Source organism: Mesorhizobium sp. IMUNJ 23232, from assembly GCF_044326205.1.
Lineage (GTDB): Bacteria > Pseudomonadota > Alphaproteobacteria > Rhizobiales > Rhizobiaceae > Kumtagia.
Window position 1 is genome coordinate 57,672 of the sequence record NZ_JBIRCY010000022.1, and the last position, 52,176, is coordinate 109,847.

At 63.2% G+C, this 52,176-nt stretch carries 53 protein-coding genes (1 of these 53 cut by a window edge); 20 read left to right on the plus strand and 33 right to left on the minus strand.

The features are described from left to right. A protein-coding gene (locus ACH196_RS17270; protein WP_396648147.1) for an enoyl-CoA hydratase/isomerase family protein crosses the window boundary here: on the minus strand, positions 1-950 show its 5' portion. 97 nt of this gene lie to the left of the window's left edge; 950 of the gene's 1,047 nt are visible here — the first part of the coding sequence; its start codon is at positions 948-950; the stop codon falls past the left edge of the window. A 191-nt stretch (positions 951-1,141) separates the two neighbouring features. Here ACH196_RS17270 and ACH196_RS17275 point away from each other — a divergent pair, with 191 nt between their 5' ends. From ACH196_RS17275 to ACH196_RS17290, 4 genes are all read left to right on the plus strand, one after another. Then, the gene (locus tag ACH196_RS17275; protein WP_396648148.1) at positions 1,142-1,969 is read left to right on the plus strand and encodes a DUF2066 domain-containing protein; all 828 of its coding nucleotides are present in this window, start codon (positions 1,142-1,144) and stop codon (positions 1,967-1,969) included. Between the two features lie 75 nt (positions 1,970-2,044). Then, a complete protein-coding gene (hemB, locus tag ACH196_RS17280; RefSeq protein WP_396648149.1) occupies positions 2,045-3,070 on the plus strand; it encodes a porphobilinogen synthase in 1,026 nt (341 codons plus the stop codon). Between the two features lie 250 nt (positions 3,071-3,320). Further along, positions 3,321-3,692, plus strand: coding sequence for a hypothetical protein (locus ACH196_RS17285; protein WP_396648150.1), 372 nt, complete (start codon positions 3,321-3,323; stop codon positions 3,690-3,692). Then, positions 3,641-4,681, plus strand: a complete 1,041-nt coding sequence (locus tag ACH196_RS17290; protein WP_396648151.1) for a calcium-binding protein — start codon at positions 3,641-3,643, stop codon at positions 4,679-4,681. The genes ACH196_RS17285 and ACH196_RS17290 overlap by 52 nt, the downstream gene beginning before the upstream one ends. Positions 4,682-4,869: 188 nt before the next feature. Here ACH196_RS17290 and ACH196_RS17295 read toward each other — a convergent pair whose 3' ends face one another. The 5 genes from ACH196_RS17295 to ACH196_RS17315 all read right to left on the minus strand — a co-directional run bounded on the left by ACH196_RS17295 (position 4,870) and on the right by ACH196_RS17315 (position 9,396). Next, positions 4,870-5,604: a peptidase gene (locus ACH196_RS17295; RefSeq protein WP_396648152.1), complete on the minus strand. Its 735-nt coding sequence runs from the start codon at positions 5,602-5,604 to the stop codon at positions 4,870-4,872. An 87-nt stretch (positions 5,605-5,691) separates the two neighbouring features. Next, the gene (locus ACH196_RS17300) at positions 5,692-6,486 is read right to left on the minus strand and encodes a transglutaminase domain-containing protein (RefSeq protein WP_396648153.1); all 795 of its coding nucleotides are present in this window, start codon (positions 6,484-6,486) and stop codon (positions 5,692-5,694) included. 33 nt (positions 6,487-6,519) lie between these two features. Next, on the minus strand, positions 6,520-7,461 hold the full coding sequence (locus ACH196_RS17305) for an alpha-E domain-containing protein (RefSeq protein WP_396648154.1): 942 nt from the start codon (positions 7,459-7,461) through the stop codon (positions 6,520-6,522). Between the two features lie 85 nt (positions 7,462-7,546). Further along, complete coding sequence (locus tag ACH196_RS17310) at positions 7,547-7,945, minus strand: four helix bundle protein (protein ID WP_396648155.1); 399 nt, start codon at positions 7,943-7,945, stop codon at positions 7,547-7,549. A gap of 38 nt (positions 7,946-7,983) precedes the next feature. Beyond that, positions 7,984-9,396, minus strand: a complete 1,413-nt coding sequence (locus ACH196_RS17315; protein WP_396648156.1) for a circularly permuted type 2 ATP-grasp protein — start codon at positions 9,394-9,396, stop codon at positions 7,984-7,986. A gap of 86 nt (positions 9,397-9,482) precedes the next feature. Here ACH196_RS17315 and ACH196_RS17320 point away from each other — a divergent pair, with 86 nt between their 5' ends. Further along, the gene (locus ACH196_RS17320) at positions 9,483-10,082 is read left to right on the plus strand and encodes a DUF4864 domain-containing protein (protein ID WP_396648157.1); all 600 of its coding nucleotides are present in this window, start codon (positions 9,483-9,485) and stop codon (positions 10,080-10,082) included. 36 nt (positions 10,083-10,118) lie between these two features. On the opposite strand, the gene tgt is transcribed toward ACH196_RS17320, so the two are convergent. Genes tgt through coaD form a run of 8 tightly spaced genes read right to left on the minus strand, consistent with a single transcriptional unit; the run spans position 10,119 to position 15,190 of the window. Then, positions 10,119-11,249 carry a tRNA guanosine(34) transglycosylase Tgt gene (gene tgt / locus ACH196_RS17325; RefSeq protein ID WP_396648158.1) on the minus strand — a complete coding sequence of 377 codons (1,131 nt, stop codon included), beginning with the start codon at positions 11,247-11,249 and terminating at the stop codon, positions 10,119-10,121. Beyond that, positions 11,242-11,511: a hypothetical protein gene (locus tag ACH196_RS17330; RefSeq protein WP_396648159.1), complete on the minus strand. Its 270-nt coding sequence runs from the start codon at positions 11,509-11,511 to the stop codon at positions 11,242-11,244. Before ACH196_RS17330 ends, tgt begins: the two co-directional genes overlap by 8 nt. Positions 11,512-11,513: 2 nt before the next feature. After that, the gene (gene queA / locus ACH196_RS17335; protein WP_396648160.1) at positions 11,514-12,590 is read right to left on the minus strand and encodes a tRNA preQ1(34) S-adenosylmethionine ribosyltransferase-isomerase QueA; all 1,077 of its coding nucleotides are present in this window, start codon (positions 12,588-12,590) and stop codon (positions 11,514-11,516) included. Further along, positions 12,587-12,982, minus strand: coding sequence for a hypothetical protein (locus tag ACH196_RS17340; protein WP_396648161.1), 396 nt, complete (start codon positions 12,980-12,982; stop codon positions 12,587-12,589). Before ACH196_RS17340 ends, queA begins: the two co-directional genes overlap by 4 nt. 33 nt (positions 12,983-13,015) lie before the next feature. After that, a complete protein-coding gene (locus ACH196_RS17345; RefSeq protein WP_396648162.1) occupies positions 13,016-13,465 on the minus strand; it encodes a DMT family transporter in 450 nt (149 codons plus the stop codon). A 27-nt stretch (positions 13,466-13,492) separates the two neighbouring features. After that, complete coding sequence (locus ACH196_RS17350; RefSeq protein ID WP_396648163.1) at positions 13,493-14,011, minus strand: peptidylprolyl isomerase; 519 nt, start codon at positions 14,009-14,011, stop codon at positions 13,493-13,495. Between the two features lie 58 nt (positions 14,012-14,069). Then, positions 14,070-14,651 (minus strand): peptidylprolyl isomerase, encoded by a 582-nt coding sequence (locus tag ACH196_RS17355; protein WP_396648198.1) that lies wholly within the window; start codon positions 14,649-14,651, stop codon positions 14,070-14,072. A 38-nt stretch (positions 14,652-14,689) separates the two neighbouring features. Continuing rightward, the gene (coaD, locus tag ACH196_RS17360; RefSeq protein ID WP_396648164.1) at positions 14,690-15,190 is read right to left on the minus strand and encodes a pantetheine-phosphate adenylyltransferase; all 501 of its coding nucleotides are present in this window, start codon (positions 15,188-15,190) and stop codon (positions 14,690-14,692) included. Between coaD and ACH196_RS17365 the strand changes: the two genes are divergently transcribed. After that, a complete protein-coding gene (locus tag ACH196_RS17365; RefSeq protein ID WP_396648165.1) occupies positions 15,171-15,602 on the plus strand; it encodes a hypothetical protein in 432 nt (143 codons plus the stop codon). The genes coaD and ACH196_RS17365 overlap by 20 nt on opposite strands. A 23-nt stretch (positions 15,603-15,625) precedes the next feature. On the opposite strand, the gene ACH196_RS17370 is transcribed toward ACH196_RS17365, so the two are convergent. Further along, positions 15,626-16,972, minus strand: coding sequence for a tetratricopeptide repeat protein (locus ACH196_RS17370; RefSeq protein WP_396648166.1), 1,347 nt, complete (start codon positions 16,970-16,972; stop codon positions 15,626-15,628). Between the two features lie 219 nt (positions 16,973-17,191). After that, on the minus strand, positions 17,192-19,972 hold the full coding sequence (gene gyrA, locus ACH196_RS17375) for a DNA gyrase subunit A (protein ID WP_396648167.1): 2,781 nt from the start codon (positions 19,970-19,972) through the stop codon (positions 17,192-17,194). Between the two features lie 354 nt (positions 19,973-20,326). Between gyrA and ACH196_RS17380 the strand changes: the two genes are divergently transcribed. Continuing rightward, entirely contained in the window at positions 20,327-20,956 is a 630-nt protein-coding gene (locus tag ACH196_RS17380) for a MarC family protein (RefSeq protein ID WP_396648168.1), read from the plus strand. A 68-nt stretch (positions 20,957-21,024) separates the two neighbouring features. On the opposite strand, the gene ACH196_RS17385 is transcribed toward ACH196_RS17380, so the two are convergent. Then, positions 21,025-21,543: a single-stranded DNA-binding protein gene (locus ACH196_RS17385; RefSeq protein WP_396648169.1), complete on the minus strand. Its 519-nt coding sequence runs from the start codon at positions 21,541-21,543 to the stop codon at positions 21,025-21,027. A 214-nt stretch (positions 21,544-21,757) separates the two neighbouring features. On the opposite strand from ACH196_RS17385, the gene ACH196_RS17390 reads away from it, so the two are divergent. Further along, positions 21,758-22,021, plus strand: coding sequence for a hypothetical protein (locus tag ACH196_RS17390; protein WP_396648170.1), 264 nt, complete (start codon positions 21,758-21,760; stop codon positions 22,019-22,021). 31 nt (positions 22,022-22,052) lie between these two features. On the opposite strand, the gene ACH196_RS17395 is transcribed toward ACH196_RS17390, so the two are convergent. Next, positions 22,053-23,423 carry a hypothetical protein gene (locus ACH196_RS17395; protein WP_396648171.1) on the minus strand — a complete coding sequence of 457 codons (1,371 nt, stop codon included), beginning with the start codon at positions 23,421-23,423 and terminating at the stop codon, positions 22,053-22,055. A gap of 723 nt (positions 23,424-24,146) precedes the next feature. On the opposite strand from ACH196_RS17395, the gene uvrA reads away from it, so the two are divergent. Next, positions 24,147-27,071, plus strand: coding sequence for an excinuclease ABC subunit UvrA (uvrA, locus tag ACH196_RS17400; protein ID WP_396648172.1), 2,925 nt, complete (start codon positions 24,147-24,149; stop codon positions 27,069-27,071). 59 nt (positions 27,072-27,130) lie between these two features. Here the strand turns inward: uvrA and ACH196_RS17405 are convergent, their stop codons facing one another. From ACH196_RS17405 to ACH196_RS17420, 4 genes are all read right to left on the minus strand, one after another. Then, positions 27,131-28,432 carry a hypothetical protein gene (locus tag ACH196_RS17405; RefSeq protein ID WP_396648173.1) on the minus strand — a complete coding sequence of 434 codons (1,302 nt, stop codon included), beginning with the start codon at positions 28,430-28,432 and terminating at the stop codon, positions 27,131-27,133. A gap of 237 nt (positions 28,433-28,669) precedes the next feature. Then, positions 28,670-28,948, minus strand: a complete 279-nt coding sequence (locus ACH196_RS17410; protein WP_396648174.1) for a helix-turn-helix domain-containing protein — start codon at positions 28,946-28,948, stop codon at positions 28,670-28,672. 27 nt (positions 28,949-28,975) lie between these two features. Further along, positions 28,976-29,365 (minus strand): type II toxin-antitoxin system VapC family toxin, encoded by a 390-nt coding sequence (locus ACH196_RS17415; protein WP_396648175.1) that lies wholly within the window; start codon positions 29,363-29,365, stop codon positions 28,976-28,978. Further along, entirely contained in the window at positions 29,349-29,858 is a 510-nt protein-coding gene (locus tag ACH196_RS17420) for a type II toxin-antitoxin system Phd/YefM family antitoxin (protein ID WP_396648176.1), read from the minus strand. Before ACH196_RS17420 ends, ACH196_RS17415 begins: the two co-directional genes overlap by 17 nt. Positions 29,859-30,234: 376 nt before the next feature. Between ACH196_RS17420 and ACH196_RS17425 the strand changes: the two genes are divergently transcribed. Continuing rightward, entirely contained in the window at positions 30,235-31,092 is an 858-nt protein-coding gene (locus ACH196_RS17425) for a hypothetical protein (RefSeq protein ID WP_396648177.1), read from the plus strand. Positions 31,093-31,261: 169 nt separating this feature from the next. After that, a complete protein-coding gene (locus ACH196_RS17430; protein ID WP_396648178.1) occupies positions 31,262-32,068 on the plus strand; it encodes a DUF72 domain-containing protein in 807 nt (268 codons plus the stop codon). A 121-nt stretch (positions 32,069-32,189) separates the two neighbouring features. Here the strand turns inward: ACH196_RS17430 and ACH196_RS17435 are convergent, their stop codons facing one another. Together ACH196_RS17435 and pstS are read right to left on the minus strand one after the other, a co-directional pair. Continuing rightward, complete coding sequence (locus ACH196_RS17435) at positions 32,190-33,923, minus strand: Na/Pi cotransporter family protein (RefSeq protein WP_396648179.1); 1,734 nt, start codon at positions 33,921-33,923, stop codon at positions 32,190-32,192. A 109-nt stretch (positions 33,924-34,032) separates the two neighbouring features. Next, positions 34,033-35,148, minus strand: coding sequence for a phosphate ABC transporter substrate-binding protein PstS (pstS, locus tag ACH196_RS17440; protein WP_396648180.1), 1,116 nt, complete (start codon positions 35,146-35,148; stop codon positions 34,033-34,035). A 268-nt stretch (positions 35,149-35,416) separates the two neighbouring features. On the opposite strand from pstS, the gene ACH196_RS17445 reads away from it, so the two are divergent. Further along, on the plus strand, positions 35,417-36,568 hold the full coding sequence (locus tag ACH196_RS17445) for a diguanylate cyclase domain-containing protein (RefSeq protein ID WP_396648199.1): 1,152 nt from the start codon (positions 35,417-35,419) through the stop codon (positions 36,566-36,568). Between the two features lie 4 nt (positions 36,569-36,572). Here ACH196_RS17445 and ACH196_RS17450 read toward each other — a convergent pair whose 3' ends face one another. Then, positions 36,573-38,561: a hypothetical protein gene (locus tag ACH196_RS17450; RefSeq protein WP_396648181.1), complete on the minus strand. Its 1,989-nt coding sequence runs from the start codon at positions 38,559-38,561 to the stop codon at positions 36,573-36,575. A gap of 210 nt (positions 38,562-38,771) precedes the next feature. After that, on the minus strand, positions 38,772-40,292 hold the full coding sequence (locus ACH196_RS17455; RefSeq protein WP_396648182.1) for an NAD(P)H-hydrate dehydratase: 1,521 nt from the start codon (positions 40,290-40,292) through the stop codon (positions 38,772-38,774). A gap of 307 nt (positions 40,293-40,599) precedes the next feature. Between ACH196_RS17455 and ACH196_RS17460 the strand changes: the two genes are divergently transcribed. Both ACH196_RS17460 and glnA read left to right on the plus strand, forming a co-directional pair. Continuing rightward, positions 40,600-40,938, plus strand: a complete 339-nt coding sequence (locus ACH196_RS17460) for a P-II family nitrogen regulator (protein ID WP_320245233.1) — start codon at positions 40,600-40,602, stop codon at positions 40,936-40,938. Positions 40,939-40,984: 46 nt separating this feature from the next. Next, positions 40,985-42,394, plus strand: coding sequence for a type I glutamate--ammonia ligase (glnA, locus tag ACH196_RS17465; protein WP_396648183.1), 1,410 nt, complete (start codon positions 40,985-40,987; stop codon positions 42,392-42,394). Between the two features lie 81 nt (positions 42,395-42,475). Here the strand turns inward: glnA and ACH196_RS17470 are convergent, their stop codons facing one another. Next, the gene (locus tag ACH196_RS17470) at positions 42,476-43,354 is read right to left on the minus strand and encodes an alpha/beta fold hydrolase (protein WP_396648184.1); all 879 of its coding nucleotides are present in this window, start codon (positions 43,352-43,354) and stop codon (positions 42,476-42,478) included. A 459-nt stretch (positions 43,355-43,813) separates the two neighbouring features. Here ACH196_RS17470 and minC point away from each other — a divergent pair, with 459 nt between their 5' ends. From minC to ACH196_RS17495, 5 genes are all read left to right on the plus strand, one after another. Then, the gene (gene minC, locus ACH196_RS17475) at positions 43,814-44,563 is read left to right on the plus strand and encodes a septum site-determining protein MinC (protein WP_396648200.1); all 750 of its coding nucleotides are present in this window, start codon (positions 43,814-43,816) and stop codon (positions 44,561-44,563) included. A gap of 31 nt (positions 44,564-44,594) precedes the next feature. After that, positions 44,595-45,410, plus strand: coding sequence for a septum site-determining protein MinD (gene minD, locus ACH196_RS17480; RefSeq protein ID WP_396648185.1), 816 nt, complete (start codon positions 44,595-44,597; stop codon positions 45,408-45,410). After that, positions 45,407-45,670 (plus strand): cell division topological specificity factor MinE, encoded by a 264-nt coding sequence (gene minE, locus ACH196_RS17485; RefSeq protein WP_396648186.1) that lies wholly within the window; start codon positions 45,407-45,409, stop codon positions 45,668-45,670. Before minD ends, minE begins: the two co-directional genes overlap by 4 nt. Positions 45,671-45,729: 59 nt before the next feature. Continuing rightward, positions 45,730-45,897, plus strand: a complete 168-nt coding sequence (locus ACH196_RS17490; protein WP_396648187.1) for a hypothetical protein — start codon at positions 45,730-45,732, stop codon at positions 45,895-45,897. Between the two features lie 291 nt (positions 45,898-46,188). Beyond that, positions 46,189-46,704 carry an arsenate reductase ArsC gene (locus ACH196_RS17495; protein ID WP_396648188.1) on the plus strand — a complete coding sequence of 172 codons (516 nt, stop codon included), beginning with the start codon at positions 46,189-46,191 and terminating at the stop codon, positions 46,702-46,704. A gap of 147 nt (positions 46,705-46,851) precedes the next feature. On the opposite strand, the gene ACH196_RS17500 is transcribed toward ACH196_RS17495, so the two are convergent. After that, positions 46,852-47,892, minus strand: coding sequence for a glutamine synthetase beta-grasp domain-containing protein (locus ACH196_RS17500; protein ID WP_396648189.1), 1,041 nt, complete (start codon positions 47,890-47,892; stop codon positions 46,852-46,854). A 410-nt stretch (positions 47,893-48,302) separates the two neighbouring features. Here ACH196_RS17500 and ACH196_RS17505 point away from each other — a divergent pair, with 410 nt between their 5' ends. Continuing rightward, positions 48,303-48,494, plus strand: coding sequence for a DUF2735 domain-containing protein (locus tag ACH196_RS17505; RefSeq protein ID WP_396648190.1), 192 nt, complete (start codon positions 48,303-48,305; stop codon positions 48,492-48,494). A 104-nt stretch (positions 48,495-48,598) separates the two neighbouring features. Here ACH196_RS17505 and ACH196_RS17510 read toward each other — a convergent pair whose 3' ends face one another. The 5 genes from ACH196_RS17510 to ACH196_RS17530 all read right to left on the minus strand — a co-directional run. Next, complete coding sequence (locus ACH196_RS17510; RefSeq protein WP_396648191.1) at positions 48,599-49,393, minus strand: ATP12 family chaperone protein; 795 nt, start codon at positions 49,391-49,393, stop codon at positions 48,599-48,601. A 12-nt stretch (positions 49,394-49,405) separates the two neighbouring features. Continuing rightward, positions 49,406-50,251 carry a DMT family transporter gene (locus tag ACH196_RS17515; protein WP_396648201.1) on the minus strand — a complete coding sequence of 282 codons (846 nt, stop codon included), beginning with the start codon at positions 50,249-50,251 and terminating at the stop codon, positions 49,406-49,408. Positions 50,252-50,304: 53 nt separating this feature from the next. Next, complete coding sequence (locus ACH196_RS17520) at positions 50,305-51,291, minus strand: RluA family pseudouridine synthase (RefSeq protein ID WP_396648192.1); 987 nt, start codon at positions 51,289-51,291, stop codon at positions 50,305-50,307. A 40-nt stretch (positions 51,292-51,331) separates the two neighbouring features. Further along, positions 51,332-51,706, minus strand: coding sequence for a fluoride efflux transporter CrcB (gene crcB / locus ACH196_RS17525; protein ID WP_396648193.1), 375 nt, complete (start codon positions 51,704-51,706; stop codon positions 51,332-51,334). A gap of 251 nt (positions 51,707-51,957) precedes the next feature. Beyond that, positions 51,958-52,176 (minus strand): hypothetical protein (locus ACH196_RS17530; protein ID WP_396648194.1); only part of this gene is annotated, 219 nt, incomplete at its 5' end.

The following is a 52,176-nucleotide window of genomic DNA, read 5'->3' on the forward strand; positions in this document are numbered from 1 at the left end:
CCGTCCTTGTCGATGATCGCGGCACGGATGCCTTCGGGAAAATCGTGGCCGGCGACCATGCGGTTCAATATGCGGAACTCCATGCGCATGCACTCGTCCATGTCGAGCATCGCGCCGGTGTTGATCTCGCGGAACGTCACGGCAACACTGGTCGGCGACGCCTTGCCGATCGCCTTCAATGCGGTCTCGGCCACCCTCTCGCCGGCCTCGCGCGCTTGCTGTAGTCCAATCAGCAGGTCGCCGAGCTTTTCGCGCGAAAACAGTTTTGCGATCGAAAACAGCGCGCCCTCGTCGGTCTCGGCCTGCGGCGCGCTGGCGAAGCCTTTCAGGCATTTGTCGGGCGCGACGCCCTTGCACAATTGGTCGAACACGTCGCCGAGCGCAGCCGACTCGACCGCATGCGTGGCGATGCCGGCCCTCAGTGCGTCGCCCGAACGGATGCGCGCGCCGGTCAGGCCGAGATACATGCCGTAGCTGCCCTTCAGCCGCGACAGCAGGAAACTGCCGCCGACATCCGGAAAGAAGCCGATGCCGACTTCCGGCATGGCGAACAGCGCCTTCTCGGTCATCACCCGGTGCGAACCGTGGCAGGAGATGCCGACGCCGCCGCCCATGACGATGCCGTCGATCAGCGGGACGCAGGGTTTTGGAAAGCGCGCAAGTGCGGCGTTCAGCCGGTATTCGTCGGCGAAGAACTGCACGGGCCGGGTTCCCGCCCGCATGGCGCGGTAGGCATCGGCAATATCGCCGCCTGCGGAAAATGCCCTGCCCTCGGCCTTGATCACCACCAGGGCGACGTCCTTGTCCCGCTCCCAGGCTGCAAATGCCTTCGACAGCGCAAGAATCATTTTGTGCGTGACGGCGTTCAGCGCCTTCGGCCGCGTCAGGGTGATCACGCCGGCAACGCCGATGCGCTCGAACCCGATCTCGTCTCCTCCGCCAAAATCCATGCCTGTCCCGATTCTCTCCCGTTTTCATCGGAGAACCAGTGCTAAGGATGGCGGACCGGCACGTCAACGGCAGCCGAACCGCCGGCCATGCCGACCGTATCCGATGCAATCCCCGATCGCGCCGGATCGGGTTGCCGTTTGCAGCCGGATCATGCGACAAGCGCCGCGGCGGGACATTGAATGAGGCTCACATGCGGGCAGCGCGCGCGTTCCTGTTCCTTGCAACGCTTGCCGCAACATTTTGCGCCGGCGGTCCGTTGCACGCGCTCGACCTGACCTCGCTCTATACCACCCGCGCAATCGTCACCGGCACCGGCGAAACCAACCGGAAACCGGGCCTGGAGGAGTGCTTTCGCAAGGTGCTGGTAAAAGTCAGCGGCGACCCGACTCTCCCCGGCGACCGAGCCGTGGAAGCGGCGCTACCGCAGGCCGGATCGTTCATCCGCGACTTCCGCTACCGCGACCGCATGGAGGACGTTCCCATCCACGATGAGCAGGGAACCTACGACCGGCCGCACGATCTCACCTGCACCTTCGACCGTGCCCGCATCGACGCTTTCCTGGAAAAGATCGGGCACAAGCCCTGGCTGGCGGAACGTCCGCGCATCATGGTCTTCCTGGCGGTAAAGCAGGTCGCGCGTTCCTTCGTGGTGTCGCGCAACGGCGGCGACGGCAATTACATGCGCCAGTCGCTGGCAGCGGCCGGGGAACCGTTGGCATTGCCCGCCGACCTGCCTGACGCCGCGACGCTTTCGAGTGCCGCGCTCAACGCCAACACCCTGCCGAAGGTCGATCTGGCCGACCTCGACGCCATCGCCGCCCGCTACGACGGCGCGCTGGCATTGACCGGCGCGCTGACCTGGAGCGAGGAAGAACGCGGCTGGATCGCCGACTGGCGCATGGGCCATGAAGGCAAGGTCTACGAATGGACGCAGCGCGGCATCAGTTTCGACGACGCATTCCGCAAGGCGATGGCCGGAACGCTGCAGATCCTTTCGGGCAACGGCAAGCCGCAATAGGTGCGTCTAGCGCGCAAGCGGTCGCATTGGTCGGCGTCGTCGCCCATGCTATGAGGCCGCCTTGGAGATATCGCCATGAACAAACACGCCCTCCCCGCCGGCACCCGCAGCGTCGACGAGATCACCCAGAGCCGGCGTCTTCGCCGCATGCGCAAGGCCGACTGGTCGCGCCGCTTGGTGCAGGAGAATCGGCTGACGGTCGACGATTTGATCTGGCCTATCTTCATCATCGACGGCGAGAACCGCCGCGAGGACATTCCCGCCATGCCCGGCGTCTTCCGCATGTCGATCGATATCGCCGTCAAGGAAGCCGAACGCGCCGCAAAACTCGGCATTCCGGCGCTGGCGACCTTCCCGAATGTCGAGCTGTCGCTGCGTGACCAGACCGGCTCGGCGATCCTCGACCCGGACAATCTGATCAACCGCGCCACTCGCGCCCTCAAGAAAGCCGTGCCGGAGATCGGCGTCATCACCGACGTTGCGCTCGATCCCTTCACCAGCCACGGCCATGACGGCATTTTGCGCGAGGGCATCATCGTCAATGACGAGACGGTCGCCCAGGTCGCCGCCGCCGCCGTGCTTCAGGCTGAGGCCGGCGCCGACATCATCGCGCCGTCCGACATGATGGACGGCCGCGTCGGCGCGATCCGTGACGCCCTCGATGCAGCCGGCTACCAGGACGTCGCCATCATGTCCTATGCGACCAAATTCGCCTCGGCCTTCTACGGCCCGTACCGCGAGGCGATCGGCACAAAGGGCCTGCTGAAGGGCGACAAGAAGACCTACTATCTCGACCACGCCAATTCCGACGAGGCGGTTCGCGAGGCCGAGCAGGATCTTGCCGAAGGCGCCGACATGCTGATGGTGAAGCCCGGCCTGCCCTATCTCGACATCATCCGCCGGCTGAAGGACGAGTTCGCCATGCCGACCTTCGCCTATCAGGTGTCGGGCGAATATTCGATGATCGAGGCAGCGGCCGCCAATGGCTGGATCGACGGCGAGAAAGCCATGCTGGAATCGCTCACAGCCTTCAAGCGCGCCGGCTGCGACGGCATTTTGACCTATTTTGCACCACAGGCAGCAGAAATGCTGAAGGGATAAAGTCCCACGCGCGAGCCAGTTCATCGCTCGCCACCACTTGTTATCGGACAATTGGAAAATCCTGCCGGCTTGTGCACAAAAAGGCACTGCTCTCCACAACACCTGAAGAGACACTGCAAAATCGGCTGGATACTGCCAGTCGGCAAATCGTCTGGTAATCGGCGCAAATGGATACAATCTGCAGTGGAAACTTCTTGAAAAATGTGCTCTTTTTGACCGACAAGGAAAGAATATCCGGAGGGACAGAAAGATGCCGCTCGCGACTCAGCATGTATCCACCGACGGCCTCCCCTATTTCTACGGCTGGAACAATACGATATTACAACAGCTTGACCGGGCTGCGGAGGCCGCCGGCAGCACCCTCATCCACGCCGCGGTCAGTGGTTTCGTATGGGGCACCTCGACGGAGGACGACCCCGGCCAGTTCACATTGCGGCAGCAAAGCCTCGTCTTCGAGGGCTCCGGCCTGACCTATGGCGGTGGGCAGCCGAATGGCGGGACCATCACATCGATCAAGATCGTCTCGAAGGAGCAGTGCTCGGCGGCAGCTATCCGCCTGCCGGGCCGTTGGTGCTTGAGCTTTCCGGCCTGGCGATCGACGTCAACGCCAACGCGTCGATGATCGCGCAATTGCTGGCCGGCAACATCACGCCGTTCAGCTCGTATTTCAATGGCCTGGGGTGGGCATATGACGGGGGGGACGGCGTCGATTTTGTCGACGGCGGCGACAAAATGGATTCGCTCAGGGGTTACGCCGGCGACGATCTGCTCAAGGGGGGCAAGGGTAACGACAATCTCTTCGGCGGCGAAAATAACGACACACTCCAGGGCGGCGCTGGAGCCGACTATTTGAGTGGCGGCGCCGGAGTTGATACCGCGGACTATTCGGACGCCACGACTGCTTTGATCTTGAGCGTTGCCAATCCAGCAGCCAACACCGGCCTGGCGGCGGGAGATACCTACAATTCGATCGAGGTGCTGCGCGGGTCCAATTATGGCAATATGCTAATCGGCGGAGCGGGCGCAGACACGCTGCTTGGCGGTGAAGGCAGCGACATGCTGATCGGTGGAGCGGGCGCGGACACGCTAAGCGGCCTATACATACTTGGCTGGCCTGGCACCCCTGGCGCCGGCTCGGGCGGCTACGATACCGCGTCCTATGCCAGCGCGGCAGCCGGAGTGAACGTAAGCCTGGAGAATACGGCCAACAACACGGGCGAAGCCTTCGGAGACGTGTTTTACGCGATCGACAATCTTCTGGGCACAGGCTTCAATGACTCGCTTGCCGGCACCCAGCAAGACAATGTCATCGACGGCGGCGCGGGCAACGACACCCTGAGGGGTTATGGTGGCCACGATACATTGATTGGCGGAGATGGAGCGGACAGTTTCGTGTTCAGTTCCACTCTCTTCGACGACTATTATATCGAAATAAGCAATATCGACGAGATCACAGATGTCGCCGTGGCAGACGACACGATCCGGCTGGATGACCGCATCTTCGCTGCTGCCGGACCGGTTGGAACGCTTGCCGCCGGCGCCTTCCACATCGGCGCGACAGCGACCACAGCCGACCATCGTATCCTCTATGACCGGATCGCTGAGCTATGACGCCGATGGAAGCGGCTCGTCGGTCGCTGTTCGGTTCGCGATCGTTTCCACCGGGCTGGCGCTGACCAACGCGGATTTCGTGATCTTTTAGAGCAATTCGATTTTGCGGCGTTCGGATTTGGTGAGGCGCACCAAATCCGAGGTATTGGCATGTGTTCGGCCGCAAGAGCCGATGAGCAGCGCCGCGCTCAAGTCTCCGGAAAATCCGGCAGGCTCTTGAAGGCGTTCTTCAGCGCGTTCGACCAACCGTCGGAAACCGTTCGATAATAGGGATCGTCCTGGCCGATGCGCTTCTGCACGCCGACGCGAAAAGCGTCCGTCTCGTAGAACAGAAGGTCGAGCGGCAGGCCGACCGAGAGGTTGGATTTCAGCGTCGAATCGAACGAGACGATCAGCAACTTCACCGCTTCCGCAAAACTCATTTCGCGGTCGTAGGTCCTGACGATGATCGGCTTGCCGTATTTGGTCTCACCGACCTGGAAGAACGGCGTGTCGTCGGTCGATTCGATGAAATTGCCCTCGGGGTAGATCATGAACAGGCGCGGCACCGAACCGCGTATCTGGCCGCCGAGGATGAAGGAGGCGTTGAAATAGCTATCGGCCTTCTGGCCGGTCGGCGAGGAACCGAGGATGACCTCCTTGACCGTGTCGCCGATGAGGCGCGCCGTCTGGTACATGGAGGGCGTCTCCAGCACCGCCGGCTTGCGCTCCTCCAGCGGTTTGGCGCGGCCGTTGAGCAGGCTGACGACATTCTGCGTGGTGGCGAGATTGCCGGCCGACATCAGCACGACGACACGTTCGCCCGGTTTTTCCCACACATGCATCTTGCGGAAGGTGGAGATCGAATCGATGCCGGCATTGGTGCGCGTGTCCGACATAAACACGAGCCCGCGATCGATCTTGAGGCCGACACAATAGGTCATCGAAACAATTCCGCTCGGGCATATCGAGAGACACGCTCGGCTTTTAGCCCGAATCTCGCGCTGCCCAAAATTCAAACAGGTCGCGGATTACTGCTCTACCGTGATCTGGACCGCAAGCGCTTCCGACGCCTGTCCCAGCCTAATGCCGGAAACTGGCGTGGCCTCGCGATAATCGCGGCCCACCGCGAGGCGGACGTAGCGTTCGTCCGGCGAAATGCGGTTGGCGGCGTCGAAGGCGACCCAGCCGAGCGCGCTGACATGCGCCTCCGCCCAGGCGTGGCTGGCGACCTGGTTCACCGTGCCGTCCATCAACAGGTAACCGCTGACATAGCGCGCGGGAAAGCCGAGGCAGCGGGCGGCGGCGATGAAGATGTGGGCATGATCCTGGCAGACGCCGCTGCCGAGTTTCAGTGCCTGCTCGGCAGTGGTGGCCGCGTCGGTGACGCCGACGGCATAGTGCACCCGGCTGGCGATGGCGTCCATCAGGTCGTGCAGCCGGTCGAGTTCGCTGGCCGGCTGGATCGTCGCTGCAAGATGCTCGATCTCCTCGCCCGGCACAGTGAGCGCGGTCTGGCGCTGGAACAGCCATAGCGGCGCAAAACCCTGGTGCTGGCCGGTAATGCCGGACGTATCGAAGGATTCGATGATGCCGCCGGCCTCGACCGACACGACATGCGGATCGCCCTCGACGCTGACCAGCCTCGTGTCGTTGCCGAACTGGTCGACGAAACGCAGTTCCTCGCGCGCGCCCTCGATCTTCAGCGCCCAGGACACGATCGCCTGGGTCGAGCCGCTGAGCGGCGTCAGCCGCAGCCGCTGCAGCCCGTATTGCAGGGGGACGTCGTAGCGATATTCGGTGCGGTGCGTGATTTTCAGACGCATGAACGGAAGCGGCCCGGGCGGTCGAATGAGCTTTTAATAGAAACGGTAGTTGCGCGCCACCTCGTCGCCGAGGCGGTTGTTGTCCTGGATGAAACCCGTCAGGAATTCATGCAGGCCGGAATCGAAAATCTGCTTGATCGTCGAGCCCTTCAGCTTGGCTGTGGTCGCGGCCAGCGTCTCGTGACACTCGTGCTTCACGCCATAGGCTTCCTCGAGATATTTGAGGCTGTCGGCGAGGTTGCGGTAGCAGAAGGCCAGCGAGCGCGGCATGCGCGCGTCGAGAATGAGGTATTCGGCGATGTTGGTCGGCCTGTAATCGGCCTCGTAGACCCAGCGATAGGAACGGTGCGCCGACACCGACCGCAGGATCGATTCCCACTGGTAGTTGTCGAGCGACGAGCCGACCCAATGGATGGACGGCAGCAGCACGTAATATTTGACGTCGAGAATGCGTGCGGTGTTGTCGGCGCGTTCGATCAGCGTGCCGAGCTGCGAAAAATCGAAGATCTCGTTGCGCAGCATGGTGCCATGGAACGTGCCCCGTATCTGCGCGGTCTCCCGCTTGATGGTGTCGAGCACGCTCGGCAGGTCGCGCTCGTCGACCGGCCGCGCCAGCGCACGCTTGATCGCCATCCACGCTTCGTTGATCGATTCCCACGTCTCGCGGGTCAGCGCCGTGCGCACCATGCGGGCGTTGCTGCGCGCCGTTTCGATCGACGACAGCACGCTCGATGAATTTGTCGTGTCGCGCAGCAGGAAGTCGGCCACCGCCGGCGCAGAGACGTCCGCGTGGCGGTTGCGGAAGGAAATTTCGCAGCCGGCGCTGACCACGACCGAGTTCCACTCCTCTGCCGAACTCGCCGTGCGGGTCAGCGCCATGCGCAGCCCGGCATCGAGCAGCCGAGCCATGTTCTCCGCCCGCTCGATATAGCGGTTCATCCAGTAGAGGCCGTTGGCGGTGCGACCCAGAAGCATGTCAGGGGGTCCTGTGGGTTGCAAAGGGGCAGTAGGCATTAGGCAGTAGGCAGTAGAGGAAAAAAGGATCGATAGGCAAAAGCATTCACATAGTCCTTTGCAAGCCCCGGATCAGGGCGCGCAGCATCCTCCCGACCTCATCCGATTTCTGAAGCAAACGAGCTTCCTGGTGCGAACTCAGATAGCCGACTTCCTTCGCCACAATCACATGCGTTTCCAACTCCTTTAGCGAACCTTGGGCAACGCGTAGGAACTCAACGTAGGATCCGGCCTGATCGCGTCCGTAGCCCTCGGCGATGTTGGCCGGAATGGACGTACTGGCGCGCCTAATCTGCGAAGTCAGGCCATAAGTTTCAGTTTGTGGAAAATTCTTTGTCTCGGCATAGCAGGCTACGGTCAATTCAATACCGGCCCTCCACACACGCAAGTCCCGATAGGACTCGATGGCCTTCTCCAGAGTCTGATTTTCGCGAACCTCGCCCATGCGGACTACTGCCTACTGCCTATTGCCTATTGCCCATCCTAATCATCCAACACCCACGTATCCTTCGTCCCGCCGCCCTGAGACGAATTGACCACCAGCGAACCTTCCTTCAGCGCCACGCGCGTCAGGCCGCCAGGCACGATCTGGATGCGGTCGGAGACCAGCACATAGGGGCGCAGGTCGACATGGCGCGGCGCGAGACCCTTTTCGGTGAGGATCGGGCAGGTCGACAGCGACAGCGTCGGCTGGGCAATGTAGTTGGACGGCCGCGCCGCAAGTTTCTTGCCGAACTCCTCGCGTTCCTTCTTCGAGGCCGTCGGGCCGACCAGCATGCCGTAGCCGCCGGAGCCGTGGACTTCCTTCACCACCAGTTCTGACAGGTGCTCCAGCACGTATTTCAGGCTGTCCGGCTCGGAACAGCGCCAGGTCGGTATGTTGCCGAGGATCGCCTTGCGGCCGGTATAGAACTCGATGATGTCCGGCATGTAGGAGTAGATCGCCTTGTCGTCGGCAATGCCGGTGCCCGGTGCGTTGGCGATGGTGATGTTGCCGGCGCGGTAGACGTCCATGATGCCCGGTACGCCCAGCGCCGAGTCCGGATTGAAGGTGAGCGGGTCGAGAAAGGCGTCGTCGACGCGGCGGTAGAGCACGTCGATCTGCTTGAAGCCTTCGGTGGTGCGCATCGCAACGTGGCCATCGACGACGCGCAGATCCTGGCCCTCGACCAGTTCGACGCCCATCTGGTCGGCGAGGAACGCATGCTCGAAATAGGCGGAATTGTAGAGGCCGGGCGTCAGCACCGCAATGGTCGGCGTCCCCTTGACGCCATCCGGGCGCACCGCGGCAAGCGACTGGCGCAGCAGTTTTGGATAGTCCTCGACCGGCCGCACTTTCACGCGCTGGAACAACTCCGGAAAGAGCTGCATCATGGTCTCCCGGTTCTCCAGCATGTAGGAGACGCCGGAAGGCGTCCGTGCATTGTCCTCCAGCACGAAAAACTCGTCCTCGCCGGTGCGCACGATGTCGACACCGATGATGTGGGTGTAGACGCCGCCGGGCGGGCGCACGCCGATCATCTCGGGCAGGAACGCCTCGTTGTTGGCGATGAGTTCCTTCGGCACGCGGCCGGCGCGCAGAATCTCCTGCCGGTGGTAGATGTCGTCGAGGAAGGCGTTGAGCGCCTGCACCCGCTGTTCGATGCCATGCGTCAGGCGGCGCCATTCCTGGCCGGAAATGATGCGCGGCACGATGTCGAATGGAATGAGGCGCTCGGCGGACTCGGCCTCGCCGTAGACGGCGAAAGTGATGCCGGTCTTGCGGAAGACACGCTCGGCGTCGCGCGTCTTTTCCGTCAGCCGGACGGTGTCCTGCTCCTTGAGCCAACTGTCATAGCCGAAATACGGTCTGCGGATACCGGATTTTTCCGGCGACATTTCATCGAACGCAACCAAGCGCGCACTCCCCTATGCCTGCATTTCAAATGCGTTGATCCAGAAAAGCAAGCGCAATCGGATGGTTGCGCGATCGAAACAGGCAAATGGCGAATTTTGCCCAAGATGCGGGCAGACTGCGCAGCGGCTTTGCGGAAGCGTTGGGCAAATCGGACCGGAAAAACATGGCCGACCGACGATGCCACGCGAAACCAGCCGACCCGAATCCTCGTATTGTGAATATGGGCGAATGCGCCGCGCCCGCCAACGCATCGCAGAGGACAACCGCCATGCGCCGCATGTTTCTCGCCCTCCTGCTCCTGCCCCTGCTCTCTGCCGACGCCCTGGCCGGCGAGGCCGAGATCAAGGCGGCGCAAGACACTATCGGCGCCCAGATCGAGGCGTTCAAACGCGGTGACAACGCCGCCGCGTACGGCTACGCGGCGCCGGGCATCAAGAAAATCTTTCCGACGCTGGAAACCTTCATGGGCATGGTGACTGGCGCCTATCAGCCCGTCTACAAGCCGCAGAGCTACGCCTTCGGCAAATCCGAGGAGATGGGAGCCACCTCGGTCATCCAGCAGGTGCTGATCGTTGGACCCGACGGCAAGGACTATGAAGCCGTCTATACGCTCGAGCGGCAGCCCGACGGGACCTACAAGATCACCGGGGTGAGCCTGAAGGCGTCGAAAACGTTGAGCACCTGAGATTTCGCAATCGGTCTCACGGGATAAGCTTGCCAATCAGAGCGGCGACACGTCCCCCCGCGCCCATTGTTCCGAGATCAGCGCCGAGCACTCGGCGAACGCGCGGGCCTCGATGGCGTCGCGGATCTGCCCCATCAGGCTCTGGTAGTAGGCAAGATTGTTCCAGGTGAGCAGCATCGCCCCCAGCGCCTCCTGCGAGCGCACGAGATGGTGCAGATAGGCGCGCGAATAGGCGCGGGCCGCCGGGCAGTCGCTCTCTTCGTCCAGCGGGCGCGGGTCGTCGGCGTGGCGGGCATTGCGCAGGTTCACCTTGCCGCGCCGCGTATAGGCGAGGCCATGGCGGCCGGCGCGGGTCGGCATCACGCAGTCGAACATGTCGATGCCGCGCGCCACCGATTTCAGGATGTCGTCCGGCGTGCCGACGCCCATCAGATAACGCGGCTTTTCCGCCGGCAGTTCCGGACAGGTGATCTCCAGCATGTCGAGCATCACCGCCTGCGGCTCACCGACCGCCAGCCCGCCGACGGCGTAGCCCTTCAGATCCATCGCCTTCAACGCCTGCGCGGAACGCGCACGCAGATGCGGCTTGTCGCCGCCCTGGACGATGCCGAACATCGCCCTGCCCGGCTGGTCGCCGAAGGCCGTCTTGCAACGCTCGGCCCAGCGCAGCGATAGCTCCATGGCGCGCTCGATGTCCTTCTCCTCGCCGGGCAGCGCGACGCATTCGTCGAGCTGCATCTGGATGTCGGAACCGAGAAAACCCTGGATCTCGATCGAGCGTTCCGGCGACATCTCGTAGGCCGCGCCATCGATATGCGAGCGGAAAGTCACCCCCTGCTCGGTCAGTTTTCGCAGCTTCGACAGCGACATCACCTGAAACCCGCCGGAATCGGTGAGGATCGGATGCGGCCAGCGCGCGAATTCGTGTAGGCCGCCGAGCCGCGCGACACGCTCCGCGCCCGGCCTGAGCATCAGGTGATAGGTGTTGCCCAGAATGATGTCGGAGCCCAGCGCCCGGACCTGATCCAGATACATGGCCTTGACCGTGCCAGCGGTGCCGACCGGCATGAAGGCCGGCGTGCGGATCGTTCCGCGCGGCATGAGAACTTCGCCGCGCCGGGCGTTTCCGTCCGTCGCCAGCACTTTGAAGCCGAATTGTTCAGCCATCATATTCCTTGTCGTGGATGGGGGCACTCGCGGCCTGCCGGTCGAGCGAGGCGCGGTAGCGGATGCAGCCGCGCATGAATTTCGGCCAGGGCGGCACCGCAATGGACGGTTTTGTCCGTTCCGGCAAGAGCTCCCATAGGTCGGGATGGTGCCAGCAGAGATCGTGACCGGTCGCATCGCGGTGAGTACGGATGGCACCGCGCAGCTTGCGGACCTCGGCAGCGAGTGCCGCGCGGTCCATCGTCTCCAAATCTTCGTCCATGGTCACGGCTCCTTGCGAAACAGCAGCCCCGCATCGCCATAGGAGTAGAAACGATAGCCGCTTTCGATCGCATGCGCATAGGCGGCGCGCATGTTTTCAAGGCCGGAAAAGGCGGAAACCAGCATGAACAGGGTCGAGCGCGGCAGATGGAAATTGGTCATCAGTACGTCGACGGCGCGAAACCGGTAGCCCGGCGTCATGAAGATGGACGTCGCGCCGGACCAGGCGCCAATGGTGCCGTCCTCAGCCGTCGCGCTCTCCAGCAGGCGTAGCGACGTCGTGCCGACCGCCACGACACGCCCTCCCCTTGCCCGGACGGCGTTGAGCGCCGCCGCCGTCTCCGCCGAAACCGTGCCGGTCTCGGCATGCATCTTGTGATCGGCGGTGTCGTCGGCCTTGACCGGCAAAAACGTGCCGGCGCCGACATGCAGCGTCACGAAATGCCGTTCGATCCCGGCCTTATCCAGCGCGGCGAAAAGTTCGGGCGTGAAATGCAAGCCAGCGGTCGGCGCCGCGACCGCGCCCTCCTCGCGGGCATAGACAGTCTGGTAGTCCGTGCGGTCGCGCGCATCGTCGTCGCGTTTCGAGGCGATATAGGGTGGCAGCGGGATGTGGCCGACAGCATGCAGCGCCTCGTCGAGGAAGGCGCCGGAGAGGTCAAAGGCAAGCAGCGCCTCGCCGGCTTCGCGCTTCTCCACCACAGTGGCGTCGAGCGCGCCAAGGAAACACACATTGCCGTCATGGCCAAAACTGATGCGGTCGCCTTCCGCCACGCGCTTGCCCGGCCGCAGGAAGGCGAGCCACCGGTCCGGCGCCACCCGCATATGCAGGGTGGCATCAATATGCGCGCTCGCTTCGCCGCGCCGACGGATGCCGCGAAGCTGCGCCGGAATGACCCTCGTGTCGTTAAAGACCAGCGCGTCGCCGGGCCTTAGCAGCCCAGGCAGTTCGCGCACAGAACGGTCTTCGAGCGCGCCATCGGACCGCACCACCAGCAGCCGCGAAGAGTCGCGCGGTTCGGCGGGGCGCAGCGCGATCCGCTCATCGGGCAGATCGAAATCGAAGAGATCGACTTTCATTCGGGCTCGGAGCAATCGACGACGTAGGCGCCCTCGCCCTTCCAGGAAAAGACTCCGCCGGCTACCGATGTCTCCCCCTCGCTCGCCTTGAAGACGCGCAGCCGGCCGATGACTTCGGAAACCGCGTCATCCGTGATGTCGAGCACAAGCTGGCTGTCGTCTTCGAAGGCCTGGCCGACGGCAATCGGTGTTCCCGGCCAGCTTTCCGGCGTTGATGACCAGACTTTCTCACCGATGGTAACTACGAGGCGTGAGATGCTCAGCACGTCGACATGGCCGACCAGCAGATCGACGCCGACACCCTTGCCGTTGCCGCGGGAAATCTCGCCGGTCGCCATCGCCGGAACGGCCGATGCCAACAGTCCCGCAAGAAAAAGGAAAAAACGCTTCATCATCGATCCCGCGCCGGCAAGTCTCGACCGATCCTAGTACAAGCGCACCAGCAGCGCACCGGCAAGCAAAAGCACGGCCCCGGCAACGCGCCCGAGCGAAATTTCACGCACCGCCATGCCGAGAAAGCCGATGCGGTCGAGCAGCATGCCGGCAAGCAACTGCCCGGCGACAAGGAACGCCATCAGCGCCGCGGCGCCGATGCGCGGGATGAGGATGGTCGAGAGGGTGACGTAGGAGGCGCCCAGGATGCCGCCCACGACGAACAGCCAGGGCGCGGGCGCCCGCCAGTCGAGCGAGACGTCGTTGTAGCGGGTGAAGGCGATTGAAAGGATGCCCAGCACCACTGCGCCGGACAGGAACGAGAAGGCGGCGGCCGCGACGGGAAGGCCGAGGCCGCGCGCCAATTGCGCATTGATCGGCGCCTGAACGGCAATGAAGGCGCCCGACAATATGCCGAGAACCGACCAGACAAGCCCCATCATCGCATGCGATCCTGCCGATGTTGGCCGTCAGGCGGCCTTGACGTCCGCCGCGACCTTCATCGACACGATCTTGTCGGGATCGACGACCGGCTCGCCGCGCTTGATCTTGTCGACATTCTCCATGCCCTCGATGACCTGGCCCCAGACCGTGTACTGGCGGTTGAGGAAGCTCGCATCGCCGAAGCAGATGAAGAATTGCGAATTGGCGGAGTTCGGGTTCTGGGCGCGCGCCATCGAGCACGTACCGCGGCCATGATTGACGTTGGAGAATTCGGCCTTGAGGTCCGGCTTGTCCGAGCCGCCCATGCCGGCGCGAGACGGGTTGAAGGAGGCGCCGCCCGACTTGCCGAACTTCACGTCGCCGGTCTGGGCCATGAAGCCGTCGATGACGCGATGGAAAACGACGCCGTCATAGGCGCCTTCGCGCGCCAGTTCCTTGATGCGCGCGACATGGCCGGGCGCCAGATCCGGGAAAAGCTCGATGACGACCTTTCCCTTGGTGGTTTCAACGATGAGCGCCTGCTCGCGATCCTTGATCTCGGCCATATCTTTTTCCTTGGATTGATGCTGTCCCGGCTTCAGCCGCACGGGAATGGTTCGGACGCTACTTGTCCGAGGCGATGCGGACTTTCAGCATGCGGTCGGGCTCGCTGACAACCCCGTTCTGGTCGGGATCGCCCTTTTTTATCTTGTCGACCAGTTCCATGCCGCTCTCGACCTCGCCGACCACCGTGTACTGGCCGTTCAGGCCGGGATTAGGCGCCAGCATGATGAAGAACTGCGAATTGGCGGAATCAGGATCCTGCGCGCGCGCCATGCCGACGACGCCGCGCACATAGGGCTCGGCGGAAAACTCGGCCGGCAGGTCCGGCTTGTCGGAACCGCCGGTGCCGGCGCGGTCCGCATTGTAGCCGCCGGCCATGTCGCCGAACTGCACATCGCCGGTCTGCGCCATGAAACCGTCGATGACGCGGTGGAAGGCGACATTGTCGTAAGCGCCCTCGCGCACGAGGGCCTTGATCTGCTTGACATGTTTTGGCGCGAGATCAGGGCGCAGCGCGATGGTCACGTCGCCGTCCTTCAGCGTGATGATCATCGTATTTTCCGGATCGGCCGCTTGGGCCGGCGCAAGGAACGCCAACGAGCCGATGACGGCCAGCGAGGCGGCGAACTGCCGCCGGGACATTTTGAACTGCATGGAAGGAACTCTCCCGATTCCTGGGGTTACGTCTCGAATTTCTTCTTCAGCGCACCGGCGACGACGGCCGGAACGAACGGCCGGATGTCGCCGCCCATCGACGCGATCTGCCGGACAAGTGTGGCGGTAATGGTGCGGACCGAAGGGCTGGCCGGCAGGAAAACGGTCTGCAGGTCGGGCGCCATGGTCTCGTTCATGCCAGCCATCTGCATCTCGTAGTCGAGGTCGGTGCCGTCGCGCAGCCCGCGGATCATGATCGACGCGCCAACCCTGTGGGCCGCGTCCACGAGCAGTCCATCGAAGGAGACAACTTTTATGCGGTCGGCGTTCTTGCCCAGTTCCGCCCTGGCGGTGGCCTCGATGAGATCGACGCGTTCCTCGAAGGTGAACAGCGGCTTCTTGCCGGGATGGATGCCGATCGCGGCATGGATCACATCAGCCACCGCCAGCGACGCCTTCAGCACGTCGAGATGGCCGTTGGTCAGCGGGTCGAAGGAGCCGGCATAGATGGCGATGCGTTCCGTCATGGCCGGTGCTTCTAGCGGGCCGCCCGCTCAAAGGCAATTCGGCCAGGCCGTCATCCGCCAAGCGAGTGACCGTTCAAATTCGAAACCGCCATACCGGAAAAGAAAGAGTGGACGGCAGCACGGCAATAAACTGTTCACCAACCTGAAGCCGAAGCTCAGGCCGCCGGGAGAATGTTCACGAAAGCTTCATCAGCACCCGGCGAAGTCGATACCCATATATGAAACCAAAGGCCAAGACCCGCGTTACCGCAGACAGGAGAACGCCGCCATGATGATCACGATGCTCGCTGCCGCAATGACCCTTGCGATGCTGATCGCGACAGTCTTCGGACTTCATGACGAAGCCGAACGCATCAAGGTCGAGAGCAAGGCCAAGCAGAACCAGGGTTTTGGCGTCCGCAACCAGCGCTGAGGCCCTCCCATTCGGTCCTGTCGCTAGAATAGGCGCGAAAGCCGAGCTGTAACGACCAATCCTATTACCGGCTCCGCATTCTCGGTCCTGAGTTTTTCCCGCCCGCACGAAACCACCTGCAAGCCCGCTTCGCCCAGGCATTTCCGCACATACGGCTCGCTGTGCGTATAGCGTCCGTTGACCGCGAGCCGAAAGTCCTCCGCCGAACCGTCGAGGGCTTCGACCGTGAAGACCAGCACGCCGCCCGGCCGAAGCGAGGAAACCGCGGCCGCGGAAAATTCCTCCAGCCGGCCGAAATAACAAAGCGTATCGGCGGAAGCGACGACGTCGTAGGCGTCGGGCTGCGACAGCAGATACTCCGTCAGTTCGGCGCGCTCCAGATAATCGTAGAGGCCAAGCTTGTTGGCATTGGTCAACATGCCGCCCGACAGGTCGACGCCGACCAGTCGCGCCGCATGCGGCTTGAAATATTTTGCGCATTTTCCAGTACCGCAGCCCGCATCCAGGATGGCTAGGCCCACCGCATCCTTGCCGACAGCGGCACTGACCGCGTCGCCCACCAGTTCCGGCGCGCGGTACTCCAGGCTGTCGAGTTTCGCGTCGAATGAACTGGCGAACTGGTCGAACAGTTTGCGCACATAGGTGTCGGAGGCCCGGTCCGGCACGTTCTCGCCGGTCATCGAGGCGCGCATGTGCTGGGCCTGCGCGTCGTTGGGATTGGCGTCCGCCCATTTCTTCACGAAGTCGATCGCCAGGTCCTTCAATCCGGCAAACCAGTAGGCCAGCGCCAAAAAATGCGCCGGCACGCCCTTGTCCGGCAGGTGCACGGTCGCCTTCCAGAAATAGTCGATCGCCTCGCGCGCCCGGCCGGTGTCCAGCAGGATGGCGGCGAGGTTCTGGTGGGCGACGCCGAATTCCGGATTGATGTCGATCGCCTTGCGCAGCAGTTTTTCGGCAAAACCGTCATTGCCGGCATATTTCACGATCGCCGCGAGGTTTGCGTACGGATCGGCGAGATTGGGGTCGAGCTCGATCGCCCGGTCATAGGCGGCCACCGCCGCGTCGGTGTCGCCGAGTTCGACATAGGCATTGCCGAGATTGTTGCGGATGCCGGCATGGGCGGGCGCCATTTCGGCGGCGCGGTTCAATATCTCGATGCTTTTCGAAGGCCCGTCGAGATGGAAACGGACGACGCCGAGATAGTTCAGCGCGTCGGCGCGGGCGGGTTCGATTTCTAGAACGCTTTCAAGGATTTCGGCAGCGCCCTTCAACTGCTTCTTGCGCATCAGCTCGACCGCCATCTCGACGGCGTCGTCGACGGTGAGTTCCACGCCATCCTCGGTCTCGGCAACCGCCGTAGCTTCGGTCATGGGTCGCTCCTTCCGCCAGCGGACCGGACGCGCAGCGCCGGTGAAACTGGCTGAACCCTGTCGTAGAAGCCGACTGTAACGGGCAAAATGCGCGCCGGACAAGGAAAGTAACAGAGCCGCCGCCCCGGCGCGCCCGACGGATCGTTGCGGGCGTGGCGGCGGATCGATCCGGCGATATGGCTGCGACGGCGCGGCGAGCGGCCGCGCCGTCATGCAAAACTATTCCGGCGAAGGCTCAGAGGGCGGTTCGGCTTGCCCTGCCTCGGCCTGCGGGACCTCTTCCTCATCCGACTCCGGCTCGGAAATGCGCTCGACCGACACGACCTTCTCGCCTTCGCCGGTGTTGAAGATGGTGACGCCCTTGGTGGCGCGGCTGGCGAAGCGGATGTTGTGGACGGGCACGCGGATCACCGTGCCGCCGTCCGACACCAGCATGATCTGGTCGTCATTGCCGACCGGGAAGGCAGCGATCAGGCGCCCGATCTCGTCGACCTTCGACACGTCGGTGGCTCGGATGCCCTTGCCGCCGCGATTGGTGAGGCGGAAATCATAGGACGAGGAGCGCTTGCCGTAGCCATATTCGGTGACGGTCAGCACGAACTGCTCGTGCGCCTTCAGCACCTCGTAGCGCTCGTCGGAAAGCTGCGCATCCTCGCCGACCTCCTCATTGGTCAGCGCGACGTCCTCCTCCTCGCCGGCCTCGGAGAGCAGCCGGCGCTCCGCGACGGATCGCTTCAGATAGGCGGAGCGCTCGGCCGGCGACGCGTCGACATGCTCAATAATGGTCATCGAGATGGCACGATCGCCTTCACCCATCGAGATGCCACGCACGCCCTGGGAGGAACGGCCAGCAAAGACGCGCACATCACTGACCTCGAACCGGATGCACTGCCCGCTGTCGGCGGTCAGCAGCACGTCGTCATTATCAGTACAGGTCTCGACGGCGAGGATCGCGTCGCCCTCTTCATCGAACTTCATGGCGATCTTGCCGTTGCGCTTGACGTCGGCAAAGTCGCTGAGCTTGTTGCGCCGCACGGTGCCGCGCGTGGTCGCGAACATCACGTCGAGCGTGCCCCACTCCGACTCGTCGGGCAGCGGCAGGATCGCGGTGATGCGGTCGCCGCTCTCGATCGGCAGCAGGTTGATGAGCGCCTTGCCGCGCGATTGCGGATTGCCGATCGGCAGCCGCCAGACCTTTTCCTTGTAGACGATGCCACGCGACGAGAAGAACAGCACCGGCGTGTGGGTGTTGGCGACGAACAGGCGGGTGACGAAATCCTCGTCCTTGGTCGCCATGCCCGAGCGGCCCTTGCCGCCGCGCGCCTGCGCCCGGTAGATCGACAGCGGCACGCGCTTGATGTAGCCGGCATGGGTGACCGTGACGACCATGTCCTCGCGCTGGATCAGGTCTTCGTCGTCCATATCGGCGCCGCCATCGACAAGCTCGGTGCGGCGCGGCGTGCCGAACTCATCGCGTACCACCGCAAGCTCGTCCTTGACGATCTGCATGATGCGCGCGCGAGACGACAAAATGTCAAGGAAATCAGAGATTTCCGCGCCGATCTTGTTGAGCTCGTCGGCGATCTCGTCGCGGCCGAGCGCGGTGAGGCGCGACAGTTGCAGCGCAAGAATGGCGCGCGCCTGTTCTTCCGAAAGGTTGTAGGTGCCGTCCTCGTTGATGCGGTGGCGCGGATCGTCGATCAGCCGGATCAGCGCCTCGACGTCGGCCGCCGGCCAGCGCCGCGTCATCAACTGCTCGCGCGCCGTTGCCGGGTCGGAGGCGTTGCGGATCACCTTGATCACTTCGTCGATGTTGGCGACGGCAATCGCCAGGCCGACGAGGATATGGGCGCGGTCTCGCGCCTTGCGCAGCAGATATTTGGTGCGGCGGCTGATCACCTCCTCGCGGAAGGAGACGAAAGCCTTCAGCATGTCGATCAGCGACAGCACTTCCGGCTTGCCGCCGTTCAGCGCCACCACATTGGCGCCGAACGAGGTCTGCAGCGGCGTGAAGCGGTAGAGCTGGTTGAGGATGACCTCGGCGTTGGCGTCGCGCTTCAGCTCGATGACGACGCGGTAGCCTTGCCGGTCGCTCTCGTCGCGGATGTCGGAGATGCCCTCGATGCGCTTGTCGCGCACCAGTTCGGCCATCTTCTCCTGCATCGTCGCCTTGTTCACCTGGAAGGGGATTTCGGTGACGATAATCGCCTCGCGGTCGCCACGGATCGTTTCCGTATGCACCTTGCCGCGCATGATGATCGAGCCGCGGCCGGTGGCATAGGCGTTGTAGATGCCGGAGCGGCCGAGGATGATGCCGCCGGTCGGGAAATCCGGCCCTGGGATAATCTCCATCAGCTCCGGCAGATCGATCGCCGGATTATCGATCAGCGCGATGCAGGCGTTGACGACCTCGACGAGATTGTGTGGCGGGATGTTGGTCGCCATGCCGACGGCGATGCCGCCGGAGCCGTTGACCAGCAGGTTCGGAAAACGGGCCGGCAGAACCTTCGGCTCTTCTCCGGAAGCATCATAAGTGTCCTGGAAATCGACGGTCTCCTTGTCGATGTCCTCGAGCAGTTCGTGCGCGACCTTGGTGAGGCGCGATTCCGTGTAGCGCATCGCCGCCGGTGGATCGCCGTCGATCGAGCCGAAATTGCCCTGCCCGTCGATGAGCGGCACGCGCATCGACCAGTCCTGCGCCATGCGCACCAGCGCGTCATAGATCGAGGCGTCGCCATGGGGATGGTATTTACCCATGACGTCTGCGACCGGACGCGCCGACTTCACATATTTGCGGTTCCAGTGATAGCCGCTCTCATGCGAGGCGAAGAGGATGCGGCGGTGCACCGGCTTCAGCCCGTCGCGCACGTCGGGCAGCGCGCGGCTGACGATCACGCTCATGGCGTAATCGAGGTAGGAACGCTGCATCTCCTCGATGATGGAGATCGGCTCGATGCCGGATGGGTCTTCGGGGCCGCGCGGAGGGGTCTGGTCGGTCAAAATCGATCACAAAAAAGGTTCGGGAATCATCTTCCGCTTATATAGGAACGGCGGCGTTTTCTCCAATATCCGGGCCTGCCGCCGGCGACTTTGCACGGCTTTTTGCCGGACCGTTTTCCCAAGCGATTTCATCGCGATAGGAAGACCGGTCGAAATGTCGCCGCAAGCGATGGCGCATAGACCGGGAAATTACGGCAGCAAAGTGTCGCAACCGTCGCCCGATCGGATCGCCAAGGCACGCGCCTTGATCGAGGCCGGCCCAGAAACCGTTGGCATTGCGTGCAAGAAGGTCGCTCTGGCAAGTTCGGCGCGCACACGCTACGACTTGGAAAAATCCCGGGCGCGGAGGGGAACGTGCCGAGCTACGACAGTCTTCTCAACGCCTTCCTGACGATGCTGGTGACCATCGATCCGCCGGGGCTGGCGCCGCTGTTCCTCGCCCTGACACGCGGCATGAGCCGCGAGCAGCGGACCCAGGTTTCGGTCCGCGCCACCATGATCGCCTCGGCGATCCTGATCCTGTTCGCCATCGTGGGCGCGGTTGTGCTCAGCGGACTTGGCATCACGCTGCCGGCTTTCCGCGTCGCCGGCGGGCTGCTGCTTTTCTACATCGCCTTCGAGATGGTGTTCGAGCGGCGCCAGGACCGCAAGGAGAAAAGCGCCGACATGGCGATCACCAGGGACCAGATCCAGGATATCGCCGCCTTCCCGCTCGCCATCCCGCTGATCGCCGGACCTGGCGCGATCTCGGCGACGGTTCTGCTCTCCGGCAGCTTTCAGGGCATTACGGCGAAAAGCGCGCTGGTCGGCATCATCCTGGTCTGCCTGGGGCTCACCTATCTCGTCTTCGTGCTTGCCGAGCGCGTCGACCGTTTTCTCGGCCAGACCGGCCGCACGATTCTCACCCGCCTGCTCGGCGTCATCCTCGCCGCCTTGGCGGTGCAGTTCGTCGCCGACGGCATCAAGGCGCTGATGGCGGCGTAAGCACCGGCAATCGATCAAGAATTGCATGGACCGAAGCGGCGAAACGCCGCTTCGGCGCGGCAATCAGCTCAGAACGGAATCTCGTCGTCGAGGTCACGGGACGAACCGCCACCGCCGCCACGCGAACCACCTCCGCCGCCGCGTCCGCCGCCGTAATCATCGCCGGGCGAAGACTGGCCGAAATCCGATCGCCCGCCGCCGGAATAACCGACCTGGCCGCCGTCGCCGCCCTGACCGCGCGCGTCGAGCATCTGCAACTCGCCCCGAAATTTCTGCAGCACCACCTCGGTGGTGTAGCGGTCCTGGCCGCTCTGGTCCTGCCATTTGCGGGTCTGCAACTGACCCTCAACATAGACCTTCATGCCCTTCTTCAGATACTGCTCGGCCACCTTGGCGAGGTTGTCGTTGAAGACCACGACGTTGTGCCACTCCGTCTTTTCCTTGCGCTCGCCGGAGTTCTTGTCGCGCCAGGTCTCCGAGGTGGCGATGCGGAAATTGACGACCGGATCGCCCGAATTCAGCCGACGAATTTCCGGGTCAGCGCCCAGATTGCCCACCAGAATGACCTTGTTCACGCTACCCGCCATAACACTTCTCCGCGCTTGTCCTAAGTTTGGCTGTCTGCAAGCTCGGCCGCATCCTATCCGATCGGCGCGCCCGGCGCGGCGCTCGACGGAAATTCATGCGGCCTGTCCACAATTTGTTTTGTACTTGTTTTGTTCACTTAACGCCAGCGAAAAATGTCAGGAGCGCAGGCGGTGGCGTTTTGCTTTCGGCGGCATCGCACCTATAATCTGCGAGATGATCCTTGCTCGTCTTCCTGTCGCCGTCCTGGTACTGGCCGCATCCGCCGCCACCGCGCCGGCGTTCGCCGACCAAATACCCAAGACCACCCTCCCCGGCGTCCAGCAGCCGGAACCAATCGTCAAGCCGCTCGCTGAACCGCTGGAGCCGGCGTCCAAGGACGGCGACGGCTTCATCCGCATGGGCGACTGGGACGTCAAGATTTCAGGCTATCTCAGGGTCGACATACGCGCTGGCACGCTGCCGACGCAGCCGCGCTGATCCGGCCGTCAGGCGGAAGGCGAGCTTGGTTTCAATTCGGCCTGCTCCTGCGGTCGGTGATCCCGAGTTCCTCCCACATCCAGCCGAAATCGTAGCCGGCGAGTTCAGGGCGTTCCTTGGCCCATTCCTCCGTTTCCTCAAGCCATTTCACGACCTGGTTCCGTCCTTTTTCGGTCCTGACGGCTTCGCGCGGCGTCGCGTCATCGAGTACGTCAAGCGGCAGATCCAGGAGCTTCGCGAGGACATCGTCCGCGGCAGGAGATTCGCCGTCTTCCAACGCGGCCAGTTCTTCCAGGTTATGAATCTGCGTGCCGGGCTGTCCGATCTGTCCCTTGAGGACCGACTTCAGCATGAGCTTGGCGCGGTCGGCCCTTTGCTTCGAATTGGCCGACACCACCAGCATGTCCGCCGTCAGCTCGATCGTGGCGAAAACCGGCGTGCCATCCTCAAGCTCGATATGCAGCCGCTCGCCCTCGACATGCGAGACCTTGGCGGACGGCGTGGCGGGAGCACCGGCATCCGCGGGTTCCGTCCAGTTCCACAAATGTTCTTCCTCCACCAGCAGTTCGGGAATTTCGCCGAGGCGCCGGGCTATCGCGTCGACCGAGGCGCCGGGCGTCAGCGGATAGGTGATCGTGTGGAACGAAAGCTCCTCGCCATCACTGTTGAAACGCGGTGGCGGCACCTTGTCGATCTTGCCGTTCAGCCGGTCCTCCAGCCAGATCGCGGTGAACTCCGGCGCCGAGCCGTGCAGGAACATCGTTTCGGCAAGTTCCGTAAAATCGATCCCCATCGTATCGGCATCGGGTGGACTTTCCTGCTTCGATGCTTCCTCGACTATACGCTTCAACGGCTCGGAAACCGCCACTATCAACTCGGCAAAGGCTGCTTCGCTGAAAGTCGCCATTCCGCCGGCGAGGCGGTGTTTTCCGGACACCTCGACGACCCTGCAGCCGAGCCGGTCGAGATTCTGCAAGCTACGCGTCGCCGTATGTTCGGTCACGCGCACGGGTTCGCCACCGCGGATCAGATCGCGCAACAGCATGGACTGTCCGGGGACGATCTCGCTGACCTCGTAGAGACTGAACAGCGAGTCGCGGAGCGCCTCCATGTAGCGGCGAACCGACGGGGATTCCTTCCAGCCGCGCCGTTTCAAATAGTCGTCGACGATGGTGCGTTCGTCATCCTCCGATCCCGGCCGGGTAAGGAAATCCTCGAAGGCGCAACCCCAGAGATTGCGCATCTCCGTTTCGCCGATCAGTTTCTCCAATTGCTCGAAATCGATGCCGTAGTCCTCGAAAGCCAGGCCGAAATGCTCGTCGAAGACGTCGTCGAACAGATCCTGCCATTCGTCCCGGTTGGACCATTTGATCAGGCCGGCGAGTTCATGGTTTTTCGACATTGGGCTCCTGCCGGCTTCGTAAGGGACGGTCGCGGGCATCTTAACGGCAAGGCCGATCCGACGCGATGACAGGAGAGGATTTTGTCTGGGCCATCCACAAAGACGAAACCCTGCCGCTCATCAGAGCGGACAGGGTTTCCGGGATTTTACCCCTGCCGGGAGTGTTTTACCGGCTTTCAATTCGGGTGCTTCGCGGCGTCAGCCAACGACCCGACTAGCAGTCTCTGATTGTGGGGGGGAAACGGCCAACTCTGCCTGCCGGATATCATCCCGGCCGTTCGCTTGCCGCCGGCTCCTGCTCAGGCGCGGAGCCTTGTGGAACTGCCCGGTGGAGTCATGCCTCGCTCCCGTGTTCGTTCAACAAATGCCAGCCGGGAATTTGGTCCGCGGCGTCTCGCAGACCGGCTTTTCCGCCATTTCGACCAGCCGTACTGATCTTTTCCCAGGCGACAAAGAGAGTTTGCCAAGCCACGCCGCCCGCGTCAACCCAAGATGCTTAGCCTACGAAAAATGTGATCGACGCCGGCATCGCCCCGTCTGGCCCAACGGCTTTGTCAGGAGGGTTGTTCGGCCTTTGTTCTTTTTGCTTGCCCAACACGGCCAAAGACGCCTAAATCCGCCTTTGGCGGAGCCTCGACATGGCGGCCGGCATACCTACATAGGCGAAGGCGGTTCGCGACGGGCCGGCCAGGACCCTCGATCATTGACAGGCGGCGGAGCGGCATGGCCGACCACAAATACATTTCGGTGCGCGGCGCGCGCGAGCATAATCTGAAGAACGTCGATCTCGACCTGCCGCGCGACAGCCTCGTCGTGATGACCGGCCTGTCGGGCTCGGGCAAATCCTCGCTCGCCTTCGACACCATCTATGCCGAGGGCCAGCGGCGCTACGTCGAGTCTCTCTCGGCTTATGCCCGCCAGTTCCTCGAAATGATGCAGAAGCCGGACGTCGACCAGATCGACGGCCTCTCGCCGGCGATCTCGATCGAGCAGAAGACCACCTCGCGCAACCCGCGCTCGACGGTCGGCACCGTCACCGAGATCTACGACTACATGCGCCTGCTCTACGCACGCGTCGGCATCCCCTATTCGCCCGCCACCGGCCTGCCGATCGAGAGCCAGACGGTTTCGCAGATGGTCGACCGCGTGCTGGCGCTTGACGAAGGCACGCGCCTCTACCTGCTTGCCCCGATCGTCCGGGGCCGTAAGGGCGAATACAAGAAGGAACTCTTGGAACTCCAGAAGAAGGGGTTCCAGCGCGTCAAGGTCGACGGCCAGTTCTACGAGATCGCCGAGGCGCCGGCGCTGGACAAGAAATACAAACACGACATCGACGTCGTGGTCGACCGCATCGTGGTGCGCGGCGATCTTGCGGCCCGGCTGGCCGACTCCATCGAGACGGCGCTGAAGCTGGCGGACGGGCTGTGCGTCGCCGAATTTGCCGACAAGCCGCTCGACGCCAGCCAGACCGGCGACGACGCCGTCAACAAATCCGCCAACGAAACCCACGAACGCATTCTTTTCTCGGAAAAATTCGCCTGCCCGGTCTCCGGCTTCACCATCCCGGAGATCGAGCCGCGGCTGTTCTCCTTCAACAACCCGTTCGGCGCCTGCCCGACCTGCGACGGGCTGGGCAGCCAGCGCGCCATCGACGAGAATTTGATCGTGCCGGACGATAACGTCACGCTGCGCGACGGCGCGGTCAGCCCATGGGCGAAATCCACCTCGCCCTATTACGCGCAGACGCTGGAGGCGCTGGGAAAAGCCTACGGCTTTAAGCTCGGCGACAAGTTTTCCAGCCTGTCCGACGAGGCCAAACACGCCGTGCTGCGCGGGACCGGCGAGCGCGAGATCACCTTCAACTATGACGACGGGCTGCGCTCCTACAAGACGACAAAGACGTTCGAGGGCGTCATCCCCAACCTCGAGCGCCGCTGGAAGGAGACCGAATCGGCCTGGATGCGCGAGGAGATCGAGCGCTTCATGTCGGCGACGCCCTGCCCCGCCTGCAACGGCTTTCGCCTCAAGCCGGAATCGCTGGCGGTAAAAATCGCCGGCCTGCATATCGGCGAAGTCTCCAACATGTCGATCCGCAAGGCGGACGCATGGTTCACCGAGCTGCCAGCAAAACTCAACGCCAAGCAGAACGAGATCGCGGTGCGCGTCCTCAAGGAGATCCGCGAGCGCCTGCGCTTCTTGAACGATGTCGGGCTGGACTACCTCACCATGGCGCGCAATTCCGGCACGCTGTCGGGCGGCGAGAGCCAGCGCATCCGCCTCGCCAGCCAGATCGGCTCGGGCCTCACCGGCGTGCTCTACGTGCTGGACGAGCCCTCCATCGGGCTGCACCAGCGCGACAACGCCCGCCTGCTCGATACGCTGAAGCATCTTCGCGATCTCGGCAACACGGTCATCGTCGTCGAGCATGACGAGGACGCCATCCTGCATGCCGACTATGTCGTCGACATCGGCCCGGCGGCGGGCATCCATGGCGGCCGCATCATCGCCCAGGGCACGCCGGCCGAGATCATGGCCAATCCCGCCTCGATCACCGGCAAATATTTGACCGGCGAGCTGGAAATCGCGATTCCGGAAGAGCGCCGCCGCATGAAGAAAGGCCGGCGCATAAAAGTCGTCGGCGCGCGCGGCAACAATCTGAAGGACGTGACCGCCGAAATCCCGCTCGGCACCTTCACCGCCGTCACCGGCGTGTCGGGCGGCGGCAAGTCGACTTTTTTGATCGAGACCCTGTTCAAGGCCGCCTCGCGCCGCATCATGGGTTCGCGCGAACACCCGGCCGACCACGACCGCATCGAGGGCCTCGAATTCCTGGACAAGGTCATCGACATCGACCAGAGCCCGATCGGCCGCACGCCGCGCTCCAACCCGGCCACCTACACCGGCGCCTTCACGCCGATCCGCGACTGGTTCGCCGGCCTGCCGGAAGCCAAGGCGCGCGGCTACCAGCCCGGCCGCTTCTCCTTCAACGTCAAGGGCGGCCGCTGCGAGGCCTGCCAGGGCGACGGCGTCATCAAGATCGAGATGCATTTTTTGCCCGACGTCTACGTCACCTGCGACGTCTGCCACGGAAAACGCTACAACCGCGAAACGCTGGACGTGCTGTTCAAGGGCAAGTCGATCGCCGACGTGCTCGACATGACCGTCGAGGAAGGCGTCGACTATTTCGCCGCCGTCCCCGGCGTGCGCGACAAGCTGGAAACGCTGAAACAGGTTGGCCTCGGCTACATCCATATCGGCCAGCAGGCCACCACGCTCTCCGGCGGCGAGGCGCAACGCATCAAACTCGCCAAGGAACTGTCGCGAAAGGCGACCGGCAAGACGCTCTACATTTTGGACGAGCCGACCACCGGCCTGCACTTCCACGACGTGGCCAAACTGCTCGAAGTGCTGCACGAACTGGTCGACCAGGGCAACACGGTGGTCGTCATCGAGCACAATCTGGAAGTGATCAAAACCGCCGACTGGATTCTCGACCTCGGCCCCGAAGGCGGCGACGGCGGCGGCGAACTGGTGGCGCAGGGCACGCCGGAGGAGGTCGTTGAAGAGCCGAGGAGCTATACCGGGCAATTCTTGAAGGAGTTGCTGGAGCGTCGGCCGAAGGCGGGGAAGAGAGAAGCGGCGGAATAAGAAACGTCCTCGGCTTCGTCATTTTCGGACTTGATCCGAAGATTCAGGCCAGTGGCGGCTTACTCAGAAGCTTTTTCAATTTGCTTCTGGACTATATCGGCCGCCTGTTTGACCCATGGCGCGCCTGCCCGAACAGCAGCGGGTCCGATGCCCGACGCGCTCATCAGTGCAATTCCGAGAAGCCCAATAATCATCTTAGATACAGCAGTCGAACCAGCGTCGACCAATTTTTCCGCAGTTTGGCCGAAAAAGTTTAAACTGTGTCTGATGATACTCGACACCAAGTTCTCAATTGTCCGTATCATTGCAAACGCAGCGCGCTTTGATGAATTTCCCGGAAATGATAGAAATTGTCTGATGAAGGAGATCGTCTTAGGCACCTCCGGATCAGCTAAATCGGGGTTCTTGTTAAGCGTGGCGATCAGGTCCGCTGCGGCCATATCGACCTCAGCCACATCGTCTTCGTCTAAGTCTATAGCGGCAGCCTTTTGGGTGAACTGATCCCATTCTTTAAATTGGGCGACGTAAAGCGATATGCTGGCATTGTAGGCATTTAGCATTCCATTGAGCGCATCGGGTAATTCTCGCTGAAATTGCGCGCACATCACCCCGCATGCCATGTTTGTAAGGCCAATCTTCACAATGTTTGCATCCGCCGTTAGTTGCGACTGCAGTTCCCTGACGCTCTCCAGCAAGCGTCTATCGCAGTTTGAGGTTTCTAGATTGCGTATTAGGTGATCGCCACTTCCGCGAATATGCTCCAAGGCAGACTTAATATTCGCCTTGTCAGCTTCTGCCGCAATTGGCGATCGATCCGCCACCACAATCCGTCCGTCAACAATCCCAAAGTGAACAGGCGCCACCTGTTGACGCGGAACGATGCGATCTAAATCAACAAAGGATAGCGAACCTTGGGTAGGTGCAAGTTTTGTATTCAATTCTTCGAGGTATGATCGGAATATGATCAAAGCGTCAGCCAGTATTGGACGCTCCTCTTTTTGCACGAACAAGAGAACGAATGGACTTGGCTGCTCGCGGTCTCGCTGCAACGCAGAAGATATGATGAAGCGCCGATTGTAAACGGCGGGATCAATTTCGGGCGAGTTAATGAACGTGTTTATGAAATTCAGAAGCTCTTTTCGGGCGGTTTCCCACTCATCTAGCGTAGGTTCTTCACGGTATCGTGTATAGGTATTAAAGCGAATTCGTGCCTCTTCAACCATCAGCATAGTATTCATGAATCGTTCGCGCTCTCCATCGGCTGCGGGAGCCCTGCCGCGAAACGGGCGGTCGATTGATTGGCGCAAGGACAGCAGAAAAAGAGTTATATTTCTCCTGACGTCCCCAAAATCCTCGTCCATCGGCGCCTCTTAATAACCAGCGTTATCTTAATCGCACTTTTGCCGTCTCAATCAAGAACCTTGCCTCGCATTTCTGTGAGGTTGGGGCTAGTGCGCGGCATGTGTTGAGTACTATACGAACCCTTCAACCGTTTCGCGTGCCACCCAAATTGTGCCCTGCTCCGATCCCATTCTCTGGCCCGCCAGAAGCTGGGGTTTTGCCGGTCAAGGCGGCCCATCCGCGGGCATTGCTCCTTCCTACGCCACCGCCTTCGCCACCATCTCCGGACACTTCCCGATCACCTTGACATAAGCCACGGCGAAATCGGCCGGGCTGACGCGTGCCTGCTCCCAATCGTGCAGCGCGCCGACCGGCACGCGAAAACGCCCGGCAAACTCGGTCTGCGACAGACCGAGCGTGGTGCGTGTCGTGCGGATCAGCCGCGCACGCTGGCCACGATCGAGCGCTTCGGCCGTCGCATCGAAATCCTCGGCGTCGGTGGGATCAGCCGGCAGCGCGATAGGCTCCTTCTTCACCTTGCCACCTATCACCGGACGAGCGCGTCAGACCCACACTCTCTTCGCCCCCAACACCTCCACTGCCCCATCATCCGTAACCAGCCCAAACCCCTCGACAATCGCCTGCGCCGCCAGCACGCGGTCGAACGGGTCCTTGTGAACCAGCCTGAACGCGCCGGCCATCACCGCATGGGCGTTGTTGACCGGCAGTTCGATGAAGTCGAAGTCGGCGCAGAGCGTGACAAACGCGCGAGAAATCCACTCCGCGCCCGGCAGCTTGCCGAGGCTCACCTTGGTCGCGATCTCGAAGCCGCTGATCGAGCTGACAAAAATCGTGTTCGAGGGATCGATGATGGTGAGCGCCGTTTCGCGCGGAAGGCGTTTGTCCTTCAGCAGCAGCCAGAGCAGCGCATGCGTATCAAGCAGGAGGTTCATCGAGACCGTCCCATGCCCGCAACTCGTCCTCCGGCAGCGGATCGAAGAAGGAGTCGGGCAGGCGGTAGCGGCCCTCCCAGGCACCCCAGCCGCGCGACTTTGGGTCCGCCTCGACCGGCACCACTTTCGCGATGGCCTTCCCGTCCTTCATGATCGTGAACTCCCTGCCCTGCTCGACCGCCGCCGGCAGCCCCGTCAGGTCGAACGACGCCTGCTCGCTCTCGCCAAACCCCACCCGCTCGACCATGTCGTCCCATTCCTGCGGAAAGCGCCGGTAATACGCGGCTATGTCGTCCTTGTGGATGTAGTCGTCGGGCGCGTGTTCCCACGGGTCCATCTCGACCGGCGGCAATATTTCGCCGCGTGTCCGCACCCGCACCAGCCGCACCGCCGGCTTGTTGCGGCGGGCGATAAAAATCTCCTCCCCCGCCTCGGCGCGGGCGACGAGATCGGAAAGCTGCGTCTTGGCGTCGTGCATGTTGATCGTGGCCATGCGAAAAATATAGCTAGAAACTTAGCTAGATACAAGCGGAGCCGCCGCGGCCATCCGCCCGCAACTCGAACAGAATTGCAACATTGGTCGCATCGCCCGGATGGCTCCTTGGTCCGGCTTGTTACGCGAAAATCCACGAGACCTGCGGCCAAGGCCCTGATTCTACGTGCTTTTACAAGCATGACCTTGTTTCCAGCCGGCCTCGCACCCAAACCCGAGAGGTGTCGAGGCAGACCCACGCCTCCCGGAAAAATCGAACTCTTCCAGGATGTTATGCGGACAGCATCGTCAGATCAAAGAAAATTTTCCTAGGATTATTTACATTGCCGCTGACCGGTGCTACAATCGCTGCCGCCTGTATTCCAAGGAGACGGCGGTGGAGTTTGGAGACGCGAGTGCGACAATCGAGCGATACCGGGAAGCGCTGAAGAGTATTCTGCTAATGCTCGTCGGCATGGCCGGGATGGGCAGTGGAACAACCCTGCCCCGGCATCTCCACAGCACAATATTGCGGCTGCTGCGCCCAGCCGAATCTGCCGCGCGCCGCCTGATCATCGCGACAGCGCAAGGCATCGTGGTGGTGCTGCCGCCGTTTCGCCCGCGAAAGCCGAAGCTGAAAATTTCCAACACGGTCGCCGCGATGCGCCGCCTCGGCCTTGCCGTCAACCTGTCGAGGCAGGACTTTGCCCGCTACCAAGCCGAGCTGAAAGCCGCCGAACGGCACGCTTCCCGCCCGCGCAGACTAAACCTTTCGCTGCTTGATCCGCTCAAATATCCGTTCCGCATCCGCCGCAAATATGTGCCGGCGCATGCCGCCCCGCGCATCCGGTCGCTCGACGACGACACGCCACGCATCCCCGTGCCGCAGCCGCCGTCGCGCGACGATCCGATCAACGCGGCAAAACTGACCTTGCGGCTGGACGCGCTCGGCCGGGCGCTCGACGATCTTCCCGGCCAGGCAAAACGCTTCGCCCGCTGGAAGGCGCGCAACGACGACGCCCTTCAACGCGACAGGGCGGCCCGCGATGCGGCGGTGGCGCAGGGCAAACCGGGCCCGGCCCGCTTCCGGCGTTTTTCGCCGCTTCGGCGCGGCCGTCCGCCCGGCGGGCGATTGCCGCGCTTCGATCCGGATGCCCCGAAACGGAAGAACATCCGCGAGGTCGACGAGATCCTGGCACATGCCAATGCCATGGCGCTCTACGCGCTGGAACCGCCACGCCGCGACACGTCATGATGTCCGCCCGACGGACACGAAATGCCAAATATTCCAGCATGTTAGCGGCCACGCGGAAACGAATCCGGGCGTGGCGGCGATAGGCGCTGTCAGGAGCCGCAAGACCCCGGGTGGACAAGCAGGCGGGACGGACGCATTTTCGCCACGCAACCCAGGGAGCGAGACGACGATGACATCCGGAACAATCCGCGCGGGCATGGGCGGCTGGACGTTCGAGCCGTGGGAAGGCACCTTCTATCCGGAAAAGCTGCCGAAGAAAAAACAGCTCGAATTCGCCTCCCGGCAAGTGCCGACCATCGAGGTCAACGGCACCTATTATTCGACCTTCAAGCCCAGCGTCTACGAAGGCTGGGCCAGGGAAACGCCTGACGATTTCGTGTTTTCGGTCAAGGCCATCCGCTATTCCACCAATCGCCGCGTGCTGGCCGAGGCCGGGGAATCGGTGACCCGTTTCCTGGAATCCGGACCGGCCGCGCTCGGCGAAAAACTCGGGCCGATCGTCTGGCAGTTCGCGCCGACCAAAAAATTCGATCCCGAGGATTTCGAGGCGTTTCTGAAACTGCTGCCGGAGAAACAGGACGGTTTTCCGCTGCGCCACGTGCTGGAGGTTCGGCACGGCACGTTCGCGGTCCCCGAATTCGTCGCGCTGGCGCGAAAATACAGAGCGGCGATCTGCTACGCCCACCACCACGATTATCCCGAATTCGCCGACGTCACGGCGGATTTCGTCTATGCTCGCCTGCAAAAGGGAGAGGATTCCGTGCCCACCGCCTACACGCCGAAGCACCTCGACCGCTGGGCGGAGCGCGCCAAGGAATGGGCCGCGGGCGGCCAGCCGGACGATCTGCCGCTCGCCGATCCGGACAGCAAACCGGAAAAGAAACCGCGCGACGTGTTCGTCTACATCATCCACGAAGGCAAGCTGCGCGCGCCGCAGGGCGCCATGGCGTTCATGGAGCGGGTCGGCAAGGCCTGAGTGGCCGGCCGGAAACGCGAAACGGCGCGGCGAAAAGAATTCGCCGCGCCGTCTTTTTTACGCACTACCTGACTTCATGGTTTTGTGGCCGACGTCTTTGCCGCCGGCGAATGCGCAAATTTCACTCCGCCGGGACGGGCGCCATGCCGCCCATATCCATCGGGCGCTCCTTGCCGCTTTCCTTGAGTGCCGCGGCGCGGGCGACCACCGACTGGCGGTTGACAGACTTGCGCTCGGCGTCGATGCGGCGGATCAGGATTTCGGCGCGTTCGATCGAGCCCAGCAGCGCCAGGATCGTGCCGCGCTCGCCAGCGCCGGCGTTAGGCCCGAGCGCCAATGTGCGGGCGCGCAGTTCCTCGACTTCGGGATAGCTGACATGACCGGCCGGCATCTTTGGATCGGCGACGCCATAGGTCGGCAGGATATCGCGCAGCGAGGCGTCCAGCTTGTTCAGCGCCTCATCAACGATCGCCTGCGCCTGGCTGCCGAACTTTTCGCGCTTCACCCGCCGCGCCACCTGGTGCATCGATTCCGCCAGCGCGGCGGTAAAGTCCGCCTCCTCGATCAGGCTGGCAATCAGGTCGAGCTGCTCGTAGGGCAGGTCCTCCTTCATTAGCGAGGCCGTATAGGCGCGGATGTCGCGGGAGAGGATATCGGTCGCCAGATAGTGCTCTCCTGGATCGGCCGGCGCGCTCTTCTCGCCGCGGGCGATATCGAGGAACTTCGCGCCGGCTTCCAGATGGCGGGCCGTCTCCTGCTGCACGGCAGGGACTGCCTTGGCGAAATCGTTCGCCAGCTTGCGGTCCAAAAATTTCGGCGTCGAATAATCCTCGACATCCTCCGCCTCGGTGCGGCCGATGCGCGACAGCACGCGCTCGAACACACCGACGAAGGGGAACAGAAGGAGCGTGTTGAAGACGTTGAAGACCGTCGAATAGAGGCCGACCGCCACGGGAACCAGCGGATAGGTTTCCTTGCCGTCGATGACGACCGGGATGCCGGGGTCGCCGCCGAACCACTGCATGGCCCAGCGCAGCACTTCGATCGACACGAAGAACAGCGGCACTGTCACGCAGACGCCGATGACGTTGAAGGACATGTGGGCGTAGGCGGCGCGCTTGGCGTTCTTCGACAGGTTGAGCGAGGCGATCCACGAGGTGATCGTCGTGCCGAGGTCAGCGCCGAGCGAGAAGGCGACGGCGGTCGTCCAGTCGATGACGCCGGCGGAGCCAAGCCCCATGACGATGCCGATGGTCGCGGACGAAGAGTGGATCATCGCCGTGACGCCGGCGGCGATCAGCACGCAGGTCAAAAGGTTGCCGAAGGAATCGGCCCGGAGAGTTTGCAGCAATTCCATGACCTCAGGCATGTTGCGCAGCGGGCGCAGACCTCCGGTCATCAGGTTTAGACCGTAGAAGATCAGCGCAAAACCCATGCAGGCGAGCGCAATGTTGCGTATCTTCTCGCTCTTGGCGAAGCAGTAGACCAGCGCGAAGACGCCGGCGAAGATCAGGCCGAGCGGACCGAGCGGCAGGGCGATCAGGCCGTTGCCCAGCGTCGTGCCGATATTGGCACCCATGATGACGCTGATGGCCGGCCGCAACCCCACGACGCCGGCATTGACCAGGCCGACCACCATGACGGTCATGGCCGTGGAGGACTGGATGACGCCGGTGATCAGCGTGCCCGCCAGCACGCCCTTGATCGGCGTGCCCGCCGCCTTGGCGAGGAAATTGCGCATGCTGTTGACCGACAGCGCCTGGATGCCGTTGGCCATGAATTCGAGGCCGAGCATGAAGATGCCCAGACCGCCGATGACCGGCACCAGAATGTCCTTGAAGATATCGATATCCATCATACCCACCCCTATAATGCGCTCTGAGAGCGCGGAGAATCCGTCGACGCCGGGTGTGAACCCGTTGCGCGTTGGCTGAAATCGACGCCGGGAGGTCCCCTCCCCGCCGTCAATTCGCCGCGCGCAGATCCTTGTCCCAGTACTGTTTCACCAGCTTGACGAGGCTGTCAGGCAGCGGCACGTAGCCAAGCGCGCTCGCATCGCTCGCTCCACGTTCGAAGGCCAGGCGGAAAAAGTCCTGCACATGGCCGTGGCGATCGCTCGACCGTTCGGCGACGGGCACGACGGCGAAGGTCGCGGTGCTGATCGGATACGCCGCCTCGCCGGGCTGGTCGGTGAGGGAAGCGTTGAAATGTTCGACCTTGTCCCAGGCGACGGCATTGGCGGCCGCCTGAACGCCCGCCGGGTCTGGCTTGACGAAATTCCCGGCCCTGTTCTGGATCGACGCGAAAGGCAGGCCGGACCGCTCAACCTGGCCGTATTCGGCATAGGAGATCGCACCCTTGGTCGCCTGCACCGCCGCGATCAGGTTGCGCGTGCCTTCGGCGCTCGTGCCGAGCGGCCAGGAGACCAGCGTGTCGGCGCCGTATTTGGTTTTCCAGTCGGCGTTGACCGCCGAGAGATATTCGGTGAAGACGAAGGTCGAGCCGGAGCCGTCCTGGCGATGCATCACACTGATCCTGAGATCGGGAAGGGCGAGATCCGGGTTGACCGCCTTGATCGCGAGATCGGACCAGTTCTGGATCTTGCCGAGATAGATGTCCGCCAGCAGCGGCCCGGTCAGCCTCAGGCTGCCGGCCGGAATGCCGTCGAGATTGGCGACGACGGCGATACCGCCCATGACGATCGGAAACTGCTGCCGGCCGCGTTTTTCGAGCTCCGCGGCACTGACCGGAGCGTCGGTGGCGGCAAAATCCATCTCCGGCTGGTCGAGACGCAAAACGCCGGCAAGCGAGCCGACCAGTTCGTAGTCCACCGTCCAGTCGAGCGTGAAATAGTCGCCGCCGTCGGCGCGGGCGTCCTTGTAGATTTTCGCCCATTTAGCGATCACTGGTGCTGCAAAGGTCGATCCCGCGCCGCGGACGGGCTCGGCCTCGGCGGGCGATCCAACGCAGAGTGCTGCCGCAAGAATTCCCGCCGGCAACATCGCCGAAAGCACCCGCAAAGTTCTGCCGACCAGGGAAACCACCGCTTCGGCCATGTGCCTGCTTTCTGCTTTGCGCACGCCCGCTGCCTCCGCGAGAACGGAGCCGACAGTGTCCGGCAATCCAATAGAAGTCGTATCCGGTCGTAGTGCGATTGTTTGACACGTGCATGACATCAGGCCGGCCGGCGGATCATTTCGGCCGCGCCGGCGGACGCTGTCCACCCGCGTTCACCGCGCTATCATCCTGCGGCAAAAGGGCATTTTACGGCCCGATGTAACCAAGTGTACACCTCATCCATCCTAATCTCTCTGGGACGACGGGTCGCCTTCGGGCATGGGCGAGAGCATGACGCTCGACTACAATTCTCTTTTGCTTGCTCTGGGCTTTTCCGGAGCATGTCTGGCGGTGACGCTGGTCATGAGCTGGGCTGTCGCCCGCACCGAGCTGTTCCTGCTGACCTGGGCGGTCGGCGTTTTCCTGATCGTCGTCTATGTCGTGCTCTACGCCATCTACGTCGATTACCCCGGCCCTCTGCTTGGGGCCGTGTGCTATCTCACGCTATTGACCGGCCTCTCGGCGCTGCTTGGCGCGGCCCGCCAGTTCCGCACCGGCCGTTCACCACTGAGGCCAGCGATCATCGCCAACGCCATACTGATCATCATCGCCGTGCCGCCGATCCTCATGGGTTATGACGGCCTGGGCTTCATCGCCGAAAACATCGCGGCGGCAATCCTGCTATCGGCGACTGCCCGCGAATACTGGCTCGGGCGGGCCGAGGCGCCGGGTCCCATCCTTGGCCTGTCCGCGCTTTACGCGGCCATCGCCTTCGGTTTCCTGCTCTGCGCTGGTGTTCTCATTTGGAATGGCAAGCTCGTCCTCGGGGCTGCGCCGCAGAACTGGGCCGAAGACGTTTCGCTTATCATCTCCATTGCCGGCATGACCGGCATCGGCGCCCTGTCGCTGGCGCTCAACCATTGGCGGGCGGCCGGGCGGCACCGGGCGGAAGCGCGGTCGGACGTGCTGACCGGATTGCTCAACCGCCGCGCAATTTTCGACCTGTGCAGTCCGACGCCGATGCGCCAGTTCTCGGCGGTGATCGCTTTTGACCTCGATGATTTCAAGGCGGTCAACGACAGCTATGGCCACGCCGTCGGCGACGAGGTGATCCGCGCCTTCGCCGAGGAACTGGCAGCAGCGACCGGCCGCGACGATCGCGCGGCGCGGCTAGGCGGGGAAGAGTTCGTGCTTGTTCTCGGCAGGACCTTGCCCGATCGCGCCGAACAGTTGGCCGAGCGCATCCGCGCAAGCTTTGCCGCGCGTTCGATCGGCGCGGATCAAGGGGCCTTCTCTTGCACCGTCAGCGCCGGCATCGCCTTCGGAACGGAAGCGGGCGCGAGCTTCGAAAGCGTCCTGAAGCTGGCCGACAAGGCGCTCTATTCGGCCAAGAGCAAGGGCCGCAACCAGGTCGCGACGCGGCACGTCCGGCTGGTCAAATAGGCGCCTACTCGCCCTCGTCGGATTTGTACGCGGCCCGCGCCGGCGACCCCCAAGGGGTCGTGTGGTTGTCGATGCGCATCTGGAAGACGAAGTAAGTTGGCGAGCAGAAACCGATGCCCTTGACCTTCTTCAATCCCGGCGTGTCCGACGGAAATTCCTGGCACATATAGTCTTCACGGCAAAAACTGTCGGCGGAACAGCTCGGCCGGTTGCCGCGCACGACGGCGCCGCCGAGGCACTGGTCGAAATTGTTGGTGGCGACGCAGAGGTCAAATTTCTTGCCGCCGGCGAGCCCGCAGATCTCGCGCGGCATCGGCTGGCCCTGCTTGAAGTTCGCGAAGTTGCGGTCCTTGTCGTCGCAGGCGCGGTAGGCGAGGCCGCCCGGTACGCCGATCTCCGGCGGGCGGCAGGTGTAGCCGGTGCGCGAGATATCCTTGTCGAAAGCGGCGAACTGGCTGATGAGCTTCATGCGGTCGTTGAAGGGCTGGCTCCGGTTCTCGGCGATCTCGCCCGACATGCAAGGATGGCCGGAAAACATTTTTGGCGATTTCGGCGGCAGCAGGCATTGCGCTAGCTTGAAACGACCGTTTGAAGCTCCGGCGACCGGCGTGCAGACCGTGCCGGCGCCGCAACTCCAGGTCTCGCCGAAATGCGCCGCCTCGTCCGGCATCATGCAGGGCATGGCGGCACCCGCCGGCTGGTAGGCCGGCGAGGCTTCCGCGGACCAGTTCGCCGGCGGGGCGGCGGAAAGCGGCCGGAACCGGTCCGGCTCGCGGCCTTCCGCCACTGCCGCGACATAGGCCTCGCGGCGCGGCAATTCGGCATGCAGATGTGGCGAGACGCCGACCTTGATGCGGTTCAGTGGCGAGGCCGTGCCATCGTCGAGGCCGATCACGTGGAAGCCGGCGGTCGACCCGGACTGGTGGCAGCCCTGGCAGGCGCCATTGTCCAGCCGCTCCAGCAGCGCCTCGGGCGAACGCAGCAGCTTGCCGGTCGAAAAGTCGAGGCCGGCGAAGTCGGCCGGCTCGAACAGTCCGGAAAACGGGCGATTGACGGCGCGGACGCTGCCGAAGGTCGAATAGGATACGACTTTTCGGGCAAGCAGATCATCGGGGATTTCGTAGACGCCGGTGTCGATGGCCGCGAAATTGTCGCGGACATAGGCGGCGATCTCGGCCTTCAAGGCGGCATCGCCCGCCACCCTGGCGCCATCGACGGTGTTCTCCAGAGGCACTTCGGACACGGCATCGCCCTGCATTGCGAAGATGCGCATGAGATAAGCCGCCTGCCCGCCGAACTCGGTTTCCTGGCCGGACGGGAACCGCACCACCTGGGCGTTCAGTTCGAGCTGGCGGAAAGTTAGCGCGGAACGGTCGAGCGGCCCGCCGGCGAGCCAGCCCGCATCGGCGGCTTCGTCGATGCCGGGCGTCCAGCGTCCGGCCACACCCTGGCACGATCCGTCGGCATCCGGCGCGACGTCGAAGACAGCGTTGAAATTGAACGGTAGGCGCGAGGCCAGAACCTTACCCTTGCCGTTCTTGCGAAAGGCGTAACCCAGCCGGTAAACGAAACGCACCTCGCCGCAGCCTGCGCTGCCCTTCAACGCGAGAAAGTCGCGGCGGTCGAGGCGGTTGACGACGCCGACCAGCCGGAAGGAGGCCGCGTCGGTCTTCAGCCAACGCATGTCGATGACGCGCCCGACATTGCCGTCCGTCACCTCGTAAAGCGGCCTGCCGCCAGCCTTCATCTCGGCGCGCAGCGCGGCGACGTCAGCCCCGATCGTATCGACGATCGACCGGTAGGCGGGCGCATCCCGGTAAAGGGTATCGAGATCGGTAGCGCCCTTTTTGCCGAACAGATCGCCAAAACCGTAACCCCTGTCTTCAAGCCGGGTCAGCAGCACACGGTCATCGATGAACAAGACAGGACCGGCGATGACCGGCAGGGCTGTCGCCAGGAGCAGGAGGAGGCCTGCGAGAAGACGGAACGGCATCAAGAGTCCCCCGACAAATGCTGGAGGCAAGAGTTCCCGCAAGTCGGTCACCAACGCAAGCGGCGGATGTCGGACGCCCTGGGGCCAAGGCAATGACTGCGTCCGGCGACACGCCAGGATGATCGCGGGAGATATGGATACTGCGTCCGGCTGCGTCCTCTGTCGCATCATAGGTCTCAGCCCACCGCGATTTCCGGCAGTGGACAGAGATCAACCGCTGCCGGATATCTCCACGCTTCCGGCATGGAGTCCCCGCAGCACCGGCAGCAAAGCGAGCGGCAGATCCTCCGCGATCAGGCCGGGGCCGAAGCGTCCGGCCGCCTCCGCATGGATCCAGACACCGACGCAAGCGGCCTCGAACGCCGGCATTTTCTGCGCCAGCAGGCCGACAATGATGCCGGACAGCACGTCGCCGGAGCCGGCCGTCGCCAACAGCGGCGTGCCGTTGGTGTTGATGGCGGCGCGGCCATCCGGCGCGGCGATCACCGTGTCCGGCCCTTTGTAGACGACGACGCCGTCGATCCTGCGGGCGGCCAGCCGCGCACGCTCCAGTTTCGAGGGGATTTTTTCCTTCGACAGATCGGGGAACAGGCGCGAAAACTCGCCCTCATGCGGCGTGATCACCAATCCGCCGGCGCGGCCGCCGGACGGAGCGGCGAGCAGGTCCGGCTGACCCGCAAGCGAGGTCAGCGCGCTGGCGTCGACCACCGCCGGCGCGGGTTTCCGCCAGCGGCCGAGCAGGCGGAACAGCATTCTGCCCGTCTCGGCATCCGGCGGCAGGCCGGGCCCGTAGACGATTGCGGCGGGTTGCCTTTCCTCCAGGAACGCCAGCATCGCTTCGAGCGTATCGGCCCTGCGCAGCATGATCGAGGTCAGATGCGCGGCATTGGCGGCGAGCGCCTCGGACGGTGACAGCAGTGTGACCGCCCCTGCCCCGATGCGCGCCGCAGCCATGGCCGAGAGCCGCGCGGCGCCGGTCGCGCTTGCGCCGCCGGAAAACACGGCGACGTGGCCACGCGAATATTTGTGGGCGTCGATGCTGGGCCTGGGCAGATGGCCTCCCCAGAGGTCCGGCCCATTCTCGAAGCAGGTCGAACCAACCGACGTAACGATTTCGTCTGCAATGCCGATACCGACTACTACGACCTCACCGCACAACGACCTGCCCGGCTGCAGCAGATGCCCGGGCTTGCGGCGTACGAAGGTAACGGTGAGCGTAGCGCGAAAGGACGCGCCGAGGACTTGTCCGGTGCCTCCGGAAACGCCGCTCGGAAGATCGACGGCGACCACCGGAACACCCGCCGCCGCCACGAGTTCGATGACCCGGCCAACGGGACCGTCTACATCGCGCGACAGACCGGCGCCGAAGAGCGCGTCGACCACGAGGCCGTCCGGCCTCGGCGTGAAGGCGGCGAGCGGCTGCGCTGCCACCGTGCATTTGCCTGCCGCCAATGCGGCATCCGAGCCCCCGCGCGGCGCGCCCTCGGCGTAGACGGCAACCTCGACGCCCCAGCGTTTGAGCAACTCGGCTACCACATAACCGTCGCCGCCATTGTTGCCTGGCCCACACAGCACGTCGATATGAGCCGCCGCCGGAAAACGTTCGAGGATGAGGGCAGCCACCGCCGCCCCCGCTCTTTGCATCAAGGCAAAACCGTCGAACGGCCCTGCCGCGATGGCGCGGCGGTCGCATTCCGCCATTTCTTCAGGCGTCAGCACTTCAAACGGCATTGACGGCTCCTGCCGGCTCGGTGTCGGATAGCACAGGAGGAGAACCAAACGAAACGCCGTCCGATCTGCCTATTATTGAGGCAGAAAATCCAAAATTTAAGCTGACTAAAATTTAGTCAGTGCGTGTGGTTGTCCTGAAAGACGGCAAGTCGCCGACCGCCTGTGGCAAGTTCATGCGGTTTGTGCGACGAGCCGGCTAGCGCAGCGTGCGCACGATTCTGCCGGGAACTGGCATGGAACGTGCTTTGAGGTGTCGGGTAAGCGGGCCGAAGAGCCCGTTGTCTTTTGACTGGAGGCCTAAATCAGCATGAAGAAGATCGAAGCGATCATCAAGCCGTTCAAGCTCGACGAAGTAAAGGAGGCGCTTCAGGAAGCAGGGCTGCAAGGCATCACCGTGACCGAGGCGAAAGGTTTCGGGCGCCAGAAGGGTCACACCGAACTCTATCGCGGTGCCGAATATGTCGTCGACTTCCTGCCCAAGGTGAAGATCGAGGTGGTGCTGGGCGACGACGCGGTCGAGGGCGCCATCGAGGCGATCCGCAAGGCGGCGCAGACCGGGCGCATCGGCGACGGCAAGATTTTTGTCTCCAACATCGAGGAAGTGGTGCGCATCCGCACCGGCGAAACCGGCATCGACGCAATCTGAGCCGGCGTCCACAATTCAAAAAAATGTCATCAAAGGGAAACAGGAAATGACGACAGCCAAAGACATCATGAAGCAGATCAAGGACAACGAAGTGAAATTCGTCGACCTGCGCTTCACCGATCCGAAGGGCAAGCTTCAGCACGTCACCATGGATGTCGCCGAGGTTGACGAGGACATGTTCGCCGACGGCGTCATGTTCGACGGCTCCTCGATCGCCGGCTGGAAGGCCATCAACGAATCCGACATGGTGCTGATGCCCGACACCGATACGGTGCACATGGACCCGTTCTTCGCGCAGTCGACCATGGTCGTTTTGTGCGACATCCTCGACCCGGTCTCCGGCGAGGCCTACAACCGCGACCCGCGCGGCACCGCCAAGAAGGCCGAGGCCTATATGAAGGCGGAAGGCGTCGGCGACACCATCTTCGTCGGACCGGAAGCCGAGTTCTTCGTGTTCGACGACGTCAAATACAAGGCCGACCCTTACAACACCGGCTTCAGGCTCGATTCGACGGAACTGCCGTCCAACGACGACACCGACTACGAAACCGGCAATCTCGGCCACCGTCCGCGCATCAAGGGCGGCTATTTCCCGGTTCCGCCGATCGATTCGGCGCAGGACATGCGCTCCGAAATGCTGACCGTGCTCGGCCAGATGGGCGTGCGCGTCGAGAAGCATCACCACGAAGTCGCCGCCGCCCAGCACGAACTCGGCGTAAAATTCGACGCGCTGGTGCGCAACGCCGACAAGATGCTGATCTACAAATACGTCGTGCATCAGGTCGCCAACGCCTATGGCAAGACGGCGACCTTCATGCCGAAGCCGGTCTTCGGCGACAACGGGTCGGGCATGCATGTGCACATGTCGATCTGGAAGGACGGTAAGCCGACTTTCGCCGGCAACGAATATGCCGGCCTCTCGGAGACCTGCCTGTTCTACATCGGCGGCATCATCAAGCACGCCAAGGCGATCAACGCCTTCACCAACCCGCTGACCAACTCTTACAAGCGGCTGGTTCCCGGTTATGAGGCGCCGGTGCTGCTCGCCTATTCGGCGCGCAACCGCTCGGCCTCCTGCCGCATCCCCTTCGGTTCGTCGCCGAAGTCGAAGCGCGTCGAAATCCGCTTCCCCGACCCGGGCGCGAACCCATATCTTGGCTTCGCGGCGCTGCTGATGGCCGGCCTCGACGGCATCAAGAACAAGATCCACCCCGGCCAGCCGATGGACAAGGATCTGTACGACCTGCCGCCGAAGGAACTGAAGAAGATCCCGACCGTCTGCGGTTCGCTGCGCGAGGCGCTGCAGAACCTCGACAAGGACCGCGGCTTCCTGAAGGCCGGCGGTGTCTTCGACGACGACCAGATCGATGCCTATATCGAGCTCAAGATGGCCGAGGTCATGCGCTTCGAGATGACCCCGCACCCGGTCGAGTACGACATGTATTATTCGGTGTGAGGCGACGCTTCATTGACAGCCGCTCAGGCGGACAAAAGGCCCCGGTGGAAACGCCGGGGTTTTTTGTTGCGTGGCGTCCGATCAGCAGCGGCCTGCGCCTACCGCATGCGCCCTCACCGACTGAGTTATCGCTGGCGCGTCCGGGCGTGGCGACCGCTTTTGCCCGCGTGTGACGTTGGTGGCGATCAGGTCGGCAACCTGGCCGGGATGGGTAGAGATCATGAAATGCGCCGCGCCGCCGATCATCTTGAACGTCGCACCCTCGATCGACACGCCGACAAGGCCATTGGCGCGGCAGATAGCAGGGTGGCTGCTGCCTCCAACGACCACGGAGACGGGAATATCGATCGCCGCAAGCATTTCCGGCGCCAGCGGGTGATCGTAGGCACACGCCCAGTCGAGCATGTTGACCGGCGTCGTCTCGACGGCATAGGCGCGGACTTTCTCCGGCCACGACGCATAGGTCCCCTCGCCGCCGTAAAAGTCGATCATCTTTCGGATCGCTTCCCGGTCGCCGCCGCGATAGGCCGCGAAATAGGCGTCGGTCATGTCACGGAACGAGCGATAGTGCGCGCGCTCATGACAATGGCGCAGCAGGGACGGCAGCGGCGCCTCCAGCACCGTCAGGCTGGCGATCTCTACGCGCTTGCGCATGGCGACAATCAGCGCCACCGAGCCGCCGAAGGAGTGGCCAACGAGATGCACATGGCCGCCGGCCCTGTCGATGACCGCCTCCAGAGCTTCCGCCTCGCGTAGCACGGAAGAATCGCTTTCGGATCGCCGCTCCTCGGTCGCGCCATAACCCAGCAGGCTCGTCGTCACGAAACGGAAATTGCCGTCAAGCACCCTCATCACCGGGCGCCAGGCCGCACCGGTGCTGCACGATCCGGGCACCAGAACCAGCGTCGGACCTGATCCGCGCTCTTCATATTCGATGCGCCCGCGCGCTTCCTCGATCATATTCGTGCTCCACGGGGCACGTTTGCCCGCACGAGCACGGCTTGTAGGAGGCGGCTGTTGCGGGATGACGCCGCCCGGGCGCCAATACTGGAAACGGCCCCGTTACAAATGCGGCCCAGACCATGCGCGCGACGACCGACTCCTCCGTCCCCATCCGCATGGCAACCGGCTCCGGAGTTAGTCCGGCCTCGCGCCATTCGCCAGCCGCGACGGCAGCTATCGGGAAACTCCATCTGTTCCCTTCTCGCCACACGCCAAACGCCACGACTCAGCTATCCTGCCCGCAACCCAACCTGCGGGAAGCCGGAACCGGCGGCCTGACAAAAGCGCGACGCAAGCCTCCAGGAATAATGCCTCTCCTTCATCAAATCCTGTCCGCAGTTCCACGTTCGGAATGCGCGTTAACCATTGGTTAACCATCGTGCCCGTAGGAATTTTAACAACGGAAAATTAACCATGATGAATCAGCCGCTAACAGACACGCGACCGATCCGCCTCAAGGGCCGCTCCTTCCTGGCGCTGACGCTTGCGCCCGAACAGCCCTTCGATGGATGGCTCGCCCGGCTCGATGATCTGGCGGCGCGCTCGACGGGGTTCTTCCTCGGACGGCCGGTGGTGCTCGACGTCGACAACCTCGATATCAACCGGTCGCAACTGACGGAACTCATCGGCGCACTCACCAAGCGCAACGTATGGCTCATGGGCATCGAAGGCGCGCGGCCGTCACTACTCGGCCCGGGCATGCCCCCTGCTCTGCGCGGCGGCCGCGCGGCTCCCGACTTCGAGGCGCCCGTGGCTGAAGCGGTTGCCGATACACGCGACGCCGACCGGGCCAGGCCTGCCGAGCCGCAGCCCATCGAGATGCCGCCAATCCGGCCGGCGCAATCCATCATCATCCGGGAGCCGGTGCGGTCCGGGCAATCGGTGATCTTTCCGGAAGGCGACGTCACCATAGTCGGCTCGGTCGCGTCTGGCGCCGAGATCGTCGCCGGCGGCTCGATCCACGTCTACGGGACGCTAAGGGGGCGGGCGCTGGCCGGGTCTGTCGGCAACGCCGCCGCGCGCATCTTCTGCCGGAAACTGGAAGCCGAACTGCTGGCGATCGACGGCCTCTACCAGACCGCCGAGGACATGGACGGCAGGCTGCGCGGACAGGCCGTCCAGTTCTGGCTGGAAGGCGACGCGATCGTGGCGGAAGCACTGAATTAGCCGGCAAAAGACCAGGGGACAGGAGAGCGACATGACAAAAGTAATCGTGGTTACATCGGGCAAGGGAGGCGTCGGCAAGACGACATCGACCGCCGCCCTGGGCGCAGCGCTGGCGCAGCGCAACGAAAAGACGGTCGTCGTCGATTTCGACGTCGGCCTGCGCAATCTCGACCTGGTGATGGGCGCCGAGCGCCGGGTCGTCTACGACCTCGTCAACGTCATCCAGGGCGACGCCAAGCTGCCGCAGGCGCTGATCCGCGACAAGCGGCTGGAGACGCTACACCTTCTGCCGGCCTCGCAGACCCGCGACAAGGACAATCTGACGGCCGAGGGCGTCGAGCGGGTGATCGGTGAGCTGAAGCAGTCGTTCGACTGGATCATCTGCGACAGCCCGGCCGGCATCGAGCGGGGCGCGACGCTGGCGATGCGCCATGCCGACATCGCGGTGGTCGTCACCAATCCGGAAGTCTCCTCGGTTCGCGATTCCGACCGCATCATCGGCCTGCTCGACTCCAAGACGGTCAGGGCCGAGCGTGGCGACCGGGTCGAAAAACATCTTCTGCTCACCCGCTACGATGCTGCCCGCGCCGAGCGCGGCGACATGCTGAAGGTCGACGACGTGCTCGAAATCCTGTCGATCCCGCTGCTGGGCATCATTCCGGAGAGCATGGATGTGCTGCGCGCCTCCAATGTCGGCACGCCGGTGACGCTTGGCGACAACCGCAGCGCGCCGGCGCTCGCCTATCTCGACGCCGCCCGCCGGCTCGCCGGCGAAGTGCTGCCGGTGACCATCCCGGGCGAAAAGCGGGGCCTGTTCAGCAAGTTCTTCGGAAGGAGGGCGGCATGAGCCTTTTCAACTTCTTCAACAAGAAAAGCTCGGCGCCGACGGCGCGCGAGCGCCTGCAGGTGCTGCTTGCGCATGAACGTGCGACGGTGGGGCACTCCGACCTCGTGGCGCAGCTCAGGGAGGAAATCCTGGCCGTCATCGCCAAGCATGTGCAGATCGACCGGGACAAGGTCGTCGTAAAGATGGACCGCGGCGAAAAAGTCTCGACGCTGGAAGTCGACATCGAGATCCCGCTGAACGCGGGTGCGCGGGCGGCCTGACGCCGCCTGCTTTGCCGGCAGGCGCGATGGCCTGCCCGACACAATGAAAGGAGACGAGCATGACCCGATTGGCACTTCTCCAGCGGCTTCAGGAACTTCAGCAGACGCCAAAATTCCAGAACCGCGACATCTGTACGATTAGCGCGATGCTCTCCAAGGAGGCGTTGGCGAAACATGTCGAGGTCTGCGAAGCTGCTGCTGCCGCTACATCCATGCGAGCGGCCTAGGAGCGAGCCGCGCTAGCGCGGGGTATCATCACGCATCCCACGCTGCAAATCGGCGGTGGACAAGAAGCTGCTCGACGGTTGCCGATGGCCTTCTTGGTCTGGTTGCCGAGTTGATTCTTGGGCGGCGGCCTTTCTGTAGTGTCGGTCGAGATGAGTTCGGACCCGCTCGGGCAAGACGTGCATTCGGCGGGCGGAATTTTTCTCGCCCCCCCTGCAACCCCGGCTACAATTTCGGGTTTCGGTTTCAGGCGGCGCGATGCCGTCGTTGCCAAGCTCAGGAGAGGTGAGCCGATGTCCGACCGACCCTACAATGTTCTGTTTCTGTGCACCGGAAACTCCGCCCGCTCCATCATGGCCGAGTCGATCCTGCGAAAGGACGGCGCTGGCCGTTTCAAGGCGTTCTCAGCCGGCAGCAACCCGAGCGGCGGCGTCAGTCCCCTGGCCGTGAAAGTCCTGGCCGCGCTCGACTATCCTACCGACGGCCTGCGGACCAAGAGCTGGGACGAATATGCGACGCCGGATGCGCCGGAGATGGATTTCATCATGACCGTCTGCGACACGGCGGCGGGCGAGGCTTGCCCGGTATGGCCCGGCAAACCCATTACCGCCCATTGGGGCATCGAGGATCCCAAGACTGCCGAAGGAACGGAGATAGAACGCGAGCGTGCCTTCACCCAGGCCGCACGCTATCTGCGTTCGCGAATAAGCGCGTTCCTGTCGCTGCCGCAATCGTCGATCGACCATCTGGCGCTTGAGCAGATCGGCCGCATGGAAGGCTCTACGGGGCGCATGGCGGAGGCGAATTAAAGGCGGCGAACAGCCTCACTGCCGCGCTTGGCATGGCGACTGCGCGGGCATGGCCAGCGCAAACATCTTCGTGTTTTCGGGTACTGCGACTAAGAAGCCCGGCGGGTTGCCGCCGGGCTTCGAATTGATGCGCTAAAAGCGCAGTTCTTACGCTGCGGCCTTCTTCTCCGCTTCAGTCGGCACTTCCGAGATCGTCTTCAGCACCTGGCTGGCGATCTGGTAGGGGTCGCCTTGGCTGTTCGGGCGGCGATCCTCGAGATAACCCTTGTAGCCGTTGTTGACGAAGGAATGCGGCACGCGGATCGAGGCGCCGCGGTCGGCTACGCCGTAGCTGAACTTGTTCCACGGCGCGGTCTCGTGCTTGCCGGTCAGGCGCTTGTCGTTGTCCGGGCCGTAGACGGCGATGTGGTCCATGATGTTCTTGTCGAAGGCCGCCATCAGCGCCTCGAAATACGCCTTGCCGCCGACCTCGCGCATATAGGCGGTCGAGAAATTGCAATGCATGCCCGAGCCGTTCCAGTCGGTGTCGCCGAGCGGCTTGCAGTGGAACTCGATGTCGATGCCGTATTTTTCGCACAGACGCAGCAGCAGGTAGCGCGCCATCCAGATCTGGTCGGCGGCCCGCTTCGAGCCCTTTCCGAAAATCTGGAATTCCCACTGGCCCTTGGCCACTTCGGCGTTGATGCCTTCGTGGTTGATGCCGGCGGCGAGGCAGAGATCAAGATGCTCCTCGACGAGCTGGCGGGCGATGTCGCCGACGTTCTTGTAGCCGACGCCGGTGTAGTACGGGCCCTGCGGCGCCGGATAGCCGCTCTCGGGGAAGCCGAGCGGACGGCCGTCCTTGTAGAAGAAATACTCCTGCTCGAAACCGAACCAGGCGCCCTCGTCATCCAGAATGGTGGCGCGGCTGTTGGAGGCGTGCGGCGTGACACCGTCCGGCATCATGACCTCGCACATCACCAGCGCGCCGTTGGTGCGGGCCGGGTCGGGATAGATGGCGACCGGCTTCAGCACGCAATCCGAGCTGTGCCCCTCGGCCTGCATGGTCGACGAGCCGTCGAAACCCCATAGCGGCAGTTGCTCGAGTGTCGGGAACTCGGCGAATTCCTTGATCTGCGTCTTCCCACGGAGATTGGGCGTCGGTGTGTAGCCGTCGAGCCATATGTATTCGAGTTTGTATTTCGTCATTCGGGCCTCTCTGAACCGATGCGCCAGCCTCGGCGGCGCAACCAAAGGTGTCCGGCCGCGTGGACCGGATCCCGTGTGATTAAAAAGCAATTAATGTGCCATTTGGCTGCGACGACCCTTAGACGGACGGAACGCGGCGTCCGGCCGCATGCAAACCCATGGTTGATCGGTGTCGCGCCGTCGCGCGACGCGCTGACTGCCCGGAACTTGGCCGACTCAGGGGCGTTATCTTGAACGACGGCGCATGACCTTCCAGTAAGTTTCTGGCGTCATGTCGAGCAGAAGTATAAACAGCCTAAAATTTATGCAATTTATGAAGTTTATAAATGCAGGTTGCCTAAATCAGTTGCAGACCCTATATAGACACATACGCAGTCTGTCTAGACGAGGAAGCAAGCAGGAATACGCCCATGACGATCACCCCGCAGCGCGAATCCGCCAAGGTCTATACCTTCCAGCCGAAGGGCCGCGCGGTAGCAAGCCAGAAGGCCTCCACGGCCAAGCCGGGCAAAGTCGTCATGATGCCGCGTGTGGCGAGTCTCGCTTTCGATGCCTGGTACCATCAGGCGGCCATCCAGGAAGAGACCGGCGCAAAGCAGTGACGTTCGGCTGCGCTTGGCGCAGCCATGCTTCCGAATATTTTTGGATGAGAGACATTCGACAGACAGGGCATGGTAAGCGCCTTGCCTGCCGGGAAGCCTTTCGTTCAGTCCTGATTCAGCGCCTCGATCAGCCGTGCTGCCGCAAACATGTCGCGACGGCGGGCCGCGCGGCGCGCCATCGCTTCCGCGTCCTGGCCCCAATGCTCAATCTGCCAGTCTTCGTCGACATGCGCTGCCTTCCACGCGGTTTCAGTATCGCGTTCGCCGGCCTCAACGGCCAGCGCCAGTAGCGCCGATCCCGTCAGCGACGTCATCAGATGCAGCGCCGCCAGCCGGAACGGATCGGAGCGCGGGCGCAGATGCAGGCCGATGGCTGCGATCGCCTCGCGCGGCTGCTCGACATGAATGACGCCTTCGGCGAGGTTCAGCCGGGCGCCAAGGGTGTCGCGCGCCCAGTCGATCACGCCGTCCCAGGCCTCGTTCTGGCGCCGGACCAGACCTTCCGGCGCACCGGCGCGATAGCAGAGCAAGTCGGACGAGGCGAAGCGCAGGATGTCCTCCAGCACGGCATCGGCCTCGCGCGAAACACCGTCGATCGCGGTGTTGGCGAGCCGCATCACCGGCATCGTCACTGGGCTGATCACTTCTTCCTGCGCCGCGAATTCATTGGCGACAAGCTGTGCCGCCTTGCCGGTCGGCAGTTCAATCGGCGCCCGCGCCGGGGTGCGCGCAACCTTGCCGTCGAGCTTGACGACATGACCGGTTGCCCCGCGATCGACGGACACCTCCTTGTAGAACCGCTTTGGCAAAGGCGTTTGCATTTGGATCTGCGCGCGGCGCACCGGGTCCGGATCGGAGAGGTGCCGGCTCGCATCGAGGTCGTTGAGAATGTCGCGCATGGGAAAAACCGCCTATCGCTTCGCCGGCCGATTGACGAGGACCAGCCCCGCGGCGATCAAGCCGAGCGCTAGGAATATGCGTAGAGATAGGGGCTCCCCCAGCAGCATGCCACCCATCAGCACCGCAAAGGCCGGCGTCAGAAATGTGAAACTCGACAGGCCGGCCGCGGGATAGCGCCGCATCAGCCAGAACCAGACGACGTAGGTGAAGGCGACGACATAGATCGCCTGGAACAGCAGCGCGCCAGTGGCGAGCGGCGTGACATCGCGCAAGAGCTGACCGGCGAACGGCAACACGGGCAGCACGACCACCGCCGACACGACAAGCTGGTACATCAGCAGCTTTTCGGCGCTGGCGCGCACCAGCCTGGTTCCCTTGATAACCAGGGTGGTCACCGCCCATAGGATGCCGGCGCCGAGGCCCATCACGTCGCCCCAGATCGCATCCGGGCCGGGCAGGCTGAGCTTGTCGGAAAACACCAGCGACACGCCGGCGAAGGCCAGCAGCAGGCCGAGCCATTTTCGCACCGACATGTGTTCGCCGAGCAGGAAGTGCGCGCCGAGCAGCACCCAGAACGGCATGGTGTTGACCATCAGCGTGTTGCGCGCAACGCTGGTGAAATCAAGGCTGAGGAAGATCAGGAAGAATTCCCCGCCGAACAGCATGCCGGCGGCGATGCCGGGCAGCAGCGTGCCGTCGCGCTGGAACAGCGGAATGCCACGCCAGCGGCACCAGAGGAACACCAGGACGGCGGCGATTGCCGAACGCAGCACCGTCAGCAACACGGGATTGTAGCCGACATTCGCCAGTTTCGCGGCGACGCCGTTGAGTCCCCAGGACAGCGTCAGGCCGATCATAATGACCACCGCCGCCGTGTCGATGGCGTCGCGGCGGTCGAGCAAGGCGGCGCTCACGCCTCTTCCTCGGCGCTCGCCTCGTCGAAGCCGAGCAGCGCCCAGCTCTGGCGCATATGCGGGGGCAGAGGTGCGGTCACGTCGATCCTGCCGCCGTCTGGATGCGGAATGACGATGCGGCGGGCGTGCAGATGCAGGCGGTTCTGGATGCCGCCCGGAAATTCCCAGTTGGTGTCGGCCTCGAAATATTTCGGATCGCCGATGATCGGACAGCCGATATGGGCGGCATGCACGCGCAACTGATGGGTGCGGCCAGTATGCGGCTCCATCTCCAGCCAGGACAGCGTCTGCGCAGCCTGTTCGACGATGCGGTAGTAGGAGACCGCATGGTCGGCGCCCTTTTCGCCATGCGCCGCGACCCGCATGCGGTCGCCGTCCAGCGTTGTCTCCTTGACCAGCCAGGTGGAGATCTTGTCCTCTCGCTTGGGCGGCACGCCCTTCACAAGGGCCCAGTAGGTCTTTTGCGCGTCGCGTCCGCGAAAGGCTTCCGCCAGTTTCATCGCCGCCAGCCTTGTGCGAGCGACAACAAGCGCTCCTGACGTGTCACGGTCGAGGCGATGAACCAGACGGGGCTTTTCCCCCTTCTTGTTGCGGAAAGCTTCCAGCATGGAATCGACGCTGCGCGTGACGCCCGAGCCGCCCTGGACGGCGAGCCCAGAAGGCTTGTCGAACACAAAAACCTTCGGATCCTCGTAGAGGATCATCTTGGACAGCGCCTCGCCATCGTCGATGCCGCGCAAGGTTTTCTGCGTCAGCGGGGCGTCGCCCTTGCGGTCGACATCGAGCGGCGGGACGCGCACCACTTGGCCGGGCTCGATGCGCGTGTCGGATTTTGCACGCGCACCGTCGATACGCACCTGCCCCGAACGCAGCAGCTTTTGCAGATGGCCGAAGCCGAGGCCCGGATAATGCGTCTTGAACCAGCGGTCGAGCCGCATGCCCGCCTCGCCGGTCTCGACCGTGATCTGTTCTACACCTGCCATTCAGGGCCTGCCCGTTCATTGATGAAACGGGGCAATAGCATCACGCAAAGCTTCTTGCGAGCCAAAGACCCAGAAAGACGGCAATCAGGGTGCCAATCAGGCTCGCCCCGGCATAGGCGAGCGCAGGCAGCATGGCTCCCCGCTCCCACAACACGGCAAAATCCAGCGAAAAGGCGGAGAAGGTGGTGAAGCCGCCGAGGATGCCCGTCGCCACGAACAGCCGGAGCTCGTTCGAGGCGTTGAAGCGACGCGCCAGAACGTCGATGAACACACCCATGATAAAGCAACCGGCAATGTTGATCGCCAGCGTTCCCCACGGAAACGAGCTGCCGAGCCGCATCGCCGCCACGTTGACCAGATGGCGAAGGGCCGCGCCGATGCCGCCGCCGACCGCGACGAGGAGGAGGTTCTGCATTTCCCGCTCCTAGCCGAATCCCGAGGGGCCTTCCAGCGCCGAGATGCTTATGTGTCGCACCCCCTGCCCTGCCGGGCATCGCTTTTCATAGACAATTGCCAAAATCGGGCCTCAGCCGCGAATAATGTAGACGGCGGTCGACTTGACCGCCATCGGCATCGGACTGCCAACGCCGGCGCCGCCAAGCGCGCATGGCGAATGGCGTTCGAATCCCCAACCGGGTCGAACCGGACGCAATGGCCGGCCGGTGGTCATGACGTGTCGATGCGTCCCGTCCCGCGCCAGGCCGGCACGCGCCGCGCCTGCGTCAAATGGCCCGGCCACGGACTCGCCTGCACGCTGCGCGCAAGTCGCCGGTTCGGCCCGCCGCGAAACGGCCGCCGCCCGGCGGCCGGCAAGCCGCCGACGACGGAGGCCAGCAGGCGGAAGCAGAGCTGTCTCTTATACACATCTGACGCTGCCGACGAAGG

Coding starts and splice junctions, on each gene's coding strand:
- ACH196_RS17340 (WP_396648161.1), bottom strand. CDS start 12,982: ATGAAGCGTTTTTTCCTTTTTCTTGCGGGACTGTTGGCATCGGCCGTT.
- ACH196_RS17295 (WP_396648152.1), bottom strand. CDS start 5,604: ATGACCTATTGTGTCGGCCTCAAGATCGATCGCGGGCTCGTGTTTATG.
- ACH196_RS17520 (WP_396648192.1), bottom strand. CDS start 51,291: ATGGCAGGTGTAGAACAGATCACGGTCGAGACCGGCGAGGCGGGCATG.
- ACH196_RS17510 (WP_396648191.1), bottom strand. CDS start 49,393: ATGCGCGACATTCTCAACGACCTCGATGCGAGCCGGCACCTCTCCGAT.
- ACH196_RS17450 (WP_396648181.1), bottom strand. CDS start 38,561: ATGCCGTTCCGTCTTCTCGCAGGCCTCCTCCTGCTCCTGGCGACAGCC.
- ACH196_RS17460 (WP_320245233.1), top strand. CDS start 40,600: ATGAAGAAGATCGAAGCGATCATCAAGCCGTTCAAGCTCGACGAAGTA.
- tgt (WP_396648158.1), bottom strand. CDS start 11,249: ATGGCTGAACAATTCGGCTTCAAAGTGCTGGCGACGGACGGAAACGCC.
- ACH196_RS17390 (WP_396648170.1), top strand. CDS start 21,758: ATGATCCTTGCTCGTCTTCCTGTCGCCGTCCTGGTACTGGCCGCATCC.
- ACH196_RS17330 (WP_396648159.1), bottom strand. CDS start 11,511: ATGGACGAAGATTTGGAGACGATGGACCGCGCGGCACTCGCTGCCGAG.
- ACH196_RS17365 (WP_396648165.1), top strand. CDS start 15,171: ATGGCGATGCGTTCCGTCATGGCCGGTGCTTCTAGCGGGCCGCCCGCT.
- ACH196_RS17420 (WP_396648176.1), bottom strand. CDS start 29,858: ATGGCCACGATCAACATGCACGACGCCAAGACGCAGCTTTCCGATCTC.
- ACH196_RS17320 (WP_396648157.1), top strand. CDS start 9,483: ATGGCGAATTTTGCCCAAGATGCGGGCAGACTGCGCAGCGGCTTTGCG.
- ACH196_RS17285 (WP_396648150.1), top strand. CDS start 3,321: ATGCCGCTCGCGACTCAGCATGTATCCACCGACGGCCTCCCCTATTTC.
- ACH196_RS17350 (WP_396648163.1), bottom strand. CDS start 14,011: ATGGCCGAGATCAAGGATCGCGAGCAGGCGCTCATCGTTGAAACCACC.
- ACH196_RS17405 (WP_396648173.1), bottom strand. CDS start 28,432: ATGGACGAGGATTTTGGGGACGTCAGGAGAAATATAACTCTTTTTCTG.
- ACH196_RS17355 (WP_396648198.1), bottom strand. CDS start 14,651: ATGTCCCGGCGGCAGTTCGCCGCCTCGCTGGCCGTCATCGGCTCGTTG.
- ACH196_RS17385 (WP_396648169.1), bottom strand. CDS start 21,543: ATGGCGGGTAGCGTGAACAAGGTCATTCTGGTGGGCAATCTGGGCGCT.
- minC (WP_396648200.1), top strand. CDS start 43,814: ATGAATCAGCCGCTAACAGACACGCGACCGATCCGCCTCAAGGGCCGC.
- ACH196_RS17470 (WP_396648184.1), bottom strand. CDS start 43,354: ATGATCGAGGAAGCGCGCGGGCGCATCGAATATGAAGAGCGCGGATCA.
- queA (WP_396648160.1), bottom strand. CDS start 12,590: ATGAAAGTCGATCTCTTCGATTTCGATCTGCCCGATGAGCGGATCGCG.
- ACH196_RS17455 (WP_396648182.1), bottom strand. CDS start 40,292: ATGCCGTTTGAAGTGCTGACGCCTGAAGAAATGGCGGAATGCGACCGC.
- coaD (WP_396648164.1), bottom strand. CDS start 15,190: ATGACGGAACGCATCGCCATCTATGCCGGCTCCTTCGACCCGCTGACC.
- ACH196_RS17310 (WP_396648155.1), bottom strand. CDS start 7,945: ATGGGCGAGGTTCGCGAAAATCAGACTCTGGAGAAGGCCATCGAGTCC.
- ACH196_RS17490 (WP_396648187.1), top strand. CDS start 45,730: ATGACCCGATTGGCACTTCTCCAGCGGCTTCAGGAACTTCAGCAGACG.
- ACH196_RS17415 (WP_396648175.1), bottom strand. CDS start 29,365: ATGAACCTCCTGCTTGATACGCATGCGCTGCTCTGGCTGCTGCTGAAG.
- ACH196_RS17505 (WP_396648190.1), top strand. CDS start 48,303: ATGACGATCACCCCGCAGCGCGAATCCGCCAAGGTCTATACCTTCCAG.
- ACH196_RS17345 (WP_396648162.1), bottom strand. CDS start 13,465: ATGATGGGGCTTGTCTGGTCGGTTCTCGGCATATTGTCGGGCGCCTTC.
- ACH196_RS17305 (WP_396648154.1), bottom strand. CDS start 7,461: ATGCTTCTGGGTCGCACCGCCAACGGCCTCTACTGGATGAACCGCTAT.
- ACH196_RS17395 (WP_396648171.1), bottom strand. CDS start 23,423: ATGTCGAAAAACCATGAACTCGCCGGCCTGATCAAATGGTCCAACCGG.
- ACH196_RS17370 (WP_396648166.1), bottom strand. CDS start 16,972: ATGACCGAAGCTACGGCGGTTGCCGAGACCGAGGATGGCGTGGAACTC.
- hemB (WP_396648149.1), top strand. CDS start 2,045: ATGAACAAACACGCCCTCCCCGCCGGCACCCGCAGCGTCGACGAGATC.
- crcB (WP_396648193.1), bottom strand. CDS start 51,706: ATGCAGAACCTCCTCCTCGTCGCGGTCGGCGGCGGCATCGGCGCGGCC.
- ACH196_RS17495 (WP_396648188.1), top strand. CDS start 46,189: ATGTCCGACCGACCCTACAATGTTCTGTTTCTGTGCACCGGAAACTCC.
- ACH196_RS17445 (WP_396648199.1), top strand. CDS start 35,417: ATGACGCTCGACTACAATTCTCTTTTGCTTGCTCTGGGCTTTTCCGGA.
- ACH196_RS17430 (WP_396648178.1), top strand. CDS start 31,262: ATGACATCCGGAACAATCCGCGCGGGCATGGGCGGCTGGACGTTCGAG.
- ACH196_RS17515 (WP_396648201.1), bottom strand. CDS start 50,251: ATGATCGGCCTGACGCTGTCCTGGGGACTCAACGGCGTCGCCGCGAAA.
- minE (WP_396648186.1), top strand. CDS start 45,407: ATGAGCCTTTTCAACTTCTTCAACAAGAAAAGCTCGGCGCCGACGGCG.
- glnA (WP_396648183.1), top strand. CDS start 40,985: ATGACGACAGCCAAAGACATCATGAAGCAGATCAAGGACAACGAAGTG.
- ACH196_RS17300 (WP_396648153.1), bottom strand. CDS start 6,486: ATGCGTCTGAAAATCACGCACCGCACCGAATATCGCTACGACGTCCCC.
- ACH196_RS17435 (WP_396648179.1), bottom strand. CDS start 33,923: ATGGATATCGATATCTTCAAGGACATTCTGGTGCCGGTCATCGGCGGT.
- minD (WP_396648185.1), top strand. CDS start 44,595: ATGACAAAAGTAATCGTGGTTACATCGGGCAAGGGAGGCGTCGGCAAG.
- ACH196_RS17500 (WP_396648189.1), bottom strand. CDS start 47,892: ATGACGAAATACAAACTCGAATACATATGGCTCGACGGCTACACACCG.
- uvrA (WP_396648172.1), top strand. CDS start 24,147: ATGGCCGACCACAAATACATTTCGGTGCGCGGCGCGCGCGAGCATAAT.
- ACH196_RS17275 (WP_396648148.1), top strand. CDS start 1,142: ATGCGGGCAGCGCGCGCGTTCCTGTTCCTTGCAACGCTTGCCGCAACA.